Raw genomic sequence first — 56,710 nt, forward strand, 5'->3', positions numbered from 1 at the left:
ACGGTCACCGAAAACCAGCAGCGCAGTGGCTTGGCGCAGTCGGGGTTCTTCTATGTGATCGTGGACGACGGCACGGGCAGCCCTTCGTCGACGCTGCTGGCGTCTGCGGCCAATGCGATTGAAGACGTGCGTCCGTTGAGCGTTACATACGGCGTGTACGGGCCCAATACGGTTATCGCCAACGTGGTCATGGCGATTGCGACGGCGAGCGGGTACGACCACACAGCGACCGTCGCCCTCGTGACAGCCGCGATTCAGAACTACATCAACACGCTCGGACTCGGCGTGTCGCTGAGCTTCACGCGCCTTGCGCAGGTCGCCTACGCGGCATCGGACGGGGTCACGAACGTTACCGGCGTCACGCTGAACGGCGGGACGTCGGACCTCGCTGCCACTTCGCAGCAGACCATCAAAGCCGGTACGGTGCAGGTGACGTGATGACGGGCGACCAACAGGACATGTTTCAGCGCCTGCGCGCGCTGCTCCCGACGGCCTGGTTCCCGGGCGTCGCCGAGATCCTCGACGCGCTGCTGGCGGGCATCGCGTACGGTCTGAGCTTTGTCTATTCGCTGTGGGCCTACGCGAAACAGCAGACACGCATTGCGACGGCCACCGACGGCTGGCTCGACATGATCGCGTGGGACTTCTTCGGGGCGGCGCTAATGCGCGAGCCCGGGCAGTCCGATGATTCGTTCCGTATTCGGATCGTCATCAACCTGCTGCGGGGAAAGGGTACCCGGCCGGCGATGGTCCAGGTGCTGAAGGATGTAACCGGACAAGCGCCGACCATCTTCGAGCCGAACCGGCCGATGGACATGGGCGCGCTGAACTCGCCAACGTCTGCCGGCTACTGCGGCGTCGCTCGGCTAGGCTCGATGGCCGTTCCTTACACGGCGATGATCACCGCGTTCCGTCCCGTCGCTACGGGCGGTACCGCTGGGGCGGCGTACTGCGCCGCGCCGTCACAATCGGCACTGAACACGCCACTCGCTTCGTCCTACACGAACTCTTCGTCCTACACCCATTCGTCGGCGTCCGACGCCGACATCTACGCCGCGGTCGACGCTGTCAAGTCGGTGGGCACGGTCATGTGGGTGGCCATCCGCTGATTACAGAATTTCTTCATTGACCAGGGTCGCCAAGAGCGGCCCTTTTTCATTTCGGGGGCAATCCTTGAACCGTCTCATTACCCAGATCGGGCAATCGATCTACGAGTGGTTTTTCACGAAGCCGGCGCAGGACAACATGATCGCGCACGGGAAGTTGGCCGCGGCTGTGCTCGGGACGTCCACAATCGCCAATGGGCTGGCGTGCGCGCCGACGTCGCCAGCCTCGCTGCAGGTCAGTCTTGGTCCGGGGGAAATCTACGCGCTTGCCCCGCTTGAGGCCACGGTGTTCGGGACGTTGGCTGCCGACACTACTCATCAGATCGTTAAGCAGGGGATTCTTCTCGATCCGACGCTCGTGTCCTGCCCGCCGCCGCCGACCGCTGGCCAGGCGATCAACTACCTGATCCAAGTCCAATATCAGGATCAGGACGTAAGCCTCGATCCGACGACTGGCAATGCAACGCCGGTGGTACTGCAGTTCTACAACGCATCGAACCCTTCGCAGCCCTGGCAGGGGCCCAACAACAGCAGCCAAACCAGCAACACGTTTCGGAAGGGGATCGTCGCGATTCAGGCAAAGGCTGGCATCGCCGCGCCGACGGGCACGCAGGTTACGCCGGCGGCCGACACCGGGTGGACTGGGATCTGGGTAGTGACGGTCGCAAACGGGCAGACGACGATCACCGCGGGGAACATCACGCAATACAGTGGTGCGCCTATCTTGTCCGAGACGCTCACCCAGAAGATCAGCCAAGCTACGGGTGACGCGCGCTATGCGGCGCTTGCCCAGCTTCAATCTAGTGTCGGCTCGACGGGGGCCGCATCTTCGCGAAACAAGCTGGTGAACGGATGGGCCTACATTGCGCAGGATACGGCGCGAAGTCTGTCGACGAGCCCGCAGTACGGCCTGGTCGATATGGTGGCGGGCTGGGCATCTGGGGGCGCGGTCAGCGCGGGCGCCATTACGCAGGACACAGCGTCCCCGGTAGGGAGAGCGGGGTACGCGTTCAAGTTGGCGGGTGTGACGCTGACCGGCTCGGGCCAAGTGTCATGGCGCTATCGCATGGACTCTGCCGAGGCGCTCAAGCTGAAGAACCAGACCAGCCAGTTCCAGATCGCTGTCCAGCATGACGTCGGCGCAGCGATCAACTACACGGTCATCGTTCGCAAGCCGAATGCGCTCGACAACTTCTCGTCGACTACGGTGATTTCGACATCACCAGTGACGTCCGTCCCCAGCGCTACTCCGACGAAGCTGGTTCCCTTCGTAAGTGGGGTGGCACTCGGCGACGTGTCAAACGGACTTGAGATCGAAGTGCAGGCCGCGTGCGGCGCTGTGACCGCCAAGAACTTCTGGTTCACCGAGTGGCAGCTCGAGGAAGGTGCCGTCGCCTCGGCCTTCGAATACCGCCCGGTAGCGCAGGATATGCCGGCCTGCGATCGCGTATTCCAGAAGATCGGTTTCAGCGCGAATACCTACACGCTTGGCATGCGAGGTAACGCGGCCGCCGCGAACACCCAATACATGAACGCCTTCTACCGAACCCGGATGCGGGCGGCGCCGGCCGGAAGTATCGTGGGGACCTGGGTGGTCAGCAACTGCTCGCAGCCCGGCATATCGGCATGTTCCGACAACTCGATGCTGATTCTCACCACAGCAACGGCGGCCGGTGATTTCTACTTCCTGCTCAATTCCGCGAGTACCGGCATTGTGCTGGACGCTCGTCTCTAAGGGGTTATCGTGGTCACTACTCAATTTCAGCAGATGAAAGACCCCATCACGATGGAGGTGCAGGCAAACGTCATCCGGTACACGGATGACGACGGCGGAGTGTGGACCGTGCCGCGTGGCCATCGTTTCTGGGATATCTACGAACAGTGGCTGTCGGCGGGAAATTCGCCGTTGCCCGCGGCCTAGCGAGTCCGGACCGACGAAGCTGACTCAAAGGGCACGTCCCCAATGTATCAGCCACCTTCGGGTGGCTTTTTGTTGCCCGCCGCACGGAGCATTCTCAGAGACACACATGCCACGAATTGATGTTGCCACTGCGGGCGGCAGGAACGGGGGGCAGTTCTTGACTGGCTCGTGCTGTCGGTCATCTAAATAGCCGAAAGAGCGACATTTGCCACAGTCGCCCGTCAGCAAATTCGACAGAACATCACCGCCGCCTTCGGGCGGCTTTTTCATTTCCGGGGATCAATGGAACCGAGCGAAATCATGGACATGCCCGAGGAAGATTTTCGGCGCCACGTCGTTCTGCGCATGAGCGCGCAGGACATGGCCATCGCTGAGAACACGGCGTTGACGCAGCAGGTTGCGGGCGACACGGCATTCATCCGCAGTGCCTGGGCAGACGGCATCGTCGCGGTGCGCATTGGTTGCCGTCTGGCCGCCGCCTGGCGCTTTCTCATGCGCAGTGTGTTTCTGCCGTTCGTAGCGCCGTTCGGCGCGCTCTACGGCATTTGGTACTACAGGCATTTCCACGAATTCCCGGACTGGCTCAGCGCCACGTTCAAATTTGTTATGGCGGTGCTATGAGCCCGGAAGACTTCATCTCAGCCATCGCGCCGGCGGCTCAGGCCTGCATGCGTCGTACCAAAATTCCCACCAGCTTCACGATTGCTCAAGGTGCTCTGGAATCGAGCTGGGGGGCATCGAAGCTCGCGACGACGGCCTTCAATCTGTTCGGCGTCAAAGCCGATCGCGCATGGAAGGGGCCGACGGTCATTATGCCGACCATCGAGGTCATCGCCGGAAAGCGGATCACCGTGTCGGCGCAGTGGCGCCGCTACTCGGGCTGGCAAGCTTGCATCGACGATCACGCCGCGTTCCTGCTGACCAATCCTCGGTACAAGGCGGCGTTCGCGTACGCCGACGGCCCGAGCTTCGCGCGGGCGATCGCCGCGGCCGGGTATGCCACCGACCCGCAATATGCTGAGAAGCTCATCGCCGTCATCAGGGGGCGCAATCTCAGTGCGCTCGATGCGGCGTAACGACAGGGCCTCGCCCGAATTATTTCAGCCGCCTTCGGGTGGCTTTTTTCCGCGTTTTGACTGGAGCAATCATGACCGTACGCGCAAAACTGCAATTGCAATCCGTCACTGGCCACTGCTGGAACAAGGACGCCAAAACGCTGAAGTTCGGCGTGATGTATGACTCGTCGATCCCGGAAGACATGAAGTTCTGCAAGGCCACGCCGAGCGGCCAGATCGAATTGCAGATCGACAACCCAGCTGCCGTCGAGCAGTTCGAGCTGGGCAAGTTCTACTACGTCGACTTCTCTCCGGCCCCCGGCTGATCCGTCTGCGACCTGCGCCAACGAAACCGCCTTCGGGCGGTTTGTTTATTTCCGAGGGCATATGTCAGACGTAACCCAAACCCACGAAGAGAAAGAAACCCTGACCGTCGACGTGCTGCTGCCGGGCCATGATCCTCGCACGACGACGGCACTGTTCACCCGCACGCGCAAGACGCTGATCGAGCGCGATAGCGGCCGGTGTTTCGTCTGCGGCGGCACTGAGCAGGACACGGGCCATCCGCTCGAGGCGCATCACCATCCGATCGAGCGCAGCACCGCGAACATGATCGACTGGTCACGCCTCGCAGAAGACTGCCGCGTTGGCATCTGGGGTGAGAAGGCGAAGGCGTTCGACTGGAATGCGTTCCTTGGCGCTCAACCGTTCGACCCGTACCGGTTCGTGGACGACATGACCGTCAACGGGATGTTGCTCTGCCGCAACCACCACATCGGCAAGGGGGAGGGCATCCACATGCTGCCGCTTCCGCTGCTGATCGCGCAGAAGTACGCGATCGAGGGCTACCGGTTCACGCCGACCGAGATCATCCACCACCACGAGAAGGACGCAACGACATGAACCAGACTTCGAGCGTAGTTACCGGCGGCATCACCATCAGTGCCGCAACCCTTGAGCCTGCCGTGAGCTGGGCCCTGGCCGCGATCTTTCATGCGCCGGTGCCCGACAGCGTGTCGGCCCTCGTCACGGGCGCGCTGGCCGCGGGCGCTCACCTCGCGATCAATGCCCTGAGCAAGCGCTTTGCGGGCACGGTCGCGGTCGCCACGCAATGATCCGCGCCGCGCTCGCGTGCGCCGCTGGTCTGGCGCTGGCGGCGTGTGCCGGCACTGCCCGGTATGAGGTGCGGCCGTTCTACGACTCGACCGGTCGGCTGATCTGCTGCGCGGCGTCTGTCTCGAGCAGCAAGGACGTCGGCGGGGTCACTGTGCGCGTCAGCAACACGCCGGCGGGTTTCACACTCGATTTCGCCGAGACCGGTGTGTCGGCCAGCGCGCCGATCGCCGCCGGCGGCGGTATCGCTTCCAGCATCTCGACCGCCGTCACCAGCGCGGCGGTCGCCGCAATCAAGCTCACCACCCCGTAAGGAATCCACCATGAAGCGTTTTGCCATTCTGGCCGCGTGCGCGGCCGTGCTTTCGTTCGTCCTCGCGGCTTGCTCGACCACCGGTCAGGCCGTGCAATCGCCTGCCGAAGTTGCCGCGCGCGTATGTCCGCCGGTCGAAGTCGCCGTTACGTCCCTGCAGCAGGTCAATGGCATGAGCGACGCTGCGCTGAAGGCGCTTGCCGACGCACAGCCGGTCGTGAGTGCAGTGTGTGCGTCGGGTTCGACGGTCGACGCCGTCAACCTTCAGACGCTCGCGAGCGCGGGCCTGCCGGCGATCATCACCGTCGCGAAGGCATCCCCGCTGTCCGCGCAGGACCAGGATCGAGTAATTCTCGGCGTGACAACGGCGCAGATTCTGCTGACTGCCGCGATCGCGGCGTGGCCGCAGGATGTCGCAACGGCGCCGGCGGCGAAATGAGCCGCTTCCTGACGGACCTGGCCGTCACGCTCGTGAGCGACGCGACGAACTCGGGCCGCGGCACGTGGCGTGTCACGGCGCCGCTGGTGTACCGGTCCGACGTCGCGGGTCAGACGTTCATCGTGCCAGCCGGTTTCGAGACCGATTTTGCGTCGGTCCCGCGCGCGCCGGTGGCGTTCCTGCTCACGGCAGATAGTGCCCACGAGGCGAGCGCACTTCACGACTGGCTGTATTTCACGCATCCAGTCGACCGAGCGACCGCCGACGCGATCTTGAAAGAGGCATCGATCGCGTCTGGTGTGCCCGCGTGGCGTGCGTGGCTAATGTATTGGGGCGTGCGGCTCGGCGGGGCATCGCATTGGTCGACGACTGTCGCAGCACGCCCGCAGTGAACCCAGAAAAGATAATCAGTGTGAGCAAAAAATAAAATAAGATCACTTTGCTTATCTTTTTCATGCGCCGCGCCAGCGCGGGGCACTACCGGTTCGGGGCATCCGGTATCCCGGGTAATTCCCCCCGCCGTTGCCGCTGATCGGAAAGCAGGGCCCTGAGCCATTCGAGCGCGATCAGGGTGTCGCCGACTTCTTCCCGCCATGCCTGGTGGATCACGACGTACAGCGACTCCACTTCCCTGAGCACTTTCTCTTTGCGCTGTGCTTCAAGTCGCCGGAACGCGACTTCCTCAATGGCGCGCCGCACGTCGGGATCCTTTTGCGTGAGCCACAGGCTGCGCAGTTGGTCGATCGTCAGGTCTGACGGGCGGGGATTCAACGGCATACCACGCCCCGCAGTTACGCCGCGGCGTACTCGTCGAGCATCGGGATTCGCCCGTGCTCGAACAGGACCTTCGGCGATTCCATGGCACCAGTCTCGGGGTCGAGCAGAACCTCGTAGGCTGCGACGCCGGCGTGGCGCTCGCGCATCGAGTGCGCGACACGCACTGCGCCGACGCTCGTGCTGGCCGGTCGCACTTCGACGGGAAGCAGCTCGTCACCTTTTCCTTTGCGGAACGGGACGACAATGAATCGGGTGGTGAATGGATCTCGCACGGCGACCTCCCTCGTGATGCTGGTGAGGGAGGTAAACTAGCACAAACACTGTATGAAAACACAGTTATACATGACGAAAAAAATCCCATCGAGGGAGATGGGATTTGGCATGTTAGAAAGGTTACTTCCCCTTGGGCTGGATTCCAGTCGGCTGGACTGGAACCGTGCCAGTTACCGGAGGCGGCTCTGGGGTAGGGGCGGTGGAAGGAGCGGTACCCTGAAGAACAGGCTTGGCTGCCGTCGCCAAAACATCCACCACTTTGTTTGCGCTCCAAGCGACGAGGCCGCCCACTGCGGAGATGACTACGCCGAGAACGATCGCACCGCCTACAAGCTTATTCTTTAGATCGTGCAGATCTCCGACCTTCTTGCTTGTCTTTTCGTCGGACAGCCGCAATTGTTCAACAGCGGAGGTCAATTTTGCGACATCCGATTTCAAGTCAAAGATTGCTTGTAAGGTGAAACTTTGATCATGCGATGGATACGATGGCGGCGGGCTTGACGGCAGAGCCCCCGGTTCGCTGTCGCCTCGATCATATTGTTTTTGTCGGCCAGCCATGCTCAGCTCCACCGTGATTTCAACCACTCCCAAATGTCAGCCGGAGCGCGGCCATAGTACGATGAAATAGCCGCTACGACCGCAGTCCCGTTTTCTCCACCAGTGATCCCTAGCTTCTCTGACAGCTCTTGCGTAGTCCCTGAAAACTGTATGAGGTACTCGCCCTGCGGAAGTTTGTAATGCTGCTCAGGGAAATGTTCGGCAAGAACCGGCTGAAGCTTGTGATCGGAGCGCGTTGGAATTACGACGAAAATCGCCATTGCCCGACCTCAGTATGTGATTTTCTCATATCGAATATGCATGCAATGCCCTGTGGACCCGTATGCGTTTTGCATGATCGTAACATATGGTCAAAGTGCGCTGTTTCAAGAATAGGCACATGTTTGTCCTTATTCTCGAAGTTCTCGTTGCCTAATGTGTTGGGCAAACACGCGCTAATTGGAGGCCCAAGTGTGCACGAACTACCGCGTTCCGGATCGGCAGTTGTTCAGTGACAAGTACTGCATCGCCGCGCCGGCGGCTGAGTGGAGGGGCGAGGTCTACAAGGACTATTTCGCCCCAATCATTCGCAGGGGCGGCGACGGGCGGCATCTTGGGTATTGCGTCGTTCTTCCGGGGCAAGATGCAGGCTGACCGCAGCGTCAAGACCGACAATCGAGGATGATACGTGCGGATTTGACACAAACGTGTCACAGCGAGCGCTGGAAGCCTTATGCTGCTGGTCCCCCCGACAGGAATCGAACCTGTATCTAGCGCTTAGGAGGCACTCGTTCTATCCATTGAACTACAGGGAGGGCGCGATGACGGTTTGACGCAGGCATCCTTCAGTCTCGCGAGCGCAAGAGTATAACAAAAAGACCTTGCGCGACACCGTCAAAGCAGCGATCGCGATCTGGCTCATGCCGCTGACGCGTCGCCGAACACGTCGGTTGTGTATGCGGGCGTGGCAGTGTCAAACCACACCCTCGGCGCGCAGCTGCTCGATCCTGGCGTCGTCGAAGCCGAGGCGTTCACGCAGGATGTCGTCGCTGTGCTGCCCCAACGTGGGCGGCGCGGTGCGCGCGATCGGCGGCGTCTCGCTCATCTTCATGGGACTCGCGACCACCCGGGCGACACCCCCAGACGGATGCGGCAACGCCACTTCCATGCCGCGCGCCTTCACCTGCGGATTCGCGAACACCTCCGGCAACGTGTTGATCGGCCCGCATGGCACGCCCGCCGCTTCCAGCTTGTCGATCCAGACATCCTTCCCGAACTTGCGCACCATGTCGGCGAGCATCGGCACGAGCACTTCCCGTTGCCGCACGCGCGATGGATTCGTCGCAAAACGTGCGTCGTCCGCCAGTGCCGCTTCGCCGCCAGCCTCCACGAACTTGCGGAACTGGCCGTCGTTGCCCACCGCCACGATGATCCAGCCGTCGTCCGCCGTCTGGAATGTCTGGTACGGCACGATGTTCGGATGCGCATTGCCCCAGCGAACCGGTGCCTCGCCGCTTGCGAGATAATTCGTGTTCATGTTCGCCAGCATCGCCACCTGCGTGTCGAGCAGCGCCATGTCGATGTATTGACCGACTCCCGTGCGGTCACGATGCGTGAGCGCTGCCATGATGGCGATGGTCGCGTACATCCCGGTCATCAGATCGGCAATCGCGACGCCCGCCTTCTGTGGGCCGCCGCCCGGCAGGCCGTCACGCTCGCCCGTAATGCTCATGAAGCCCCCGATCCCCTGCACGATGAAGTCGTAGCCCGCGCGCGACGCGTAGGGGCCATCTTGGCCGAAGCCTGTCACCGAGCAATAGACGAGATCGGGCTTGATGGCGCGCAACGACGCGTAATCCAGCCCGTATTTCGCCAACTGACCAACTTTATAGTTCTCGACGATCACGTCGCTCTGCGCCGCCAATGCCTTGACGATCGCCTGCCCTTCGCCAGAGGCGATATCCAACGTGAGCGAGCGCTTGTTGCGGTTTGCGGCGAGGTAGTAGGCGGCTTCGCCCGTCTCGCGTCCGTCGGCGTCACGCTGATAAGGCGGCCCCCATCGGCGAGTGTCGTCCCCGACACCGGGGCGCTCGACCTTGATCACGTCCGCGCCCAGATCGGCCAGATTCTGTGTGGCCCATGGGCCGGCCAACACGCGCGAAAGGTCCAACACCCGGATATGACTCAGCGCACCCATCGTCCGCTCTCTCCTCGATTTCATCGTCTGATTGCTGTCCCGACGTTGTGATCGGAACATTGTTTTGCATTGCGGAACTAGCGCGTTGAAGTCTACGGTGTGCAATGCGCAACTGACCAGCGCCGTTTCGCAGTGCGGTTGTTGGCTGGGCGCTGTGGGGGGACTGATTTCCCGTATAATCAAAAGTTTGCAAAATACCCCGCCCAGCTTGACTGGCCCGGTCCCCACGCTCCTTCGCACGCTATGAAAGTCGCAGACATTCGGGAAAAATTCCTCACCTTCTTCGAGTCGAAGGGGCACACCATCGTGCGCTCGTCGAGCCTCGTGCCGTCCAACGACCCCACGCTGCTGTTCACGAACTCCGGCATGGTGCAGTTCAAGGACGTCTTCCTCGGTCTCGAAACGCGCCCCTACAAGCGCGCGACCACGGCCCAGCGCAGCGTGCGCGCGGGCGGCAAGCACAACGACCTCGAAAACGTCGGCTACACGGCCCGCCATCACACGTTCTTCGAAATGCTGGGCAACTTCTCGTTCGGCGATTACTTCAAGCGCGAAGCCATTCAATACGCTTGGGAACTGCTGACGGACGTCTACAAACTGCCCAAGGACAAGCTGTGGGTGACCGTCTACCAGGAAGACGACGAAGCCTACGACATCTGGGCAAAGGAAGTCGGCGTGCCGACCGAGCGCATCATCCGCATCGGCGACAACAAGGGCGCGCGTTACGCGTCGGACAACTTCTGGCAGATGGCCGACACCGGTCCGTGCGGCCCGTGCTCGGAAATTTTCTTCGACCACGGCGCAGACGTGTGGGGCGGCCCGCCCGGATCGCCGGAAGAAGACGGCGACCGCTATATCGAAGTCTGGAACCTCGTGTTCATGCAGTTCAACCGCGACGAGCAGGGCAACATGACGCCGCTGCCCAAGCCGTGCGTGGATACCGGTATGGGGCTGGAGCGTATCGCGGCCGTGCTGCAACACGTACACAGCAACTACGAGATCGACCTGTTCCAGCACCTGATCAAGGCGGCCGGCCGTGAGACCGGCGTGACCGATCTCGCCGCGAACTCGCTCAAGGTGATCGCCGATCACATCCGCGCGTGCTCGTTCCTGATCGTCGACGGCGTGATTCCGGGCAATGAAGGCCGCGGCTATGTGCTGCGCCGAATCATCCGCCGTGCGATCCGCCACGGTTACAAGCTCGGCTGCAAGACGCCGTTTTTCTACAAGCTCGTGCCCGACCTGGTCGCCGAGATGGGCGCGGCCTATCCGGAACTGGCGCAGGCGCAGCAGCGCGTGACCGACGTGCTCAAGCAGGAAGAGGAACGCTTTGGCGAGACCATCGAGAACGGCATGGAGATTCTCGACGGCGCCCTGGCCGATCTGGCCAAGCGCGGCGTGACTACGCTCGACGGCGAACTCGCCTTCAAACTGCACGATACGTACGGCTTCCCGCTCGACCTGACGGCGGACGTCTGCCGCGAGCGCAGCATCACCGTGGACGAAGCGAGCTTCGACGCCGCCATGGCGCGTCAACGCGAACAGGCGCGTGCCGCCGGCAAGTTCAAGATGGCGACGGCCCTCGAATACAACGGCGACAAGACGCGCTTCCAGGGCTACGACAAGCTCGCGCTCGACGGCGCGAAGGTGACCGCGCTCTACGTCGACGGCACGAGTGTGAACAAGCTCGCCGCCGGGCAGCAGGGCATCGTAGTGCTCGATACCACGCCTTTCTACGCAGAGTCGGGCGGCCAGGTGGGCGATCAAGGGCTGATTACGGCGGGCAGCGCCCGCTTCGGTGTGTCGGACACGCAGAAGATTCAGGCTGACGTCTTCGGTCACTACGGCAAGCTGGAATCGGGTGAATTGACCGTGGGCGCGGCGGTCACGGCGCAGGTCGATGCCGTGCGTCGCGCACGCACCGTTCGCAACCACTCCGCAACGCACCTGATGCACAAGGCGCTGCGCGAAGTGCTGGGCGGCCACGTGCAACAGAAGGGCTCGCTCGTCGACGCCGACAAGACCCGTTTCGACTTTGCCCACAATGCCGCGATGACGGCCGACGACATCCGTCGTGTGGAGGACATCGTCAACGCCGAAGTGCTGGCCAATGCTCCGACGCAGGCCGCCGTGATGTCGTTTGACGACGCGGTGAAGGGCGGCGCGATGGCGCTGTTCGGTGAGAAGTACGGCGACGAAGTGCGGGTGCTCGATATCGGCACGTCGCGCGAACTGTGCGGCGGTACGCACGTGGCGCGCACGGGCGACATCGGCCTGTTCAAGATCGTGATGGAAGGGGGCGTCGCCGCCGGTATTCGCCGCGTGGAAGCGATCACCGGCGACAACTCGGTGCGTTTCGTGCAGAAGCTCGACGATCAGGTCAACGAAGCGGCTGCGGCGCTCAAGACCCAGCCGGCCGAACTGACGCCACGCATCGCGCAGGTGCAGGAACAGGTCAAGTCGCTGGAAAAGGAACTGGCGGCACTCAAGTCTAAGCTGGCGTCGAGCCAGGGCGACGAATTGCTCGAGAAGGCCGTCGATGTGAGCGGTCTGAAGGTGCTGGCCGCGCAACTCGAAGGCGCCGACGTCAAGTCGCTGCGCGAGACGATGGACAAGCTCAAGGACAAGCTGGGCAGCGCGGCAATCGTGCTCGCGGCGGTCGAGGGCGGCAAGGTCAGCCTGATCGCCGGCGTGACGGCCGACGCCACCAGCAAGGTCAAGGCGGGTGAGCTGGTCAACTTCGTCGCGCAACAGGTCGGCGGCAAGGGCGGTGGTCGTCCCGACATGGCGCAGGCCGGTGGTACCGATCCGTCGCAGTTGTCGCAGGCGCTCGCCGGTGTGCAGGGCTGGGTGGCTGGCAAGCTGTAACGGTGAGGCGAGCGCGGCGGTGTCCGTCGCGGCTCGCTGTGGGACCTGCCAGCCCCGGTAGCGCGTCGGGATCGCGCTTGCCGCTTGCCGCACGCAAGTTGCACAGAACCCCAAGCGTTGGATCGCGATCCGACCCTTGGGGTTTTTTTATCATGTGGCCTGATGCCCCAGCAGTACAGTTTCGGTATTCGAAAGGATCTGTAAGCGGGAGAGGTCAGTGTTTCGCAAGCGAAAGGATTCAGGCGGACGCGCACGGAAAATGCCGCGCATTGCCCCTGATGCCACAGGGGAACCCCCGCTTGTCCTGATGGTTTGCATGTAAAGTATTCGGCAGACCTCGCGTGTCGTCGCGCGATTTTCCCCCGCTACCGTTATGCCCGCCACTTTCACCGAATCCGACCGCGCCATCTCGTCGCGCCAGCCGTCCCCTGAGCGCGCGGCGTGGCGCATTGCGCTGTCTTGCATGCTCGCGCTCGCCATTGCCATGGGGATTGGCCGCTTCGCGTTCACGCCGATGCTGCCGCTGATGCTGCATGAGCACCTCACCGACATTCAACACGGCAGTTGGCTCGCGTCGCTCAACTATGCGGGCTACTTCGTCGGCGCGCTGTCGTGTATGTGGCTGCGCTTCACCCCGACGCGCATCGTGCGTTTCGCACTGGCGCTCACGGTCGTGCTGACGCTCGCCATGGGCCTGCTCGATTCGTTCGCCGTGTGGGCCGTCGTGCGTACGCTGGCGGGGATCATGAGTGCCTGGGCGATGGTGTTTTCGGCCGGCTGGGCCTTCCGAAAGCTCGGTGAGCTACACATGCCGAGTCTGGGGGGCGTGATTTTCGCGGGCCCCGGCGCCGGCATCGTGGTGACGGGGCTGCTCGCGAGCCTGAACAGCTCGCTCGCGTGGCCTGCGCGCGGTGGTTGGCTGCTGTGCGGGGGGCTGGCGCTGGCGCTGCTCGCGTTGATCTGGCGCACCTTCGAGCCGGATGGCCCCGCACCCGCGACGGCAGCTGGCGCGGCAAACCCCGGGCACGCTACGCACGCCGCACAGGCGCAAACCGCGGCGCATGCCGTCAATCATGGCAGCGGCGAGACGGTGATTCCCGTCACGGTGCTCTACGGATTTGCCGGCTTCGGCTACATCATCACCGCCACCTTCCTTCCGGTGATTGCGCGGCAGGCGCTGCCTGGCTCTCCGTGGCCGGATCTCTTCTTTCCGTTGCTCGGCCTCATGGTGATGCCCGGTGCGATCATCGGTGCACGGGCGCCACAGGCCTGGGACAATCGTCTACTGCTCGCGGCATGCTATGTCACGCAAGGGGTGGGCGTTGGCATCGGCATCGTGCTGCCGAACGTCGTGGGGTTCGCGGTGGGTAGCGTGCTGGTCGGACTGCCGTTCACGGCGATTACCGTGTACGCGGTGCGCGAGTGCCGACGCCTGCGTGGGGACAATGCCAATGGTCTGATCGGCCTGGTGACGGCATCCTACGGGATCGGGCAGATCGTTGGACCGCTGGTCGCGGCGCCTCTGGTCGCGGCGACCGGTAACTTCACGGCAGCACTGCTATGTGCGAGTGGCGCGCTGGTGTTCGGGGCGATCGGCTTCGTATGGGACTGGCGACGCTCGCTCGAGCGCGCACCTTGATGCGCCCGGGCGCCAAGGCGCCGCGGCGACACTCTCATCCCCTTGGAACTTGCTATGTCTTTTACCCTGCAGGCGGGCAGAAAAGCCGCCACCGCCATCAGCGACGCCGAGCGCCAGATGCGTGTCGACCTTGCAGCGTGTTACCGGCTCGTTGCGCTGTATGGCTGGGACGATCTCATCTACACCCATATCTCGGCGATGGTGCCGGGAGAGCCGGGGCACTTCCTCATCAATCCATTCGGTCTGACGTTCGATGAGGTGACAGCGTCGAACCTGGTGAAGATTACGATGACCGGCGAGATCGTGGGCGAGAGCGAACATCCGGTGAACGTGACCGGGTTTGCGCTGCATGGCGCGGTGCACGCGGCACGTCCGGACGCCGTATGCGTCATGCATTTGCACAACACGGCAGGTATCGCGGTGTCGATCCAGCCGCAAGGTCTGCTGCCGATCTCGCAGCACGCGCTGCGTTTTCACGAGCGTATCGGATATCACGATTACGAGGGGCTGGCGTTTTCGCCGTCCGAGGGCGAGCGGCTCGTGGCGTCGCTCGGCGCGCATTCGGCCATGCTGTTGCGCAATCACGGCACGCTTACGACGGGACGCTCGGTGGCCGAGGCCTTCGTGCTGATGGCAACGCTCATCAAGGCGTGCGAGATCCAGTTGCAGGCGCTGGCGGGCGGTACGGCGCCCCATCTGCCGAGTCCGGCCGTGCAGGACAAGACCGCGCTTCAGCTCGAAGATGGGGGCGCCATCGAAGGCGTGCTCGAGTGGCCTGCGCTGCTGCGCAAACTGGATAGAATAGACGCCTCGTTTCGCGATTGAACGCCGCCCGGGCGCAACATCGGGAACGCACGGCAAGCCCGCGAGCTTTGAATGCGAGCATGGGCGGCGCTGCCGATCTTGATAACGACACAAGGAGAGAGACTGCAATGCCAACGTTTCACGTCGAGATGTTCGAGGGGCGCTCGATCGAGCAAAAGCGCGCATTCGTCAAAGCGGTCACGGAAGCGGCCGTCGCGACGATCGGTTGCACGCCGGAGTCTGTCGACATCATCATTACTGACGTCAAGCCCGAGAACTGGGCCACCGCCGGCGCGCTGTGGTCGGATCCGCGTCCCGAGTCAGTCTGAAGGTGCCGGTGGTCTCCCGCAGGGGCGCCACCGGTAGGTCGAAGGCAGGGGGCTCGCAGGATCCCTGCCGCATTGATGAGGTTGTCATGTCGCAAGTCCCGTCTGCATCGAACATTCTCGCCTCCGCCCTCACGAACGCTCCGTCCCTGACGGCCGCCGATGGTGGGGCGGCCCAAACGCCACAACATTTTGCCTCCGACAACTACGCCGGGATTTGTCCCGAGGCGTTGCATTATCTGATTGAGGCCAATGCCAGCGGCCACGAAGTCGCTTATGGCGACGATACCTGGACGCAGCGTGTCTGCGACGGTATTCGCAATCTGTTCGATACGGATTGCGACGTCTTCTTCGTCTTCAACGGCACGGCGGCAAATTCACTGGCGCTGGCCTCGTTGTCGCAGTCGTATCACTCCGTGATCTGCCACGAACTGGCCCACGTCGAGACCGACGAGTGCGGCGGTCCCGAATTTTTCTCCAATGGCGCGAAGCTGCTTACCGCCCGCGGTCGCGAGAACAACGGCAAGCTCACCCCGGACGCCATCGAGTCCGTCATCAATCGACGCTCCGATATTCACTTCCCGAAGCCCAAGGTCGTCACGCTGACGCAGGCCACGGAGGTCGGCACGGTCTACTCGGTCGACGAGGTCAAGGCGATCTCGGCGTTGGCCAAACGGCGCAACTTGCGCGTGCATATGGATGGCGCGCGCTTTGCCAATGCGGTCGCGACGCTGGGCTGTCATCCGGGCGACGTGACGTGGCGGGCCGGCGTGGACGTGCTTTGCTTCGGCGGTACGAAGAACGGGCTGCCGGTCGGCGAGGCAGTGGTGTTCTTCAATCGCTCGCTGTCGGAAGACTTCGCGTATCGGGTAAAACAGGCCGGGCAATTGGCCTCGAAGATGCGGTTCATTTCCGCGCCCTGGCTTGGCATGCTGGAGAACGACACCTGGCTGCGCAACGCGCGTCACGCGAATGCGATGGCGCAGTTGCTCGCGCAGCGCATTCGCGACGTGCCGGGTGTGTCGATCATGTTCGAGACGCAAGCCAATGCCGTATTCGCGGAACTGCCGCTGCATGTGATCGAGGCGCTCCGCGCCAAGGGCTGGCGCTTCTACACGTTCATCGGCGCGGGCGGTTGCCGCTTGATGTGCGCGTGGGACACCCGGCCGGAGACGGTCGAGCGTCTGGCGGCGGATATTCGGGCGCTGTGCGCGAACCGGTGACGCACACGTCATCGATCCCGGCACGGCAGTCCGTCGCGCGATTTATGCTTGTCGCGGTGTGGGCACCGTGGGGGTGAGAAAACGATGCGCCAGCGCGTGATAGAACGACGGCGCGATCGTTTTCGACACCTGGGTCGAGAGCAGGGCCACGGCCATGAGCGGGATCACCATCTGGTGGCCGTCGATCATCTCCATGACAATCACGAACGACGTGATCGGTGATTGCGTGACCGCCGCCAGATACCCGACCATACACAACGCGGCAATGGCCGGGAGCGGTACCACCGATGTGAGATGGGCCATCACGTTGCCCAGCCCGGCCCCAATGGCGAGCGACGGCGCGAAAATGCCGCCAGGGATTCCTGACATATAGGACACGCACAACGCTGCAAACTTGAGCAGCGCGTAAAGCGGCGAGAGTGCGACATGCGACTCCAGCAGGCCGCGCGCCTCAGCGTAGCCGCTGCCGAAGGTTGTGCCCCCCGAGGCGAGTCCGATCAACGCGATCGCCAGGCCACACAGGAACGCGAATCGCACCGGATGCGCACGGCGCATGCCGACCAGCGGCCCGGGCAACCAGCGTGGCACGTTGAGCATCAGCCAGCCGAACAGTCCACCGGCCACGCCGCTCAGCAGACTGGCGGCAACAAGTACCGGGATCAGCGTCCAGTGAAAGTCGCTGATCGCCTTGATCTGTCCGAAGTACAGGTAGTTGCCCTGTAGACCGAGTGCCACGACGCCGGAAAAGATGATGGCCGTGATGAGCGTGCCACTGCTGCGTGCCACGAAGCTACGGCTCAGTTCCTCGATCGCGAACACGACCCCCGCGAGCGGGGTGTTGAAGGCCGCCGCGAGACCGGCGGCGGCGCCGGCCAGCGTTAATTGACGCTCGATGTGCACGCTGCTTCGCCGATACCCACGCCGCATCGCATACATGAGCGACGCACCGATCTGCACCGTCGGCCCCTCGCGACCGATGGTGAAGCCGCAAAGAATGCCGAGAAACGAAATCGCGATCTTGCCGATCATGATGCGCATCGACAACAGCGACGACGACAGCCGCGGCTCCTGGAGCGTTGCGATGACTTGCGGAATCCCACTTCCCTCCGAGCCGCGGAAGAACTTCTGCGTCAGCCAGATGGCCAGCGCGGCGCCCAGCGGCGTCACGATCAGCGGCATCCAGATGCCATACGACAGCATGCGCTGAAACAGCTCGAAACCGAAGTCGATCAGCTTGGAGTACACCACCGAGACCAGACCAACGAGCACCGCACCCAGCCAGAAGACGCCGTAGTTGTGCCAGAGGCGACGAGAGCGATGGATGCCTCGTTTGGCCAGGCGCGCGGAAAGCGATGCGGGCGCAGACGACGATGGTGACGGGGGCGGTGAAGCCGGCGTTGCGGCAGTATGGGGAGGGACGTCTGACACGTGGCGCGGGTGAGAATGGGAAGATAAACGATGATTATACGCCCCGCACCCCCTCGCCATTTTCCACAGGTGTCTCGGAATCTACCGAATGTGCAGCGCGTCATGAGTTCATTTAAGATATTCGAATTCGCCAAACAACGATCATGAACGAACTCATTTTCTGTCCCCGCTGTGCCTCGCCGCTCGACTCGCGCGCGGTCGCCGGGCGCATTCGCCGCGCCTGTCCCGACGCGGCTTGCGGTTTCGTCCACTGGGACAATCCGCTGCCGGTCGTGGCCGGACTCGTGGAGTACCGCGGCCAGATCCTGCTGGCGCGCAATACCACCTGGACCGAGGGCATGTTTGCGCTCATCACGGGCTTTCTCGAGCGCGACGAAACGCCTGAAGACGGCATCCGGCGCGAGATCAAGGAAGAGACCAATCTGGATGCTGGCGCGATTTCGCTGCTCGGCGTCTACGAATTCATGCGCAAGAACGAGCTGATCATCGCGTATCACGCGGTCTGCGATGGCGACATTCGTCTGTCGGACGAACTCGCCGAGTTCCGGCTTGTCGAGCCTGAGCGGGTGCGTCCGTGGCGCGCCGGCACCGGGCACGCGGTGGCCGAGTGGCTGCGGCGGCGCAATCTGCCGGTCGAGTACGTCGAATCGGCCCGGCTATCCATTGCCGGCTGACAAGCGGGCGCGAGGACTGCGGTAGAATCGCAGCTTGCGGGCCAACCCCCGGTACACGATCAGAACGAGTCGGATCCAAGGGACATCAGGAACATGAGCATGGAATTTCAGAAAGAAGTCGACGCAAGCGGACTGAACTGCCCGCTGCCGATCCTGCGCGCCAAGAAAGCGCTCGCCGACATGCAGAGCGGCGAAGTGTTGCACATCATTGCCACCGATCCGGGCTCGGCGCGCGACTTCAGCGCGTTTGCCAAACAAACCGGCAACGAACTCATCGAATCGCGCGAAGAGGGCAAGACGTTTCACTTCCTGATGCGCCGCCGCTGATCGCGTGGCGGCATCTCGCCGAACCCGACCGCCGCAGCGTGATGGGCGGCACAGCGGGCACAAAAAAGCCGACGGACAACTGCCGTCGGCTTTTTCTTTGACACAAGGCCTGGCGCTTATGCCAGATCGAGTTGCGTCTCGCGCAGGTATTCGCGGAAGGCATCCTTGAGTTCCGGATGGCGCAGCGCGAACTCCACGGTGGCTTTCAAGTAGCCGAGCTTGCTGCCGCAATCGAAGCGCTTGCCCTGGTAGCGATACGCCAGCACGACTTCATCCTGCATCAGCTTCTGGATGGCGTCGGTCAACTGAATCTCGCCGCCAGAGCCCGGATCGATTTCGCGGATGCAATCGAAAATGCGCGGGCGCAGCACATAACGGCCGACCACGCCCAGATTCGACGGGGCATCTTCCGGCGCCGGCTTTTCGACGATATTCGTGAGCTTGACGATATCCTTCTCGCCCCACTCGTTGCCCGCGACGATCCCGTACGAGCGGCTTTGCTCGATGGGGATCTCTTCCACGCCGATGATCGAGTTGTGATAGTGGTTGTACAGGTCGACCATCTGCTTGAGCACCGGCGGCTCGCCGTCCAGCAAGTCGTCGGCGAGGATGACGGCGAACGGCTCATCGCCCACGAGCTTCTCGGCGCACAGCACGGCGTGACCCAGGCCCAACGCCTTGGGCTGGCGCACGTAGAAGCAATCGATATGCGGCGGCTTGATCGAATGCACCACGTCGAGCAGCGCCTGCTTGTTCTTGGCCTCGAGTTCCGCTTCGAGTTCGAAGGCCGTGTCGAAGTGGTCTTCGATCGCGCGTTTGTTGCGGCCCGTCACGAAGATCATCTCCGTAATACCGGCGGCCGCCGCTTCTTCCACCGCGTATTGAATCAGCGGCTTGTCCACGACGGGCAGCATTTCCTTCGGGCTTGCCTTGGTGGCCGGGAGGAATCGGGTGCCGAGGCCCGCAACGGGGAACACGGCTTTGGTCACAACGGTTTTCATTGGTATCTCCCTGGTGATATGAGCACGTCTCAGGCGGGCAGGCGAGCGAGCTGGGCCTGCAATTTACCGAGAACCGCTTCAAAGTCGACCAATCGTTGCTTCTCGAGTTCCACCACATTGGCGGGCGCACGTGCCACGAAGCTCTCGTTGGAAAGCTTGCCGCGGCATTTGGCGATCTCGCCTTCGAGGCGCTTCACTTCCTTGCCGAGTCGCTCGCGCTCCGCGGCGACGTCGACTTCCACCTTCAGCGCCAGTTTGTTCGCACCCACGACAGCAAGCGGCGCACCGGCCGCTTGCGCGTCGAGCGTTGCTTCGTCTGCCAGCACTTGCACTTCAGAGAGCTTGGCGAGCGTTTGCAGATACGGCGCAATCGACGTCAGGAAGTCCACATCGCCCGCGACCAGCAGCGGCACGCGTTGCGCGGGCGAGAGGTTCATTTCGCCGCGCAGGTTGCGGCAGGCGTCGACGGCGGTCTTCAACTGCTGCATCCAGGCTTCATCGCCTTCGTCGATCTTGCTCGCGTCGGCCACCGGATACGGCTGCACCATGAGACTGGCTTCGCCTGCTGCCTTGTCCGCCGGATAGCGGCCCGCCAGCGGTGCCACCTTCTGCCACAACGCTTCGGTGATGAACGGAATGATCGGATGCGCCAGACGCAGCACCGTTTCGAGCACGCGCAGCAAGGTGCGACGCGTGGCGCGTTGTTGTGCCGGGGTGCCGTTCTGAATTTGCCACTTGGCCAGTTCAACGTACCAGTCGCAGTACTCGTCCCAGACGAACTTGTAGATCGCGCTGGCGATGTTGTCGAAGCGGTAGTCGGCGAAGCCCTTCGCGACATCGGCTTCCACGCGTTGCAGCAACGACACGATCCAGCGGTCGGCGCGCGAGAAGTCGAGCTGGCCGTCCGGGCCGCAATCGCCTACGCACGGCGCAAGACCGCAGTCGTGACCTTCGCAGTTCATCAGCACGAAGCGCGTGGCGTTCCACAGCTTGTTGCAGAAGTTGCGATAGCCTTCGCAGCGCGCCAGATCGAAGTTGATGTTCCGGCCAAGCGTGGCCATCGAGGCGAACGTGAAGCGAAGCGCGTCGGTGCCGAACGGCGCGATGCCGTCCGGGAACTCCTTGCGCGTCTTCTTCTCGATGCTCGCTGCCTGCTTCGGGTTCATGAGACCCGTCGTGCGCTTGGCGAGCAGGGCGTCGAGCGACACGCCGTCGACGATGTCGATCGGATCGAGCGTGTTGCCCTTCGACTTGGACATCTTCTGACCTTCGGCGTCGCGCACCAGACCGTGCACGTAGACCGTCTTGAACGGTACCTTGCCGGTGAAGTGCGTGGTCATCATGACCATGCGCGCCACCCAGAAGAAGATGATGTCGAAACCGGTCACGAGTACCGACGACGGCAGGAAATGCTTGAGTTCGGGTGTTTCTTGCGGCCAGCCGAGCGACGAGAATGGCACGAGCGCCGACGAGAACCACGTGTCGAGCACGTCTTCGTCGCGCTTGAGCGCGCCGGTGTAGCCCGCCGCGCGGGCCTTTTCGGCCGCTTCTGCTTCCGTGCGGGCGACGTACACGTTGCCGGCGTCGTCATACCAGGCCGGAATCTGGTGGCCCCACCAAAGTTGACGCGAGATACACCAGTCCTGAATGTTCTCGAGCCACTGGTTGTATGTGGTCGTCCAGTTCTCCGGGACGAACTTGATCTCGCCGCTGCGCACGACGTCGAGCGCGGTTTCGGTGATCGACTTGCCCGGATGGAACGTGCCTTCGGGGGCCGGTTTGCTCATCGCCACGAACCACTGGTCGGTGAGCATCGGCTCGATGATCGTGCCGGTGCGATCGCTGCGGGGCACCATCAGCTTGTGCGGCTTGACCGATTCGAGCAGGCCGAGGGCGTCGAGATCGGCCACGATCTGCTTGCGCGCGTCGAAACGATCGAGCCCGCGGTACTTCTCCGGGGCGTTGTCGTTGATCTTCGCGTCGAGCGTGAGAATGTTGATCTGCGGCAGGTTGTGGCGCTGACCGACAGCGTAGTCGTTGAAGTCGTGTGCCGGCGTGACTTTCACCACGCCCGTGCCGAATTCGAGATCGACGTAATCGTCGGCAATGATCGGGATTTCACGATCGCACAGCGGCAGCCTGGCCGTCTTGCCGATCAGGTGCTTGTAGCGCTCGTCTTCCGGATGGACCATCAGTGCGGTGTCGCCGAGCATCGTTTCCGGACGCGTGGTCGCCACCGTGAGCGAGCCCGAGCCGTCGGCGAGCGGGTATCGGATGTGCCACAGCGAGCCGTCTTCTTCCTCGCTCACCACTTCCAGGTCGGACACGGCCGTGAGCAGGGTCGATTCCCAGTTCACGAGACGTTTGCCGCGATAGATCAATCCTTGCTCGTGGAGCGTAACGAACACGTCGCGCACGGCGCGCGACATCTTCTCGTCCATCGTGAAGTATTCACGGCTCCAGTCGATCGATGCGCCCAGGCGGCGCACCTGACGCGTGATCGTGCTGCCCGATTCTTCCTTCCATTCCCAGACGCGCTCGACGAATTTCTCGCGGCCGAGGTCATGGCGCGAGACTTTCTGGGCATCGAGCTGGCGCTCGACGACGATCTGCGTGGCGATGCCCGCGTGGTCGGTGCCCGGTACCCAGAGGGTGTTGGCGCCTTTCATGCGGTGATAGCGGGTGAGGCCATCCATGATCGTCTGGTTGAACGCGTGACCCATGTGCAGCGTGCCGGTCACGTTCGGCGGCGGCAACTGGATGCTGAAATCTTCGCGGGCGTCGTCGAAAGTCGGCCGGGCATAGCCGCGGCGCTCCCATTCGGGGCCCCAGTGGGCTTCGACGTCCTGCGGCTCGAAGCTCTTGGCAAGCGTATTGTCGCTGTCGCTCATGGATTGGATGGACCGTGTAATGCGTGAAACCCTGAATTATAAAAGATTCGGTGGCATTTCCGCGTCGCAGCAGGATTTATAATCGAGCTTCACTCGAATTTCCTTCCCGACATGCCCGATCTGCTCGCCAATCTGAACCCCGAACAACTGGCCGCCGTAACCCTTCCGGACGAGCCGGCCCTTATTCTGGCGGGCGCGGGTTCCGGCAAGACGCGCGTGCTGACCACGCGTATTGCCTGGCTGATCCAGCACGGGCACGTGGGGCCGGCCGGGATTCTGGCCGTCACCTTCACCAACAAGGCGGCCAAGGAAATGCAGGCCCGTCTGGGCGCGATGCTGCCGATCAGCACGCGCGCCATGTGGATCGGCACCTTCCACGGGTTGTGCAACCGTATGCTGCGCGCGCATTTTCGCGACGCCGGGCTGCCGCAGAGCTTCCAGATCCTCGACCAGGCCGACCAGCTCTCCGCGATCAAGCGTCTGCTGAAGGCGTCGAATGTCGACGACGAGAAGTATCCGCCGAAAAACCTGCAGTATTTCATCAACAACGCCAAGGAACAGGGCCTGCGCCCGCACGAGGTCGAGGCCAACGACGCCTTCAATCAGAAGTTCGTCGAGCTTTACGCCGCCTATCAGGCGCAGTGCCAGCGCGAAGGCGTGGTCGATTTCGCCGAACTGCTGCTGCGCTGTTACGAGCTGCTCAAGCACAACGAGCCGTTGCGCGTGCACTACCAGTCGCGCTTCCGGCACGTTCTGGTCGACGAGTTCCAGGATACGAACAAGCTCCAGTACGCGTGGCTCAAGATGCTCGCGGGATCGAACGCCGCGGTATTCGCCGTGGGCGACGACGATCAGAGTATTTATGCGTTTCGTGGCGCCAACGTCGGCAATATGGCCGACTTCGAGCGTGAATTCCGCGTGCGCCACCTGATCAAGCTGGAACAGAACTACCGCTCGCACGGCAATATCCTCGACGCGGCCAACGCGTTGATTTCCAACAATGCGCGGCGTCTGGGCAAGAATTTGCGCACCGACGCGGGGCACGGCGAGCCGATCCGTGTCTATGAGGCGGCCACCGACCTGCAGGAAGCGAGCTGGCTCGTCGAAGAGATCAAGGCACTCGTTGCGCAGGGTCTCTCGCGGCAGGACGTCGCCATTCTCTATCGCAGCAACGCCCAGTCGCGGGTGATGGAGCACGCGCTCGTGGGGGCGGGCATCGCCTATCGGGTGTATGGCGGTTTGCGCTTTTTCGAGCGTCAGGAAGTCAAGCATGCGCTGGCGTATCTACGCCTGATCGAGAATCCGAACGATGATACGGCGTTCGCGCGGGTCGTGAATTTCCCGACGCGGGGGATTGGCGCGCGTTCGTTGGAGCAACTGGCCGACGCGGCGCGACTCTACAACTGCTCGATGTATGCCGCAGTGCCCTACATGACCGGCAAGGCGGGCACGAATCTGACGGCATTCGTGCGGCTCGTGGAGCAGATGCGCCACGATACCGAGCGGCTCACGCTGCCGGAGGTGGTGGCGCGGGTCATCGACGCCAGTGGGTTGATGGCGCATTATCAGACCGAGAAGGAAGGCCAGGATCGCATCGAGAACTTGCAGGAATTGGTGCATGCGGCCACGGCATTCGTTGCCGAGGAAGGTTATGGGCTCGATGCCCCGGCGCGGTTGATTGCCATGCGTCCTGCGCTGCCGGGCGCGCCCGACGTGCTGGCCTCGCCCGACGGCGTGGTCGACGCCGATACGCCGGTGGAGATGACGCCGCTTGCCGGCTTCCTGTCGCACGCGTCGCTCGAAGCGGGAGACAACCAGGCCGAGGCCGGGCAAGACGCTGTGCAGTTGATGACGGTACACGCGGCCAAGGGGCTTGAATTTACGGCGGTGTTCGTCACCGGTCTCGAAGAGGGACTCTTCCCGCACGAGAACAGTGCGCTCGAACTCGACGGTCTCGAAGAAGAGCGGCGCCTGATGTACGTGGCCATTACGCGTGCCAAGGAACGGCTGTATCTGTCGTTCACGCAAAGCCGCATGCTGCACGGACAGACGCGTTACAACGTGCGCTCGCGCTTCTTCGACGAAATCCCCGAGACGGTGTTGAAGTTCCTGACACCGCGGGCGCAGCCGGGCGCGCGGCTGGGGCAGGCCGAGCCGGCCTGGGGGCGCGATTGGTTCGGGCGGGGCAAGACGAGTGCGCCGAAGCCGGAAGAATGGGTGGCCACCCAGTCGGAGCAGGCGCTGGCCGACCGTTCGCGCGCGTCGGAGACGGGCTTCAAGTTGGGGCAGGGCGTTTTTCACACCAAGTTCGGCGAAGGCAAGATCATCGGCCTGGAGGGCGCGGGGGCGGAAGCCCGCGCCCACGTGAAATTCGGCCGACATGGTGAGAAGTGGCTGGCGCTGGCTGTCGCGAAGCTTCAGCCGATCGAGTAACGGCGCGGCCGTCATCGTCACCCACGACAAAGGGCACCCGCGGGTGCCCTTTGTTTTGCGCGTCTGACGTTGACGCCGACGTTTCCGCTTACGCTTCAGGCGGGGCGACGTTCGGATCGATGGCGCCGATCTCCTGCACGCCGAAGCAACCGCGATAGCTCGCGTAGAACGAGCAATACAGCACGGCCGTGAACAGGATCGAGTAAGGCATCAGCAAGAGCATCGCGTATTGATGAATGCCCATCGCAGCCATCGCCAGCGTCACGATCAGCGGCAACACGGTGGCGACGACCGCCGTGCACAGGCCGTAGACGACGAACGCACGGAAGTTGCGCACGCAGGCCGTCCAGCTGAAGAACAGCGCCTTGATGGGTGGGATGTCGTGCCAGGCCACGAGCACCGGCGCGAACCAGAACATCATCGCCACCGGTATGTAGGCCACCGCCACCGCCAGCATCGCCTGGCCCATCGAGCCGTTGGTGAGCGACTCTTCGCTGATGCGGCCATCGAAGAGCATCTTGTTGACCAGGTCGCCGCCGTCGAACAGCGCCGAGAACAGGAACACGACGGTCATCGCCACAATGTAGTAACCGCCTAGCATGAGCAGCCGGCGCGAGACTTCCTTGCCGTGGCCGCGAAAGCCGTCGAGCAATACGTGGGGCAACACCTGCTTGTTCTTGATGATGTCGCGACAGGCCGCCATGAAACCCACCGACAGGCCTGGGATGAACAGCAGCGGCAGGAAGGCGCCCACGACCGGCAGGATCGAAAGCACCATCACCCCGAACAGATAGGCGAAGAGCAGCGTCAGAATGGCGAGCGGGTTCTTGCGGAACAGCCAGATGCCTTGGCGCAGCCACACATATCCACTCTTCGGCGGGACTTCAAGCAATTGCATAGGGTTCGAATGACTCCGATAGGATGTCGAGTTACCGCCAGGGGATGGAATGGGCTTCGATGCGTTGGCGCAGGATTCGTTCGAAATGCCCCGGATCGTGCGGCTTGAGCATTTCGGCCGCCCGTGGCAGGTGAAAATCATACAGGCGCGACAGCCAGAAGCGCAGCGCGGCGGCGCGCAACATGTCGCGCCAGTGCGACGCTTCGATGTCGGTCAGTGGGCGCACCGTCTCGTAAGCGCGCAACATGGCATGCACACGCGCCTCGTCCAGCACGCCGGTCGACAGGTCGCAGCACCAGTCGTTGACCGTCACGGCCAGATCGAACAGCCATTTGTCGCAGCCCGCGAAGTAGAAATCGAAGAATCCGCCCAATCGTGGCGAACCGTCGTCGGCCTTGTCGAACAGCACATTGTCACGGAACAGATCGCAGTGGCACGGACCCGCCTGCATGGCACGATAGTGACTCGACGCGAAGAACGCCGTCTGATGCGCCATCTCGCTATCCAGTAACGCGCGTTCGGCGGCGCTCAGGAACGGCGTGACCTCGGGGGCGGCTTCGCGCCACCAGGGCAGGCTGCGCAGATTGGCTTGCTCCAGCGTGAAGTCGCGCCCGGCCAGATGCATGCGTGCCAGCATCGCCCCGACATGCGCACAGTGTTCGGGCGTGGGGGCCAGCTCGGAGCGTCCGGCCAGCTTGGTGACAATGGTGGCGGGCTTGCCGTTCAACTCGCTCAGAATCTCGCCCGTGCGATCGGGCATCGGATCGGGCACCGGCACGCCGTGATGGGCGAGATGGCCCATCAACTGGAGGTAAAACGGCAGCTGCGTGGCCGTGAGCTTCTCGAACAGCGTCAGCACGAACTCGCCGCGCTCGGTCGTCAGGAAGTAGTTGGTGTTCTCGATGCCGGAGCTGATGCCCCGAAAATCGAGAACATTCCCCAGATCGTAGCGTTGCAGCCATGCCTGGAGCTGCTCGGGCGAGACGGTAGTGAAAACGGCCATGCGTGCGTTAAGTGGAGATGTCTCAGACAAACGGCCCGCGCACGTGCAGCGGGCCGCTGGTGTGAAACAGACAGGATGCAGGCGCACCGCTGGGCGGCGCGCGGAGGTGGCTCAGATTACCAGAGACGTCAGAACTTCAGGCCGACGGACGGCAAACGGTCGTTTTGCGACGTGTTGTCGCGCGTGCGCGGCGCGTTGTCCGGCGGCGTGGTCAATTGGTAATTGGTGCCGAAACGCGAATGGACATCGACCTCCGTGGGTTTGCCGCGGTCGCGGAACTCGGTCACGGTGGTGCCTTGGTCGTTGACGTAGTAGCTCGGCTTGCGCTCCTGGTTGACGTCGACCGACGATTTGCTGGTGGCGGCGGCGCGGGCGTCGGCCTCGCGTTTGGCGGCCTGCGCGGAGGTCTCCTGACCATCCTGGGCGAAGGCATGGCCCGCGAACAGCAGGCCCGCACCGATCATCAGGGGCAGGACACGGGAAAAGCGCGTTGTCATCATTATTCTCCGAGGGCGGGAACGCATTCGCGGCGCGTGAGGCAAGCCTGGCCGACGCAACGGGTTCCAATGTTTACATTCTATCAAACGTCCCCCGCTTCGCATCGTGAAATCGCGTCGAATGTGCCGTCGTGGCTGGCCTGTCGAGGGATGCCATGCCGTGGACGCGTATTTTTTCTCGTCATCGGCGCAGGGTTAAGCGATTCGATTGCATACGCTTAGCATCTTTATATTGCTTTTGGTTATAAATAAATCGCGAGACAATCGTTTTCGTTGAAGTCATCTTCTGGCATCCTGCGTCATTGTCTTGATGGGCGGCCGTGTGTCGCCCATCTGCATTCTGGAGTCCCAAATCATGTCGTTATCCGCCGCCTCGGCCGCCGTCAAAACGGCCCCGCCTTCGCCGTCCTCCTATAACGCGCGGCCGCTCGCCATCGCGCTGGTGCTGATCGTTGTGGGCATCGCCTACGTGCAGGCCACCGTAGGGCCGAAGCAGGCCGCACTGGCCGGTATCGGCGCCTTGCTTGGCGTGACGCTTTACCACGCCGCATTCGGCTTCACGTCGGCCTGGCGCGTGTTCATCGCCGACCGGCGCGGTGCGGGTCTGCGCGCACAGATGGTCATGCTCGCGGTTGGTGTCGTGCTGTTCTTTCCCGCGCTGGCGGATGGCGTGCTCTTCGGTAACAAGGTAGCCGGCTTCGTCTCGCCGGTTGGCGTGTCGGTGGCGTTCGGCGCCTTCATGTTCGGTGTCGGCATGCAACTCGGCGGCGGTTGCGCGTCGGGCACGCTCTATACCGTGGGGGGCGGCAGCACGCGCATGATCGTCACGCTAGCGGCGTTTGTCGTGGGGTCGGTGGTGGCAACGGCGCATCTGCCGTGGTGGGAAGCACTGCCGCATATCAAGCCGGTCTCGCTGGTCAAGACGTGGGGCTTGTGGCCTGCGCTCGTCGCCAACCTGGCGTTGTTCGCCGCGATCGGTGGCTTGACGCTGTGGGCGGAGAAGCGTCGTCACGGCCGTGTCGTCGGTGTGCCGATGACGCGCAGCGCAACGGGCACGCCCGCGTTGCTGCGTGGCCCCTGGCCGCTGGTGTGGGGTGCGCTGGCGCTCGTGCTGCTCAATTACGCCACGCTGGCATTGGCCGGCCGTCCGTGGGGCGTGACATCGGCGTTCGCGTTGTGGGGCGCCAAGGCGTTCATGGCGCTGGGCATTGACGTAGCCTCGTGGCCGTACTGGGCGAAGCAGGCCAATGTACTGAACGCGCCGATCGCACAGGACGTCACCACCGTCATGGACATCGGGATCATTCTCGGCGCCCTCGCGGCCGCGTCCATCGCAGGCAAGTTTGCCCCCGTGTGGAAGATTCCAGCGCGTTCGCTGCTCGCGGCGGTCATCGGCGGATTGCTGCTCGGTTACGGCGCACGTCTGGCGTACGGCTGCAATATCGGCGCGTACTTCAGCGGCATCGTCTCGGGCAGCCTGCACGGTTGGCTGTGGTTGGCGGCGGCGTTTGCGGGCAACGTGTTCGGCACGCGCCTGCGCCCGTTGTTCGGTCTGGCCGTGGAAACGACACCACGCGACACCGGCTGCTGATCGACATCCCCCGCCGGCAGATATTCCGTCTGCCACATAAGAATACGGCGCCAGCGATCATTCGCGGCGCCGTATTGACTTTGGACGATGACGCTTGGGCGGCTGCCCGTCGCGATTACAGGTAGAACATCTTCTCGCTGCTTTCCGTTTCGGGCTCGATGTGGCCGTCGTAGAACGCGAACACCGCTTTGAGGATGTCGTCGGGGTCGTCCATGACCTGCACCAGATCGAGATCCTTTTCGCCGATGAGGCCCATCGGCAACATCGTCGAGCGCACCCATTCGAGCAGTCCCTTCCAGAATTCCGTGCCGACGAGAATCACGGGCACCTGGCGCGACTTCTGCGTCTGGATGAGCGTGAGGACTTCGGACAGTTCGTCGAGCGTGCCAAAGCCCCCCGGCATGATGACGAACGCGTCCGAGTTCTTCACGAACGTGACCTTGCGCGTGAAGAAGTGTCGGAAACGCAGTGAGATGTCCTGGTACTGATTGCCCTTTTGTTCGTGCGGCAGTTCGATGTTCAGGCCGACGGTCGGCGAGGCGCCACCGTGCGCGCCCTTGTTGGCGGCTTCCATGATGCCGGGCCCGCCGCCGGAGATGACGGCAAAGCCATTGTCGGAGAATTTCCGGGCGATGGTCATCGTCAGTTTGTAAAACGGCGATTTCGGCTTGATGCGCGCGCTGCCGTAGATGCTGACGGCCGGCCGGATCTCGGACAGGTACTCGGTCGCCTCGATGAACTCTGCCATAATCGTGAACATCTGCCACGACGCGCGCGCCTTTTTTGCGGTGGCGCGCTCATGGTCTGCCAGCATGCGCAGACTCGGTATTTCTTTTCTTCTCTTGGTCATATGTCGGAACAGCAAAGTCTGGAAGGTAAGACGCTCTTATTGGTCGATGGTTCGAGTTATCTCTATCGAGCCTATCACGCCCTGCCGGATTTGCGCGGTCCCAATGGCGAGCCGACGGGGGCGCTTCACGGCATCGTCAATATGCTGCGCCGCATGCGTAAAGACGTCCACGCAGAGTATAGCGCCTGCGTTTTCGATGCCAAGGGCAAGACGTTTCGCGACGATTGGTACCCCGAATACAAAGCGAATCGACCGTCGATGCCGGAAGATCTGCGCGCGCAGATCGAGCCGATTCACGAGGCGGTGCGCGCCATGGGCTGGCCGCTGTTGATGATCGATGGCGTGGAGGCCGATGACGTCATCGGCACGCTGGCAAGGCAAGCGGCCGAGCGCGGCATGCGCGTGGTCGTCTCCACCGGCGACAAGGATCTGGCGCAACTCGTGAACGACCGCGTGACGCTGGTCAACACAATGACGAACGAAACGCTCGATGCCGCCGGCGTCACCGCGAAATTCGGCGTGCCGCCCGAGCGCATCGTCGATTACCTCACGCTTGTCGGTGACACGGTCGATAACGTGCCGGGCGTGGACAAATGCGGGCCGAAGACGGCCGTCAAGTGGCTCGCGCAATACGGCGATCTCGACAATCTCGTGGCGAACGCCGCGGAGGTGAAAGGGGCGGCGGGCGAGAACCTGCGCCGCGCGCTCGACTGGCTGCCGATGGGGCGCAAGCTGGTGACGGTTGCGCTCGATTGCGATCTCGCACCGCAGGTCACCTCCATCGACGCGAGCTTGCAGTCGCAGCCCGAAGATGTCGAAACGCTGCGCGATTTCTTCGTGCGTCACGGCTTCAAGACCTTGCTGCGCGAAGCGCAGGCCGCCGTTGCCACGCAGGCCGGTGAGCCGGCGCCGGCACCTGTGGCCGACACGATCGAGCGAGAGTACGAAGCGGTGCTGACGTGGGCGCAGTTCGACGCATGGCTGAAGATCATCGAGTCGGCCGAGTTGACGGCATTCGATACCGAGACCACCTCGCTCGACGCGATGCAGGCGCAACTGGTTGGCCTGTCGTTGTCCTGCGAACCGGGACGCGCCGCCTACATTCCGGTGGCGCATCGCGCGCCGGGCGATGTCGACCAATTGCCGCGAGACGAAGTCCTGGCGCGCCTGAAGCATTGGCTCGAAAGTCCGGACCACAAGAAGGTGGGACAGAACCTCAAGTACGATGCCCACGTGCTGGAGAACTACGGCATCGTGTTGCGCGGCATTGCACACGACACGATGCTTCAGTCGTACGTGCTCGAATCGCACCGCGGCCATGACATGGACGGCCTGGCCGCGCGCCATCTCGGCGTGACGACGATCAAATACGAAGAGGTGTGCGGCAAGGGCGCCAAGCAGATCGGCTTCGACGAAGTGACCGTCGAGCGCGCGACCGCCTACGCCGCCGAAGACGCCGACATCACGCTGCGACTGCACCGCGCGATCTATCCCGATGTGGCGCGTGAAGCCACGCTGGAGTTCGTCTACCGAGACATCGAAATGCCCACGGCGCGCGTGCTGCAACGCATGGAGCGCAACGGCGTGCTTGTCGACACTGCCCGTCTGGCCGCACAGAGCGACGAGATCGGCCAGAAGCTGGTCGCGCTCGAAGCCGAAGCGTACACACTGGCCGGGCAGCAGTTCAATCTGAATTCGCCCAAGCAGATCGGCGACATTTTCTTCACGCAGCTGCAACTGCCGATCGTCAAGAAGACGGCGAGCGGTGCCCCGTCGACCGACGAGGAAGTGCTGCAGAAGCTCGCCGAAGACTATCCGTTACCGAAGGTGCTGCTCGATTACCGCGGCCTTGCCAAGCTCAAGTCGACGTACACCGACAAGTTGCCGAAGATGGTCAATGCCTCGACTGGCCGCGTGCACACGAACTATGCGCAGGCCGTAGCGATCACCGGTCGCCTGGCGTCGAACGATCCGAATTTGCAGAACATTCCCGTGCGCACGGCCGAGGGGCGCCGCATTCGCGAGGCGTTCATTGCACCCCAGGGCAGCCAACTGGTGTCGGCGGACTACTCGCAGATCGAGCTGCGCATCATGGCGCATATCTCGGGCGACGAAAGTCTGCTGCGCGCATTCGCCAACGGCGAGGACATTCACCGCGCCACGGCGGCGGAAATCTTCGCCGTCACGCCGATCGAGGTGTCGAACGAACAACGTCGCTACGCCAAGGTCATCAACTTCGGTTTGATCTACGGCATGAGCGCGTTCGGGCTGGCCGCGAACCTCGGTATCGAACGCGACGCCGCCAAGCAGTACATCGACCGCTATTTCATGCGCTACCCGGGCGTGGCGCGTTACATGGACGAGACGCGCAAGAGTGCGAAGGCGCGCGGCTATGTCGAAACGGTCTTCGGACGCCGTCTGTGGCTACCGGACATCAATGGCGGCAACGGACCGCGCCGCCAGGCCGCCGAGCGCGCCGCCATCAATGCCCCGATGCAGGGCACGGCCGCCGATCTCATCAAACTCTCGATGATCGCCGTGCAGCGCTGGTTGGACGACAGCGGCCTGCAGACGCGTCAGATCATGCAGGTGCACGATGAACTGGTGCTTGAAGTGCCCGACCATGAACTGGCCGAGGTTCGCAAGCGTTTGCCGGAACTGATGTGCGGCGTGGCGAAGTTGCGCGTGCCCCTCGTGGCCGAGGTCGGCGTGGGCGAGAATTGGGAACAGGCCCATTGAACGGCGTTGGGTTGACACCTAAAGTGAGTGCGTCGCACGGGCGGCCCCCCGCCTTGGCCGACGCCGCTGTCGGCCCGTATCGCATGGCTCAATAGCGGGAATAGGGTGACAGCCATACCCGAACTCCGCACTCTGCGGTAAGGTAATCGCTATCGCCGGCGCGGCAAATGCCGACCGGCCGGACGGTTTTCCAAGCACGGGGAGTTATTGTGAGTGTGCATCGTATCGTTGTGGTCGGCGGCGGCGCCGGCGGTCTGGAGCTTGTCACCCGACTGGGCGACAAGTACGGGCGTGGCAAGGACGTTCAGGTGACGTTGGTCGACCGGTCCTTGTCGCACATCTGGAAGCCGCTGTTGCACGAGGTCGCTGCCGGTGTCATGGACACCGCAACGCATCAGCTCTCGTATGTCGCTCAGGCCAACTGGCATCGATTCGAGTTTGCGGCCGGCGAGATGATCGGTCTGGATCGCGCGAACCGGACGATCCGGCTGGCGGCGGTGCCTGCGGCAGCCGACGAAGGCGAGGGCGATTTGCTGCCCGAGCGTACATTGGCGTATGACACGCTCGTGCTCGCCATCGGCAGCACGACCAACTTCTTCGGGGTGGCCGGCGCTCAGGAAAATACCATCGCACTCGATACCGTCGAGCAGGCCGAGCGCTTCCGTCGTCGGCTGATGGCCGCCTGCGTGCGCGCGCAGAATGAAGCCGAAGCGCCCGTGCCGAGCGCGCTGGCGGCGCCGGTCGCGCAAGACATTCATGACGTGCCGCCCGATACGGCGGTTTCACCGGCCCCCAAGGTTGAAGGCCGCCCCAAGGTCAACCTCGTCATCGTGGGGGCCGGCGCGACCGGCGTTGAACTGTCGGCGGAGCTGCGCAACACGGCGGAAGTGTTGCGCTCCTACGGGTTGAAGCTCGATCCGCGCAAGGACGTGCGCATCACCATCATCGAATCGAGTCCGCGCATTCTGAAGGCGCTGCCGGAGCGTGTATCGGGAGCGGTGGCCGGGTTGCTGGGCAAGCTCGACGTCGACATCCTGTGTGGCGATTCGGTCGCCGAGGTGCGCAAGAATGAAGTCACGACGACCGGGGGCCGTGTGCTGCCGGCGGACATCACGGTCTGGTCGGCGGGCATTACGGCGCCGCCGGTGCTGGGACAACTGGGGCTTGCCGTCAATCGTCTGAACCAGATCGAAGTGTTGCCGACGCTGCAAAGCAAGTCGGATCCGGACATCTTCGCGTTCGGCGACTGCGCGAGTTGCGAGTGGCCGGAGCATGGCTTCGTGCCGCCGCGCGCGCAAGCGGCGCACCAGCAGGCGAGCTTCCTGGTCAAGGCGATTGACGCCCGGCTCAAAGGGCAAAGCCTGCCGACGTTCACTTATCGCGATTTCGGTTCGCTTGTCTCGTTGGGCAAGTTCAGTGCGGTGGGCAATCTGATGGGCGGGCTCATCGGCGGCAGCATGTTCATCGAAGGGCTGTTTGCGCGGGTGATGTACACGTCGCTCTATCGCATGCACGTGGCGGCGCTGCATGGGGTCTGGCGCATGATGCTCGATACCGTTGCCAATCGCCTGCGTCGTTCGACCGTGCCGCGCGTGAAGCTGCACTGACGATGGGCTGACGATGGGCTGACGATGGGCTGACGCTGGGTTGGCGTTTTGCCGCTGGTCCGTTCGCACGGGGTCGCGGCCTGACCGGGTGCCAGGCGGCCTGCGCTGTGGCGGTGGGTACCCGTTTCGGAGGGTTCCGATCGCCGTCGCGCCGGCGTCCGAGTGCAAGCGCATCTTCACTCTAGTAAGATCCCAACGTCCGGCCCCGGGGCGGTGGCGCATCCCGACGTTTCCGTTGGCGGTCTCCCCGGCATGCCTTTACTGACGTGTTTCCCTGGAGTACGACATGTCGCAAGCGGATCTGGATAGTCTTGTGCCCGAAGTGGCGCCGAGCAACCGGCGCGATTTTCTGAAGACCGCCGTCGGTTCGGCGTTTGCGCTGGCCGTGCTGCCGGTGGCGGCCGAAACGATCACGACCGACACGCAAGGGCTGGAGGCGGGCGAAACCCTGCTCGACGTGCCCGACATCAAAATGCCGGTCTACTACGCGAAGCCTGCGGGCAAGACGCATCTGCCGACCATCGTCGTGGTTTCGGAGATCTTCGGCGTGCATCAGCATATCGCCGATATCTGCCGACGTTTCGCCAAACTCGGTTATTTGGCGGTCGCGCCGGAACTGTTCGCGCGCGCGGGCGATCCGCAGTCGCTGGGCACGATTGCCGAGATTCAGTCGCAGATCGTCGCCAAGACACCGGACGAACAGGTGATGCGCGACATCGACGCGACGCTCAAGTGGGCGCTGGCCAATGGCGGAGACGAGAAGCGTATCGCCATTACCGGCTTCTGCTGGGGCGGACGCGTCGCCTGGCTCTACGACGCGCACAATCCCAACGTGAAGGCGGCGGTGGCCTGGTATGGGCGCATCGTTGGTGACAGGAGTCCGGATTTCCCGAGCCAGCCGATCGATATCGCGGGCAAGCTGCACGGACCGCTGCTCGGCCTGTACGGCGGCAAGGACCAAGGCATTCCCGTGACAAGCGTGGAACAGGCACGCGAGGCCCTTGCACGGGGCAATGCGGCGTCGAGGGCCTCGAAGCTGAAGGTATTCCCGAATTCGGGGCACGCATTTTTCGCCGATTACCGGTCGAGCTATGTCGAAGCCGACGCGAAGGAAGGTTGGACATTGGCATTGGACTGGCTGCACAAACACGGCGTGGCGTGAGCCGCCGCTGTTGCGGGCCGGCTGGCGGAGCTATTGAGCCCGTCGGTGGGGCGGTACGCCACTGTGCTTCGCGACCCGACGGTTTGCCTGTCACGGGAAAAGCTGGTTAAATCGCCGCCTTGCCTGCGGGAGAATCACCATCGACGCCATCTTTCTATTCATCGTTATCGCCACGCTGGCTTCCGGCGTGCTGAGCCTTGCCGGCGCGGCGTCGCTGTCGCTTGGCCTGCTCTCGAAGCTCATCGACAAGATGGTCAGCTTTTCGGCGGGCGTGCTGCTTGGCACGGCGCTGCTGCATCTGCTGCCGGAAAGCCTTGAGTCGCACGTCGATGCGCACGTCATCACCGGTTGGCTGCTGGGCGGTTTGCTCGGCTTTTTCCTGCTGGAGAAGCTGGCGCTGTTGCGCCATAGCCATCATCACGAGGGCGATGGGCATCACCATGAGCACGGGCACGACGCCCATGAAGCAGGCAAAGGCGGCTGGATGATTCTGGTCGGCAGCGCGATTCACAACTTTGCCGATGGTGTCGTGATCGCGGCGGCGTTCCTCACCGATCCGCGCCTCGGGGTTGCGGCAACGGTATCCATCACGGTCCACGAGGTGGCGCACAAGCTCGGCGACTTCATGGTGCTGCTCAACGCCGGCTTTCCGCGTCGCAAGGCGTTGGTGCTGACGCTGGCCTCGAGCCTCACGGCGCTGGCCGGCGGTGTGCTCGGTTACTTCATGCTCGACCGTCTTCAGAGCCTGATCCCGTATTTGCTGGCGCTGGCGGCAAGCAGCTTCATCTATATCGCCGTGTCGGATCTGATGCCGCAGATGCAGCGCCGCACGTCGCCGCGCGACGCGCTGCCCCAGATTCTGCTGATCGCGGTGGGACTGGCGCTGGTGGTGTGGCTCAACGGCCACGATCACGAGCACGCCCACGGTCGCGACCATGAGGCCCCCAGCAGCGCCCTGGCGATGTCGTTGGCAGGTGCCGGCGGGGCTTACGGCTGGGCGCCGGTGGCGACCGGGCGGCGCTTGTCCGCACACCACTCGCTCCACGACCCCGCATAGAGGCTGGCCCCATGAAGGCCCGCGACCTCCATCGCCAGTAGATTGTGGCAAGCCGTCACGCCTGAGCCGCATTGCGATATGACGCGCTCGGGCAGGCGGTCCTTTCCTAGGACCTGCGCGAACGCTTCCCGCAGGGCGGCGGCGGGTTTGAAGCGCCCATCCGGGCCGAGGTTGTCCTTGAAGAAGTGATTGACCGCACCGGGAATGTGGCCGCCGATCGGATCGAGGGTTTCGTTCTCTCCGCGATACCGATCCGGTGACCGTGCATCGACGACCAGTCGCTCGTGCGACGTCAGGTTGCGCTCGATGGCCGCCGCGTCGGCGGTGGTGGCGAGCGGCTCGCCTGCGGTGAAATCACCCGGTGGCGGCGCTTCGGGCGGGGCGGCGTCGAGCGTGAAGCCGGCCGCTTCCCAGGCCTGCAAGCCGCCATCGAGCACGGCAACCGACTCGTGGCCGAGCCAGCGCAGCAGCCACCACAGGCGGGCGGCATAGACGCCACCTTGCGCGTCGTAAGCCACCACTTGCTGGCCCTTCGACAACCCGCACGCGGCGAGTTGGCGGGCGAGGGTGTCGCGCTCGGGCAGCGGATGGCGACCGTTCTTGCCTGTCGTCTTTCCCGACAGGTCGCGTTCGAGGTGAGTGTAGAAGGCACCGAAGAGGTGGCCGTCGACATACGCCGTTTCGCCGGCCGTCGGATTCGCGAGATCGAATCGGCAATCGAAGAGGATCACCGGGGCACCGCCGTCGGCGGCGGTTTGCATCAGCGCGTCAAGATTTTGCGGGCTGATGAGCGTGGTGAAGTGCGTGTGAATCATGGCGTCTCCGCAGGCGGGCGTGGGGGAACGGGCAGCGGGAACCGCCCGGCATCAGGCCGTGGCCGACGGTCGGCGCAGTGCGGTCATGCCGCTCGCCACAATAAGCAGCATGCCGATCCAGCCGGCCAGCGCGGGCCAATCGTCCCAGACAAGCATGCTGATCAGTGTAGCGAAGATTACGCCGGAATATTGCAGATTCGCAGTGACCAGCGTGTTGCCCAAACTGAAGGCTCGGGTGAGTGCCGTTTGGGCGACGAGTGCCGCGATACCGACCCCGAGCATGAGGCCGGCGCTGCGCCAGGTCAGCGCGTGCATGCCGTCAATGGCGACCCAGCCGAGGCCTAGCAGTACCCCGCCCAGCGAGAAATAGAAGACGATGCGCCAATCGGGTTCCCCCGCCGCGCCAAGGTCCTTGACCTGCATGTACGCGATGGCCGAGAACACGCCCGAGACGACGCCCGCCACGCCGGCAGTCCACGCCTGGCTGTCGATGGTCGGCTGGAGCAACAGGGCAACACCGACGAATCCCGCAAAGATCGCGGCGACCAGGCGGAAGTCGGCTCGCAGGCTGCCGCGCATGGCCGCCGTCGCCATCACGATCAAGGAGATCCAGATCGGCGACATGTAATTGAGGGTCATCGCCGTGGAAAGCGGCAGTTGCGTCAGGGAATAGAACCACAGGCCGAGTGAGATCACGCCGGCAGTACTGCGTTTGACGTGCGCGCCGAGGTGGCGTGTTCGAATCGAATGACCGCGTGCGCGCGCCAACACCAGCAAAACGATGACACCGATAAGGCTGCGGTAGAGAATGATTTCGCCGGTGTTGTATTCGTTTGCCGCCAGCTTGATGAATAGCCCCATCAACGTGAACATGAAGGCGGAGACCAACATCCAGAGCGATTGCATGGCGAATGGGGGCCGATTGACGGCGAAGAAGCGAGCTGAAGCGCGGTGAACCGAGCGCGGGCGACGCGTGCGGCAGATGGAGTGCCCGCGCGGTCATGTCGAGAACGTTGCGACGATTCTAACGAAAACGGCGGGCCGATGGCCCGCCGTTCTCCGAAATTTCGGCAAATATTTAATTCAGTCTCGCGGGCGCCACATTGGCCGCTCGGTGGTGTCTCAGTCAGACACGCTAACCGTCTCAACCCGTGAGACGTGCTGGCGTGCCAGCGCTCAGAAATCGCCCATCTGGCGGCGCAAGAACTCATGGAAGTGCTGCATGCCGTCTTCCATCGGGCTTTGATACGGACCGACTTCCGACACGCCGCGATCGAACAAGGCACGGCGGCCGGCATCCATGCGCTCGGCGATCTCGTCGTCTTCGCGGGCGGTTTCCATATACGCGGCCCGCTCGGCCTCGATGAATTCGCGTTCGAAGAGCGCGATTTCCTCGGGGTAATAGAATTCGACGATGTTCGTCGTTTTCTGCGGTCCGCGCGGAATCAGCCAGGACACCACCAGCACGTGCGGATACCACTCGATCATCAGATGCGGGTAGTACACCATCCAGATCGCGCCGAAGTCCGGCGGCACGCCTTCGCGGTACCGCATCAGCACGTCGTGCCACTGTCGATAGATCGGGCTGCCCGGTTTGGCAAGACCTTCGTGCACGCCGACCGTCTGAACGCTATACCAGTCGCCGAATTCCCAGCTCAGGTCTTCGCAGGAAACGAAGCTGCCCAGCCCGGGATGGAACGGCACGACGTGATAGTCCTCGAGATAGACCTCGATGAACGTCTTCCAGTTGTAATTGCATTCATGCACTTCAACGTGATCGAACATGAAGTTCGAAAAGTCGAGATGATGCTTGACGCCCAGGAGGGCAAGATCGGCCTGGACGTCGCGGCCCTGCGCTTCGAACAGCAGTCCGTTCCAGCGTTGCAGCGGGAACTTGCCGAGGTTCAGACAGGGCTTCTCCGGGAAGTGCGGCGCGCCGAGCAGTTCGCCCTTCGTGTCGTAAGTCCAGCGGTGGAGCGGGCACACGATGTTGCGTGCATTGCCACGGCCGCCCAGCATGATCGCCTGACGATGACGGCAGACGTTCGAGAGCAGTTCGATGCCGCCATGCTGGCCCGCGCCATTGCGCACCAGCATGCGACCTTCCTGTTCGGCAGGCAGCGCAAAATAGTCGCCGGCGTCGGGCACCATCAGCTCGTGGCCTACGTAGCGGGGACCATGTTCGAAGAGGACTTCACGTTCGCGGGCGAGGAGCGCCTCGTCGAAATACGTGTAGACCGGCAGTTGGCTCGAGGCCGGTTTGAGTTGCAAAGCGCTGCTTAGATTGGACATTCCCACTCCCGACTAGCTTGAAAGCAGTGAACAACCCAACCATCGAAAAATCGATTTAGGGGAACCGAGAATTATACCTTGTCTCGGCTCATGAGGGCCGCTAAGTCCATGATTTGCGTTAAATAATGTCCGAAAATTGTCAGCGCGATCGGTTTTGAGGCAATTTACGCTCTGCGAGCCGATGCGCTTTTGCCGTAAAATGGAACATTCGACCCGAATTTTGCGTTTATGGCCAAGACTGCAAAGTCGCAAGACGCGGCACCCGACGTGCCGCAGGACCTGCCCGAGACCTATGAGGCTGCGCTCGCCGAGCTGGAAAAGCTCGTGGGGCGCATGGAAGGCGGTGAGCTGGGGCTGGAGGAGTCGCTTGGCGCCTACCGGCGTGGTGCCGTGCTGGTGAAATACTGCCAGGGCCTGCTCGAGAAGGTGGAGCAGCAGGTCAAGGTGCTCGAGGGAGAGACGCTCAAGCCGCTCGAGCCGGTGCGCGACGAGTTCTGAGCGGCGCCGGGTGATGCGGCAAGCCGACCTGCGACACGCGACACTCGACACGCGACACGCGACGCATGAGCGTGGACGTCCCAACGCGGCGCGGGGCGACTCAATAACACGCACGGCCCAATGGGCACGTGCAGGATGAAGACGATGGCGGATCAGAATATCAAGGCCTGGATGCAGGCAGTGCAGGCCCGTGTGGAACAATCGCTCGACGCCGTGCTGCCCAAGGCCGCCGATGGCGGCTCGGCACGACTGAATGAATCGATGCGCTACGCCGTGCTCGGCGGCGGCAAGCGTGTGCGTCCGCTGTTGTGCTTTGCCGCCGGCGAGGTGACCCAGGCAAGCGAGACGGCCCTGGATCGTGCCGCGTGCGCCGTGGAAATGATCCACGCCTATTCGCTGGTGCATGACGATCTGCCGTGCATGGACGACGACGATCTGCGCCGCGGCAAGCCGACGGTGCATGTGCAATACGACGAAGCGACCGGCCTGCTCGCGGGCGACGCGCTGCAAACGCAAGCGTTTGTGCTGCTCGGCGAAGCCACGGGCGACCTGAGCGCCGCACAGTCGCTCGCGCTGGTGCGCGAACTGGCGCTGGCTTCGGGGGCGCTGGGCATGGCCGGCGGGCAGGCGATCGATCTGGAGAGCGTCGGCATCAAGCTGAATCAGTCGCAACTGGAAAACATGCATCGACTGAAGACGGGGGCCCTGTTGCGCGCGTCGCTGCGCATGGGCGCCATCTGCGGCCGTGCATTGTCGGACGATGAAACACGCGCGCTGGACGCCTACGCGGCGGCTGTCGGCCTGGCCTTCCAGGTCGTGGATGACATTCTCGATACCACGGCCGATTCGGCCACGCTTGGCAAGACGGCCGGCAAGGACGCGGCCAACGACAAGCCGACCTACGTATCGCTGATGGGCCTCGACGGCGCGCGCGGCTATGCGGAGAAGCTGCGGGCCGATGCTCACGCGGCGAGTGCGACGCTTGGCAATGCGGATCGGCTGCGTGCCCTGGCCGATTACGTGGTCGATCGCATCAACTGACCGGCGAATCGCCTGACAGGCAAATTTCGAGGCGACCCAGGCGGCAAAGGATCGCGTGATCCGGGGGCGTTTGCAGTAGAAACAGGCAAGGGGCAATGAGGGTCGGCGCGGATCTCCCCACAGAACGCACCGGCAGGAGATCGGGACCGGCTCGCCAGGCAGGGCTGCCCGACCAGAACGCCTACATATGGAATGACGATGTACGAACTGCTAAATACCATCGATGACCCGGCCGCGTTGCGGCGTTTGGAGCGTCGCCAACTCGCACCGTTGGCCGAAGAGCTGCGTGCCTTTGTGCTCGAGAGCGTGTCGCGCACGGGCGGTCACTTGTCGTCCAATCTCGGTACGGTCGAGCTGACGATTGCGCTGCACTACGTGTTCAACACGCCGGAGGATCGCATTGTCTGGGACGTGGGGCACCAGAGCTATCCGCACAAGATCCTGACCGGTCGCCGCGACGCCATGGCGTCGCTGCGTCAGCTCGGCGGTATTTCGGGCTTCCCGAAGCGCGATGAGTCGCCGTATGACACGTTCGGCACGGCGCATTCGAGCACATCGATTTCAGCGGCGCTGGGCATGGCGCTTGGTGCGCGCACGAAGGGCGAGCATCGCTTCGGCATCGCGGTGATCGGCGATGGCGCCATGACCGCCGGTATGGCGTTCGAGGCGATGAACAATGCGGGGGTGCATGAAGACGTGCCGCTGCTGGTCATCCTCAACGACAACGACATGTCGATCTCGCCGCCGGTCGGTGCCCTCAATCGCTATCTTGCCCGCTTGATGTCGGGTCGCTTCTACGCGGCGGCGAAGAAGGGCGTGGAGAAGGTGCTGAGTGTGGCGCCGCCGGTGCTGGAGTTGGCGCGCAAGTTCGAAGAGCATGCCAAGGGCATGGTCGTGCCGGCGACGATGTTCGAAGAGTTCGGCTTCAACTACATCGGCCCGATCGACGGACACGACCTCGACTCGCTGATTCCGACGCTCGAGAACATCAAGAATCTGAAGGGGCCGCAATTCCTGCACGTGGTCACGCGCAAGGGGTACGGCTACAAGTTGGCCGAAGCCGATCCGGTGCTGTATCACGGTCCGGGCAAGTTCAACCCGGCCGAAGGAATCAAGCCGAGCACGAGCAGCAAGAAGACCTACACGCAAGTGTTCGGCGACTGGCTATGCGATATGGCCGAAGCCGACAAGCGTGTCGTGGGGATCACGCCGGCCATGCGCGAAGGCTCGGGCATGGTGGAGTTCGAGAAGCGATTCCCGACGCGTTACTACGACGTGGGCATTGCCGAGCAACACGCCGTGACGTTCGCCGGCGGTATGGCGACCGAGGGCCTCAAGCCCGTGGTCGCGATCTACTCGACGTTCCTGCAGCGCGGTTACGATCAACTGATTCACGACATTGCGCTGCAAAATCTGCCGGTCGTGTTTGCGCTCGATCGGTCGGGTCTGGTCGGTGCAGACGGGGCAACGCACGCGGGCGCATACGACATCGCCTATTTGCGCTGCATTCCGAATATGGTGGTGATGGCGCCGTCGGACGAGAACGAATGCCGTCAGATGCTCTATACCGGTGTGCAGATCGACGGCCCGTCGGCCGTGCGTTATCCGCGCGGTGCCGGCACGGGCGCGGCGATCGAATCGACGATGAGCGCACTGCCGATCGGCAAGGGTGTTGTGCGACGCGAGGGACAAGCCGAGGCGGGACGCCGTGTGGCAATTCTTGCGTTCGGCAGCATGGTGGCCCCGGCGCTTGCCGCAGCCGAGGAACTCGACGCCACCGTGGCCGACATGCGCTTCGTCAAGCCGATCGACGAGGCATTGATCGCACGGCTGGCGCAAACGCACGATTATCTGGTCACGGTGGAAGAGGGCAGCATCATGGGCGGTGCGGGGTCGGCCGTGGCGGAATCCCTGCTTGCCGGTGGGGAGATTCGGCCTGTACTACAATTGGGCCTGCCCGATCGCTTTATCGACCATGGCGACCCGGCGCTGCTGCTGGCCGCCGTGGGGCTCGATGCCGCGGGTATCGCGAAGTCCATCCGTGCCCGCTTCGACCTGCCGCTGATGCAGGCGTCGCAGGGCGCTGGCAAGGTCACGACCAAGCTCGTCGCCTGAGCGTCCGGTAGTCCTGAACCTCCGAACGATCCGGCTTGCATGCCGGATCGTTTCGTTTTGAATCGCCCTTTCCCGATACCGTGCCGGGGGCTCCGGCACGATTCCGACGACAACCGTCAGCGGCTGGCGAGCCAGGCGTCGGATACGTTTGCCTATTGCCTCCCCCAAGTCGGCTTGCCGGCAAAGAAGGAAGAATTAGATGAATCAGATGAACCCCGCTTTCGTCATGCCCGACGTGCAAAGCACCGTCGATACCCGGCAGATCCCGATTCAGCGCGTGGGTGTGCGCGGTGTGCGTCATCCGCTGTCGGTGCGTCTGGCCGATGGGGAGGCGCAGGCCACCGTGGGCTTGTTCAATCTCGACGTGCATCTGCCTGCCGATCAGAAAGGTACGCATATGTCGCGCTTCGTGGCGTTGCTCGACGCGCATCGCGCGCCGATCGACGTGGCGGCTTTTCGCGCCATGCTCGACAGCATGCTGGAAAAACTCGAAGCCGACGCCGGTCGAATTGAAGTGACGTTTCCGTATTTCATCAACAAGACGGCACCGGTCTCAGGCGTGCAAAGCTTGCTGGACTACGAAGTGACGCTCACCGGCGACGTGCGCAACGGCCAGACGCGCGTGTGGCTCAAGGTGCTCGTGCCGGTCACGAGCCTTTGTCCGTGCTCGAAGAAGATCTCGCAGTACGGCGCGCACAATCAGCGCTCGCACATCACGATCGACGCCGAAATCGCGGGCGATATCGCCGTCGAGGAACTGGTGCGCATGGCTGAGGAGGAGGCGTCCTGCGAGTTGTGGGGGCTGCTCAAGCGCCCGGATGAGAAGTACGTAACCGAGCGGGCGTATGAGAACCCGAAGTTCGTCGAGGATCTGGTGCGCGATGTGGCAACGCGACTTAACAATGAGCCGCGCGTCGTGGCCTACGCGCTTCAAGCGGAGAATTTCGAGTCGATCCATAATCACAGCGCTTACGCCGTGATCGAACGCGACAAGCGCGTGGTGGCCTGATCTTGCTGCGCCTCGCGCGGCGCATGCAATGAAAAACCGCTCCTCGGAGCGGTTTTTTCTTGGGCGCGTGCCGGGCGAGGCGCTAGACGCCGCGCACGATGTCGGCGAGATCCCAGCGCGGGCGGACCGTGTAGGCGTATTCGCTGTCCGCTTCATCTGGCCAGTACTTGAGCCGCATGGCGCCGGCGAAGGCGATCATGGCGCCGTTATCCGTGCAGAAAGCCAGGTCCGGATAGTGCACGCGATAGCCACGGCGGCGAGCGGCTTCATTGAGTCCTTCGCGAAGCTGCGTGTTGGCACCCACGCCCCCTGCCACGACGAGCGTTTTCATGCCAGTCTGCTTGAGCGCGGCCATCGACTTGGCGACGAGCACGTCGACGATGGCATCGACGAAGCCTCGCGCGAGATCGGCCTTTTCCTGGTCGCATACGTTGCCGCCGAGATTGCGCACCTGCGTGAGCACGGCGGTTTTCAATCCGCTGAAACTGAAGTCAAGGTTGCCCGAATGCTTCATCGGACGCGGCAAGTCGTAGCGTCCCGGCGTACCGAACTCGGCCAGGCGCGAGATGGCCGGCCCGCCCGGGTAGCCGAGTCCCAGCAGCTTGGCGGTCTTGTCGAAGGCTTCGCCGGCAGCGTCATCCAGTGTTTCGCCGAGCATGGCGTACTGGCCGAAGGCGCGGACTTCCATCAACTGCGTGTGGCCGCCGGAGACCAGCAAAGCGACGAACGGGAAATCGGGAGCATCCGGTGCGAGCAGCGGAGAGAGCAGATGGCCCTCCAGATGGTGCACGCCCACGACTGGACGCCCGAGCGCAAACGCGAGGGCGTTCGCGACGCTGGCGCCCACCAGCAGCGCCCCGGCGAGTCCGGGGCCTTGCGTGTAGGCGATTGCATCGACCGCGCTGAGTGGCTTGCCAGCTTGCGCAAGCACGGCTTCTGTCAGGGGCAGCGCGCGGCGGATGTGGTCGCGCGACGCCAGTTCGGGCACCACGCCACCGTATTCGCGGTGCATGGCAATCTGCGAATGCAGCGCGTGCGAAAGCAGGCCGGCCTCGGTGTCGTAAAGGGCGAGCCCGGTTTCGTCGCAGGAGCTTTCAATGCCTAAAACCAGCATGGCGGAAGGGGGAGACGTGCGGCGTCAAGGTAACGAGATAACCAAGAAGTATACCAGTCGCCCCTAACCCCTGCCGGGTACAATGCGCGCCATGGAAAAGTTCGATGTAGCAATCGTGGGGGCTGGCGCGGCCGGCCTGATGTGCGCGGCGGTGGCCGGGCAGCTTGGGCTGCGCGTGGTGCTCATCGATCACGCGACGCGTCTGGCGGAGAAGATCCGAATTTCAGGCGGCGGGCGCTGCAATTTCACCAATATCAACGCCGGGCCGGTCAACTACCTGTCAGAAAACCCGAGATTCTGCCGCTCGGCCCTGGCGCGCTATACGCCGCGCGATTTTCTGGATCTGCTGGGGCGTCACCGCATTGCCTGGCACGAAAAGCATCGCGGACAGCTGTTTTGCGACAACAGTGCCGAGGACATCATCGACATGCTCCGCAAGGAGTGTGCGACGGGGCACGTGCATTGGCGCATGCCATGCACTGTACACACCGTTGCCCATACGTCCTCGGGCGGCGCGCATCCTTATCACTTGACGACAGATGCGGGGCATATCGCGGCCAAACGACTGGTGATCGCCACGGGCGGCCTGTCGATTCCCAAAATCGGCGCGACGGACTGGGGCTATCGGATCGCACGTCAATTCGGACTGGAGATCGTCGAGCCGCGTCCGGCGCTGGTGCCGCTCATGTTCGACGCGTCGACCTGGGCGCCCTTTGCGGGGCTATCGGGTTTGTCGCTGGAAGTCGAGGTGAGCGCGGGCAAGGGAAAGGACGGCGGTCGTTTCGTTGAGGATCTCTTGTTTACGCACCGCGGGTTGTCCGGTCCGGCCATCCTGCAAATTTCCAGCTTCTGGGCGCCTGGGCAGTCAATTGTCCTGAATCTGTCGCCATCGTCGGACATCGAGGCGGCATTGTTCGAGGCGAAGGCGACGTCGAAGCGGCAGTTGGCCAACCTGTTGGCGCAATGGGTGCCGGCCCGTTTGGCCGACGCCTGGGTTGCGAACAGCGGGCTTTCGCCGCAGGCGCGCGTGCAGGAATTGCCGGACAAGGCGTTGCGCTCGCTTGCCCAGGCGTTTTCCAGTTGGACGCTCAAGCCGTGCGGGTCTGAAGGCTGGCGCAAGGCCGAAGTCACGCGGGGTGGGGTCGATACGAAGGCACTGTCTTCCGCCACCCTGGAGGCGCGCGAACAACCGGGGCTGCATTTTGTCGGGGAAGTGGTCGACGTGACCGGGTGGCTCGGCGGCTATAACTTTCAGTGGGCGTGGGCGTCGGCCGTGGCTTGCGCGCAAGCAATGTCCGAAAGCGTAAAGGCGGAGCGGGCGGGGGGCGGCGCGTTGTCGTAGACGGCGACTTCCGTGCTGTGATAATCTCTCCCCTTCGTGGAGACGACGCACCGAGGGCGGAGCCGAGTCTCCTGCGGCCCGCTTGTGATCGCGCGTGTGATCGTTTCCTCAAGCGGGTTTTTGTGCTTTCTGCGCTCGCTAATGTCAGCGCCGAGCCGTCGGCTGCGGCCGCACGCGGCAAGTGCCTGACGACAGTCGTCCTTTCCTTTGGGGCGGCATGCACTACACTGAAACGTATTCGAAATCCGGAACCCCTGCTCATGAGTCTGAAAGAACGCATTACCGAAGATATGAAGACGGCCATGCGTGCCAAGGCCGCGGAACGACTGGGGACCATCCGGCTGCTGCTCGCGGCAATAAAACAAAGGGAAGTCGACGAGCGCATCACTCTCGATGACACGGCGATCGTGGCCGTCGTCGACAAGCTGATCAAACAACGCAAGGATTCCATCAGCCAGTTCCAGGCGGCCGGTCGCACCGATCTGGCCGACAAGGAGGCCGCCGAACTCGACGTGCTCATGGTCTATATGCCCCAGCAACTCTCGGCTGACGAGGTCGAGCGGGCGGTCAAGGCAGCCGTGGCGCAAACGGGCGCAGCGGGTCCGCAGGACATGGGCAAGGTGATGGGCGTGCTCAAAGGCCAGTTGGCCGGCCGCGCCGACATGACGGCCGTGTCCGCGCAGGTGAAGGCGGCGTTGGCTGCGTAATTGAGTGGTGCGGTGAGTTGCCGTCGCAAGCGACGGCACGGTGCCGTGCCGCGATGGTATCGATCCAGTGATCCCCCAGTCGTTCCTGCAGGACTTGCTCAACCGCGTCGATATCGTCGAGGTGGTGGGCCGCTACGTGCAGTTGAAGAAAGGCGGGGCGAACTTCATGGGGCTGTGCCCCTTTCATAACGAGAAGTCGCCCTCATTTACCGTAAGTCCCACGAAGCAGTTCTATCACTGCTTCGGGTGTGGCGCGCACGGCAGCGCGATCAGCTTCCTGATGGAGCATGCCGGACTCGGATTTGTCGAAGCTGTCGAGGACTTGGCCCGCAATGTTGGGCTGGATGTGCCGCGTGAGGCGCCGTTGCCGGGCGCGCCGGCACCTGCCGCGCAGCGTGCGCAAACCCTCGGCCTGGTCGACGTCATGACGCGTGCCTGCGACTACTACCGCAAGCAATTGCGTAGTGCGCCGACCGCCATCGAATATTTGAAGCGACGAGGATTGACGGGCGAAATCGCCGCGCATTTTGGACTCGGCTACGCCCCCGATGGGTGGCAGAACCTCGACGCGGCGTTTCAGGACTATCGCGACGATCAGTTGCTCGACGCGGGTCTCGTCATCGAGAGCGAGAAGGGCGAGGCGGGCAGCACGAAGCGTCGTTATGACCGTTTTCGCGACCGGATCATGTTCCCGATCCGAAACACGAAAGGGCAGGTGATCGCGTTCGGCGGACGTGTGCTGGACAAGGGCGAGCCCAAGTATCTGAATTCGCCCGAGACGCCGCTGTTCAGCAAGGGCAGCGAACTGTATGGGCTGTTCGAGGCGCGCACGGGGATTCGCGACGCGGGCTATGTGCTCGTGGTCGAAGGGTATATGGATGTGGTGGCGCTGGCGCAGCTCGGCTTTCCACAGGCGGTGGCCACGTTGGGCACTGCCTGCACGCCGATGCACGTGCAGAAGCTGTTGCGCCAGACCGAGACGGTGGTGTTCAGCTTTGACGGCGACGCGGCCGGCCGGCGGGCGGCCCGCCGAGCGCTTGAGGCATGTTTGCCGCATGCGGACGACAACCGGAGCTTCAAGTTCCTGTTCTTGCCGAGCGAGCACGATCCGGACAGCTATGTGCGTGAGCACGGCGCTGACGCGTTTGCCGATGAGGTATCGCGCGCCATGCCGCTGTCGCAGTTCCTGATCGGAGAAGTGACGGCAGGTAAGGAGATGCATCAGCCCGAAGGGCGTGCGCGTGCGCTGTTTGAGGCGAAGCCGTTGTTGCAGCAGATGCCGGCAAACGCGTTGCGAGGGCAGATCTTGCATGCACTGGCCGAGCGGGTGGAAAGTTCGGTCGAAGAAGTGGCCGGGTTGTGCGAGTTGTCGATCGGCGCGGCACGCCGTCAGAACACATGGGATAAGGCGCCGGCCAAGCGCGAGAAGCGCCGCGTAGTGGGAACCGAGCATCGAGCGCTGCAGAACTTGCTCATGTTTCCGGCACTAGGGAATGAATTAACCGAAGAAGAAGTCAAGATTTTGCAGGAAGGGCCCCATCACGCCGAGATTTTCTCGGAAGTGCTGGCGCATTGCCGCGAAATGGGGGCGCAGGCCGACTTTCGTTTCATGTCGGATCGGCTGCGGGTGTCGCCGAACTGGGCGAGTTTCGACGACATTCTTCGCGAAATTCTCTCGTTCGAAGAGAACGCCCGCGACCTGTTGTTGTTCGACCCGGAGGATGAGACCCAGGTCGCGCGTCGGGAGGAGCAGATCGCGCTGCGGCTTGCGGAACTGAGAAGCGCGATTCGGCGCTTGCAGTACGACGGTCTGTGCGACGCCCTGGAGACGATTTTCAAGCGGACGTCGCTGACGTCCGATGAATTGCGCCACGCTCAAGCGCTGTCGCGGCAACGCGACGAATTGAAGCGGCTGCTGGCTCCGGCCGGCACAGGGGGCACGCGAAGTTGAGGTAAGCCCGCGTGCTACAATGGAAGGTTTTCAGTGGGCTGTTTTCTGGCAAGCGAGATCGCTATGGCAAAGATGACAACGACCAGCGGAAAAAAGACGGTTATCCCTGCACCGAAGGCAAAGCGCGCGACCAGCGCGGCGGCGGCATCCGGTGGGAGGGGGGCGTCTCGTTCTGCAAAAGCTGGCGTTGCCGTGAAAGCCGATGCGGTGGGTCGAGCTACGAAGAAAACGGCCAGCCAGGCAAGTTCGGCGAAACGTACCACGCAAGTAAAGGCAGCCGCCGGCGCATCGAAGACGACCGGCAAGACGGCTGCGAAGGTGACCGATGTCACCAAGCGCAAGAGTGCGACCGCCGCTACGGTGGGGGCTGCGAAGGCAGCCAGGCCGACGGTGAAGTCCGAGGCGCCCGTCAGGGCGACGAAGGCGGAAACGACCGTGAAGGCGACGGCCGGTGGGAAACCGCAGGCCCGACAACCCGCTGAAAAAAGCGCCAAGAGCGCAACTACCGCCAAGGCATCGACCCTGGCGGGCCGCAGTAAACCTGCGACGCAAGCCCCACGCAAGACAGGGGCTTCCAGCAAACCCGAGGCTGTGGAGGTCGTGTCGGCAGCAAGCGAGCCGCTCGTCCCCAGGACGCGCGGCAAGGCCGCGAAGACCGCCGCCTCGGTGGCGCAGAGCGTCGCAGCGGATACTAGTGATCAACCCGTGAACGAAGATCAGACCAAAGTGGAAAAGCAGAAGGCGCGTGATCGCCGGGCAAAAGAGAAAGCACTGCTCAAGGACGCATTTTCCTCGCACCAGCCCGGTACGGCCGAGGAACTTGAGGAACGTCGTGGCAAGCTGCGGGCACTGATCAAGCTGGGTAAGGAACGAGGTTTCCTGACCTTTGCAGAGATCAACGACCACCTGCCCGACGACGTGGTGGAGGGCGACGCGCTGGAAGGCGTGATCGCTACGTTTAACGACATGGGCGTTGCCGTGTACGAGCAGGCACCCGATGCCGAAACGCTGTTGCTCAACGACAATGCGCCGAACGCCGCAACGGACGACGAAGTCGAGGAGCAAGCGGAAGCGGCCCTGTCGACGGTCGACTCCGAGTTTGGCCGCACGACCGATCCGGTGCGTATGTACATGCGCGAGATGGGCACGGTCGAGTTGCTGACGCGCGAGGGCGAAATCGAGATCGCCAAGCGGATCGAGGAAGGCCTGAAGCACATGGTGCAGGCGATTTCCGCGTGCCCGACGACGATTGCCGAAATTCTGGCGATGGCCGAGAAGGTCGAGCGTGAAGAAATGCGCATCGACGAGGTGGTCGACGGCCTGATCGATCCGAATGCCGAGGCGGTTGCGGCAGCGGCGGCAGCGGCTGCGGAAGACGAAGACTTCGACGCCGACGCGGAAGCGGAAGAGGAAGAAGCAGAAGAAGCGGCTGACGAGGACGACGACAGCAGCGGCGGCGGGGCTTCGGCCGCGCAGGTCGAGCAGCTCAAGCGTGACGCGTTGGCCAAGTTCGCCGAGATCGCCGACTGGTTTGGCAAGATGCGTCGTGCGTTCGAGAAGGAAGGCTACCAGTCGAAGTCGTACGTGAAGGCGGGTGAGTCGATCCAGGCGGAACTGATGACGATCCGCTTCACGGCGCGCACGGTTGAGCGTCTGTGCGACACGTTGCGTTCGCAAGTCGATGAAGTGCGCAACATCGAGCGAGCGATCCTGAATATCGTGGTCGACAAGTGCGGCATGCCGCGTGCGGATTTCGTGTCGCGTTTCCCGGGCAACGAAACCAATCTCGACTGGATCTACACGGTCGTGGCGGACAACAAGGCGTACAGCTCGGTGGTTGAGCGTAACGTCCCGGCGGTGCGTGAATTGCAGCAGAAACTGATCGACTTGCAGGCGCGCGTGGTGTTGCCGCTTACCGAGTTGAAGGACGTCAATCGCAAGATGTCGGAAGGCGAGCGCCGTGCACGCAAGGCCAAGCGCGAGATGACCGAAGCGAACTTGCGTCTGGTGATTTCGATTGCGAAGAAGTACACGAACCGTGGCCTGCAGTTCCTGGATCTGATTCAGGAAGGCAACATTGGCCTGATGAAGGCGGTGGACAAGTTCGAATACCGTCGTGGTTACAAGTTCTCGACGTACGCGACGTGGTGGATTCGTCAGGCCATCACGCGTTCGATCGCGGACCAGGCACGTACCATCCGTATTCCGGTGCACATGATCGAGACGATCAACAAGATGAACCGGATTTCGCGTCAGATTCTGCAGGAGACCGGTGTCGAGCCGGATCCGGCGACGCTGGCCGAGAAGATGGAGATGCCGGAGGACAAGATCCGCAAGATCATGAAGATCGCGAAGGAGCCGATCTCCATGGAAACGCCGATCGGTGACGACGACGATTCGCATCTGGGCGATTTCATCGAAGATACGGGCACGGTAGCCCCTGCGGACGCCGCGTTGCATGGTAGTATGCGCGACGTCGTGAAGGACGTGCTTGATTCGCTGACGCCGCGCGAGGCCAAGGTGTTGCGCATGCGTTTTGGCATTGAGATGAGCACGGACCATACGCTCGAGGAAGTGGGCAAGCAATTTGACGTGACGCGTGAGCGTATTCGTCAGATTGAGGCCAAGGCGCTGCGCAAGCTGCGTCACCCGAGCCGTTCCGACAAGCTCAAGTCGTTCCTCGAAGGCAATTGATTGCGGCTGAGCGAGCGCCGGTAGTTGAGGGCCGTTAGCTCAGTGGTTAGAGCAGGGGACTCATAATCCCTTGGTCGCTGGTTCGAACCCAGCACGGCCTACCAGAGAAGTAAGAAAGCCCCTGACGGTGACGTCAGGGGCTTTTTGTTTTGCGCGATGTCACTGCGATGCGCCCGCGGCGTAATCCCGGAAGATCCTACAGGGACAGGGACAGGGACAGTGACCGGTGGCGAAGGCATAGTTCTACGTGCCGACGTTCAATGCACGTATCGCACTACAACCTACCCCTCCATATCTGATCGTGCGCGAACGTCAAGCATGTAGCCTTCTCCGCGTATCGTCCGTAGCAATCGTGGCTCCTTGATGTCCTCTCGCAACTTTTGCCGCAGCCTTGATATCTGTACGTCGATGCTGCGATCAAACGCATCGATCGACTTCCCTCGGGCCGTATCCATCAAATACTCACGACTCAGCACGCGCCCGGGTGCGGAAAGAAATGCGTTCAGCAGTCTGAATTCCGCGTTCGAGAGCGGAATGACGGTGTTGTCGGGCGCAATGAGATGGCGACCGATCAAACTCAGGCGCCATCCCGCGAATCGCCGCTCGTCCTTTGGCTCAGGTGTCGACCTCGTTTGCGCTCGGGTACGACGAAGAATGGTTTGAATTCGTGCCACCAACTCGCGCGGCTCAAACGGCTTTACGACATAGTCGTCGGCACCCAGTTCGAGGCCAACAATTCGGTCAGTCATTTCGCCGCGCGCGGTGAGCATGATGATGGGAATTTCCGACGACGTGCGCAATTCTCTGCATAGCGTAAGGCCGTCGCTGTCCGGAAGCATCAAATCGAGTACGACGATGTCGATATCGTTGTGCTCGAGCACGTCGTGCATCTCCTCGCCGCTGGCGGCCTGCATACAGGTCATGCCAAAGCCGGCAAGGCATTCGCAAAGCAGACTACGTATCTGCGCATCGTCGTCGACTACAAGTACGCGCGTTGCCATGGTCATGTTCCTCTCTTGGTCTCTCGCCAGGTCGATTCGAATCTCCCGATTTCCGGATTATCCGCGACAAACGTGCCGACAATCTTGCGCAATTGTTGCAGTCTCGAAACATTCGGTGCCCGTGCACCGCATCTCCTATGTATCAAACCCGATACAAAGTCGAGATGAAACAGAAATACCCGAGCCGTAACGTGACTCCACACAAGACATATGCAAGCAGGAGCCACGTAGTCCATGAATTACGCCCAACCCAAACCGCCCGCGCGGCGACTGCTCGGAATCGGCGTTGCACTGCTCGTGCACGCAGTCATTCTGTATGCCTTGCTCAGTGGGCTGGCAACCCGTGTCGCGACGATCATCCAGGCGCCCATTGAGACACGAATCATCGAGGAGATCAAACCTCCCCCCCTCCGCCGCCGCCCCCTCCGGTAAAGAAGATCGCGCCGCCTCCACGCCCCGTGGTCCAACCGAAGGCTTACGTGCCACCGCCTGAAGTTCAGGTACAGGCGGCGCCACAACCCAATGCGATTGCCGTTCAATCCGACAAGCCCGTCGCCACGACACCGGTGGCGCCACCTGCGCCTCCCGTAAGCAAGCCGGTGGCGGGCAACGTCGGCGTCGTTTGCCCGAACTCCGCGCAAGTCCGGGCCGCCATCCGGTACCCGCGCGAAGCGCTTCGCGACAACATCACGGGCAACGTGCTCGTCGAGTTTGTTGTCGGGACCGACGGGCAGATCAAACAACTTCGTGTCGCCCGATCGGCTGCCCCGGCGCTGGACCGAGCGGCCGAGAACGCGGTCCGGCAGTTTCATTGCGTCGCCCAGGGCCAGGAGGTACGCGTTCAGGTTCCGTTCGATTTTCAACTCAATTGAGGCTGTCCTCGGCAGCCCATACGCAACCCTGCATTCACGTCAAGGAGACGATCATGTTTCAGTTCCAATCTCGTGCCACAACGCGTGCGCGCGGCTCGGCGGTCTCGATGGCCGTCGTATCGATGATCGCGGCGTTCGCCTCGCTCAACGCCCATGCGGCCTCGACGGTAACCAACCCGTACGGGCTGCAAGCCCTGTGGGAAGGCGGCGACATGATCGCTCGCGGAACCCTGCTCATCCTCGTGGTCATGTCCATGGGGAGTTGGTACATCATCGTTGCCAAACTGCTCGAACAAGCGAAGGTCCTGCGTCGGGCGCGCGCCGCGGAAAAGAAGTTCTGGAACGCCGCTTCCCTGTCCGAAGGCGTCCGGTCACTCGATGCGGAAAGCCCGTTTCGCTACATCGCGGACACCGGTCTATCGGCGCGTGATCATCACAAGGGGGCAATGCTCGACCAGGCCGATTTGAATACCTGGGTCGCGAGCGCCATCGAACGTGCCATGACCGGCGTATCGAATCGGCTCCAGGATGGGTTGTCCTTCTTGGGTACCGTCGGTTCGACGGCCCCCTTCGTCGGACTTTTCGGTACCGTTTGGGGCATTTATCACGCGCTTACCGCCATCGGTATCGCTGGGCAAGCGTCCATCGACAAGGTTGCAGGGCCTGTGGGCGAAGCGCTGATCATGACGGCCATCGGCCTGGCCGTCGCCGTGCCCGCCGTGCTCGGATACAACTGGCTTGTCCGTCGCAACAAGGCCGTCATGGAACGCGTGCGTGATTTCGGAAGTGAACTGCACAACGTGCTGCTCACCGGAAAAACGACAGCGTCCGCCGTCGTGGCGACCCGAACCTCGCAAGTCGCTCGCGTGGGGTGATGCCATGGCAATGACCGTACCTGGCGGGAGTGGCGGCGCAGAGCACGACGAGGTCATGGCGACCATCAACACGACGCCGCTGGTCGACGTGATGCTGGTCCTACTCATCATCTTCCTGATCACCATTCCTGTGGTCTCGCACACCGTTCCCGTCACTCTGCCGAAGGAAGCGGTTCAACCTCTGCAGACCACGCCCCAGAACGTTGTCCTCGCCGTCACGCGAGACGGTGAGGTCTATTGGGACGAGCGACGCATTCCCGACGCAGCAACGTTGCTGGAGAAACTCAAAACGGTCGCCGTATTGACACCCCAACCAGAAGTGCAGATTCGCGGCGACCTAGATGCTCGCTACGCCGCGATCGGACGCGTTGTCCTGGCATGCCAGCGTGCAGGCATCGCCAAGGTCGACTTCATTACGGAAGCGCCACCGCGCCACTAGCGCGCAGCGCGGACCATCCCAGGAGACTGCCATGGCAATGACCATGCCATCGGGCGCTGGCGAGAACAGCGACATTTTGGTGGAGATCAACACGACACCACTCATCGACGTCATGTTGGTGCTTCTGATCATGTTGATTCTCACCATCCCGATCCAGACGCATGCCGTAAAACTCGACATGCCCACGCCCTCCAACGCTGCCCCCACGATCCCGCCGCTCGTCGTGCAGATCGACGTCGATGCGAGCGGTGTCGTCGCATGGAACGGCTTGCCGCTCAGCGACCGTGGTCAATTGGAAACCCATCTCGCCGAAGCCGCGACGTCAACGCCGCCGACGGAGCTGCACCTGCGTGCCGACGCGCAAGCCCCCTATCGGTCGGTCGCCACGGTCATGGCGTCCGCGCAACGGCTGGGGGTGACACGCATTGGACTGGTTGGCAACGAGCGCTTCGCAAAATGACATCTTGTCTCCCTGCCAGTGTCCTCGCGCGCTGACGCACTAAAACTGGACTTCCAATGTTCGATTCGAATACCGAAATTCCGCCGTATGCAACGACGGCACGCCGCGAAGGATATGCGCGTGTCGGGGCGTGGCTAGGGCTTTTGGCCCTCGTCATCGTGACCTTCTTCGCCAACGTTGATCGCCAGATGCTGGTGCTGTTGGCCGAACTCATCCGCACAGAGTTCGGCCTGGCCGACATTCAGGTGGGGCTTTTGCAAGGTGCCGGTATTGCGCTGTTTGCCGGTGCGGCGGCCATACCGATCGGGTGGCTCGCGGACCGGGTGGATCGCCGTGTGGTTCTGGCGCTCTGCATCGTTCTCTGGAGCGCGGCGACCGCCGCTTGCGGTTTGGCGACCGGCTTCTGGACACTCTTTATCGCATCGATCGGCCTGGGCATCGGCGAAGCGGGACTCATGCCGATTATCTACGGCTTGCTTCCCGACCTTTTCCCCGCACGTCAGCGCATCCTCGCCAACTCCGTCTTTGCCCTGGTCAATCTATTGAGCGCCGGTGCGGGCATGGCACTTGGTGGGTTGCTGATCCAGGGGATCGACACGATGCATGGCGTCTTACCGTTCCATCTGGGAAGCGTGTCCACGTGGCGTATTGCATTCTTCGCCGTCGCGGTACCCGCGCCTCTGCTGGTGCTGATCGTCGCGCTGATCCGACCGCGCTACGCGCATTCGGACATCAA

At 62.9% G+C, this 56,710-nt stretch carries 53 protein-coding genes, 2 tRNA genes and 1 pseudogene (2 of these 56 only partly in view); 39 read left to right on the top strand and 17 right to left on the bottom strand.

All coding sequences use genetic code 11. The features are described 5' to 3' along the window. The 12 genes from PanNE5_RS15130 to PanNE5_RS15185 all read left to right on the top strand — a co-directional run. Positions 1-438, top strand: partial view of a baseplate J/gp47 family protein gene (locus PanNE5_RS15130; RefSeq protein ID WP_261938288.1) — the final stretch only. It extends 687 nt beyond the left edge of the window; 438 of the gene's 1,125 nt are visible here — the last part of the coding sequence; the start codon falls outside the window, past its left edge; its stop codon occupies positions 436-438. Beyond that, the gene (locus PanNE5_RS15135) at positions 438-1,109 is read left to right on the top strand and encodes a hypothetical protein (RefSeq protein ID WP_261938289.1); all 672 of its coding nucleotides are present in this window, start codon (positions 438-440) and stop codon (positions 1,107-1,109) included. The genes PanNE5_RS15130 and PanNE5_RS15135 overlap by 1 nt, the downstream gene beginning before the upstream one ends. Before the next feature lie 16 nt (positions 1,110-1,125). Continuing rightward, entirely contained in the window at positions 1,126-2,841 is a 1,716-nt protein-coding gene (locus PanNE5_RS15140; RefSeq protein ID WP_261938290.1) for a hypothetical protein, read from the top strand. A 9-nt stretch (positions 2,842-2,850) separates the two neighbouring features. Further along, positions 2,851-3,027, top strand: coding sequence for a hypothetical protein (locus PanNE5_RS15145; RefSeq protein WP_261938291.1), 177 nt, complete (start codon positions 2,851-2,853; stop codon positions 3,025-3,027). Positions 3,028-3,309: 282 nt separating this feature from the next. After that, a complete protein-coding gene (locus tag PanNE5_RS15150; RefSeq protein WP_261938292.1) occupies positions 3,310-3,648 on the top strand; it encodes a hypothetical protein in 339 nt (112 codons plus the stop codon). Then, on the top strand, positions 3,645-4,103 hold the full coding sequence (locus PanNE5_RS15155; protein WP_261938293.1) for a glycoside hydrolase family 73 protein: 459 nt from the start codon (positions 3,645-3,647) through the stop codon (positions 4,101-4,103). The genes PanNE5_RS15150 and PanNE5_RS15155 overlap by 4 nt, the downstream gene beginning before the upstream one ends. 71 nt (positions 4,104-4,174) lie before the next feature. Then, positions 4,175-4,408 carry a hypothetical protein gene (locus tag PanNE5_RS15160; RefSeq protein WP_261938294.1) on the top strand — a complete coding sequence of 78 codons (234 nt, stop codon included), beginning with the start codon at positions 4,175-4,177 and terminating at the stop codon, positions 4,406-4,408. A gap of 61 nt (positions 4,409-4,469) precedes the next feature. Then, entirely contained in the window at positions 4,470-4,985 is a 516-nt protein-coding gene (locus PanNE5_RS15165) for a hypothetical protein (RefSeq protein ID WP_261938295.1), read from the top strand. Then, positions 4,982-5,197, top strand: coding sequence for a hypothetical protein (locus tag PanNE5_RS15170; protein WP_261938296.1), 216 nt, complete (start codon positions 4,982-4,984; stop codon positions 5,195-5,197). The genes PanNE5_RS15165 and PanNE5_RS15170 overlap by 4 nt, the downstream gene beginning before the upstream one ends. Beyond that, entirely contained in the window at positions 5,194-5,508 is a 315-nt protein-coding gene (locus PanNE5_RS15175; RefSeq protein ID WP_261938297.1) for a hypothetical protein, read from the top strand. The genes PanNE5_RS15170 and PanNE5_RS15175 overlap by 4 nt, the downstream gene beginning before the upstream one ends. 10 nt (positions 5,509-5,518) lie before the next feature. Beyond that, positions 5,519-5,947: a hypothetical protein gene (locus PanNE5_RS15180; protein WP_261938298.1), complete on the top strand. Its 429-nt coding sequence runs from the start codon at positions 5,519-5,521 to the stop codon at positions 5,945-5,947. Continuing rightward, complete coding sequence (locus PanNE5_RS15185; protein ID WP_261938299.1) at positions 5,944-6,339, top strand: DUF1353 domain-containing protein; 396 nt, start codon at positions 5,944-5,946, stop codon at positions 6,337-6,339. The genes PanNE5_RS15180 and PanNE5_RS15185 overlap by 4 nt, the downstream gene beginning before the upstream one ends. Before the next feature lie 85 nt (positions 6,340-6,424). Here the strand turns inward: PanNE5_RS15185 and PanNE5_RS15190 are convergent, their stop codons facing one another. From PanNE5_RS15190 to PanNE5_RS15210, 5 genes are all read right to left on the bottom strand, one after another. Next, the gene (locus PanNE5_RS15190; RefSeq protein WP_261938300.1) at positions 6,425-6,724 is read right to left on the bottom strand and encodes a hypothetical protein; all 300 of its coding nucleotides are present in this window, start codon (positions 6,722-6,724) and stop codon (positions 6,425-6,427) included. 14 nt (positions 6,725-6,738) lie between these two features. Next, positions 6,739-6,996 carry a hypothetical protein gene (locus tag PanNE5_RS15195; RefSeq protein ID WP_261938301.1) on the bottom strand — a complete coding sequence of 86 codons (258 nt, stop codon included), beginning with the start codon at positions 6,994-6,996 and terminating at the stop codon, positions 6,739-6,741. 121 nt (positions 6,997-7,117) lie between these two features. Next, positions 7,118-7,555 (bottom strand): hypothetical protein, encoded by a 438-nt coding sequence (locus tag PanNE5_RS15200; protein WP_261938302.1) that lies wholly within the window; start codon positions 7,553-7,555, stop codon positions 7,118-7,120. Positions 7,556-8,274: 719 nt separating this feature from the next. Next, positions 8,275-8,349 (bottom strand) — tRNA-Arg (locus PanNE5_RS15205). Between the two features lie 158 nt (positions 8,350-8,507). Beyond that, positions 8,508-9,731 carry a CaiB/BaiF CoA transferase family protein gene (locus tag PanNE5_RS15210; RefSeq protein WP_261938303.1) on the bottom strand — a complete coding sequence of 408 codons (1,224 nt, stop codon included), beginning with the start codon at positions 9,729-9,731 and terminating at the stop codon, positions 8,508-8,510. Positions 9,732-9,974: 243 nt separating this feature from the next. Between PanNE5_RS15210 and alaS the strand changes: the two genes are divergently transcribed. The 5 genes from alaS (at position 9,975) to PanNE5_RS15235 (ending at position 16,591) form a co-directional block, all read left to right on the top strand. Further along, complete coding sequence (gene alaS, locus PanNE5_RS15215) at positions 9,975-12,599, top strand: alanine--tRNA ligase (protein ID WP_017231883.1); 2,625 nt, start codon at positions 9,975-9,977, stop codon at positions 12,597-12,599. A 373-nt stretch (positions 12,600-12,972) separates the two neighbouring features. Continuing rightward, positions 12,973-14,238, top strand: coding sequence for a YbfB/YjiJ family MFS transporter (locus PanNE5_RS15220; RefSeq protein ID WP_261938304.1), 1,266 nt, complete (start codon positions 12,973-12,975; stop codon positions 14,236-14,238). A gap of 54 nt (positions 14,239-14,292) precedes the next feature. Next, on the top strand, positions 14,293-15,063 hold the full coding sequence (locus PanNE5_RS15225; RefSeq protein ID WP_017231881.1) for a class II aldolase/adducin family protein: 771 nt from the start codon (positions 14,293-14,295) through the stop codon (positions 15,061-15,063). A 107-nt stretch (positions 15,064-15,170) separates the two neighbouring features. Beyond that, complete coding sequence (locus PanNE5_RS15230) at positions 15,171-15,371, top strand: 4-oxalocrotonate tautomerase (protein ID WP_017231880.1); 201 nt, start codon at positions 15,171-15,173, stop codon at positions 15,369-15,371. 86 nt (positions 15,372-15,457) lie between these two features. Then, positions 15,458-16,591 (top strand): threonine aldolase family protein, encoded by a 1,134-nt coding sequence (locus tag PanNE5_RS15235; protein ID WP_017231879.1) that lies wholly within the window; start codon positions 15,458-15,460, stop codon positions 16,589-16,591. Positions 16,592-16,633: 42 nt separating this feature from the next. Here PanNE5_RS15235 and PanNE5_RS15240 read toward each other — a convergent pair whose 3' ends face one another. Then, positions 16,634-17,860 (bottom strand): chloride channel protein, encoded by a 1,227-nt coding sequence (locus PanNE5_RS15240; protein ID WP_410007533.1) that lies wholly within the window; start codon positions 17,858-17,860, stop codon positions 16,634-16,636. A gap of 302 nt (positions 17,861-18,162) precedes the next feature. Between PanNE5_RS15240 and PanNE5_RS15245 the strand changes: the two genes are divergently transcribed. Together PanNE5_RS15245 and PanNE5_RS15250 are read left to right on the top strand one after the other, a co-directional pair. Then, positions 18,163-18,693, top strand: coding sequence for an NUDIX domain-containing protein (locus PanNE5_RS15245; RefSeq protein ID WP_261938305.1), 531 nt, complete (start codon positions 18,163-18,165; stop codon positions 18,691-18,693). A 99-nt stretch (positions 18,694-18,792) separates the two neighbouring features. Next, positions 18,793-19,020 (top strand): sulfurtransferase TusA family protein, encoded by a 228-nt coding sequence (locus tag PanNE5_RS15250; protein WP_017231876.1) that lies wholly within the window; start codon positions 18,793-18,795, stop codon positions 19,018-19,020. Between the two features lie 116 nt (positions 19,021-19,136). Here the strand turns inward: PanNE5_RS15250 and galU are convergent, their stop codons facing one another. Both galU and PanNE5_RS15260 read right to left on the bottom strand, forming a co-directional pair. After that, on the bottom strand, positions 19,137-20,021 hold the full coding sequence (gene galU / locus PanNE5_RS15255; RefSeq protein WP_017231875.1) for a UTP--glucose-1-phosphate uridylyltransferase GalU: 885 nt from the start codon (positions 20,019-20,021) through the stop codon (positions 19,137-19,139). Between the two features lie 29 nt (positions 20,022-20,050). Continuing rightward, a complete protein-coding gene (locus PanNE5_RS15260) occupies positions 20,051-22,912 on the bottom strand; it encodes a valine--tRNA ligase (protein WP_261938306.1) in 2,862 nt (953 codons plus the stop codon). 111 nt (positions 22,913-23,023) lie between these two features. On the opposite strand from PanNE5_RS15260, the gene PanNE5_RS15265 reads away from it, so the two are divergent. Then, the gene (locus PanNE5_RS15265) at positions 23,024-25,345 is read left to right on the top strand and encodes a UvrD-helicase domain-containing protein (protein ID WP_261938307.1); all 2,322 of its coding nucleotides are present in this window, start codon (positions 23,024-23,026) and stop codon (positions 25,343-25,345) included. Positions 25,346-25,433: 88 nt separating this feature from the next. Here PanNE5_RS15265 and PanNE5_RS15270 read toward each other — a convergent pair whose 3' ends face one another. The 3 genes from PanNE5_RS15270 to PanNE5_RS15280 form a co-directional block, all read right to left on the bottom strand. Beyond that, positions 25,434-26,243, bottom strand: coding sequence for a BPSS1780 family membrane protein (locus PanNE5_RS15270; protein WP_017231872.1), 810 nt, complete (start codon positions 26,241-26,243; stop codon positions 25,434-25,436). Between the two features lie 31 nt (positions 26,244-26,274). After that, entirely contained in the window at positions 26,275-27,246 is a 972-nt protein-coding gene (locus tag PanNE5_RS15275) for a homoserine kinase (protein WP_261938308.1), read from the bottom strand. A gap of 128 nt (positions 27,247-27,374) precedes the next feature. Beyond that, positions 27,375-27,746, bottom strand: coding sequence for a hypothetical protein (locus PanNE5_RS15280; protein ID WP_150562768.1), 372 nt, complete (start codon positions 27,744-27,746; stop codon positions 27,375-27,377). A 352-nt stretch (positions 27,747-28,098) separates the two neighbouring features. Between PanNE5_RS15280 and PanNE5_RS15285 the strand changes: the two genes are divergently transcribed. After that, on the top strand, positions 28,099-29,334 hold the full coding sequence (locus PanNE5_RS15285; RefSeq protein ID WP_039829765.1) for a YeeE/YedE family protein: 1,236 nt from the start codon (positions 28,099-28,101) through the stop codon (positions 29,332-29,334). 115 nt (positions 29,335-29,449) lie between these two features. On the opposite strand, the gene PanNE5_RS15290 is transcribed toward PanNE5_RS15285, so the two are convergent. Then, the gene (locus PanNE5_RS15290) at positions 29,450-30,184 is read right to left on the bottom strand and encodes a TIGR00730 family Rossman fold protein (protein WP_026131582.1); all 735 of its coding nucleotides are present in this window, start codon (positions 30,182-30,184) and stop codon (positions 29,450-29,452) included. Between PanNE5_RS15290 and polA the strand changes: the two genes are divergently transcribed. From polA to PanNE5_RS15310, 4 genes are all read left to right on the top strand, one after another. Beyond that, a complete protein-coding gene (polA, locus tag PanNE5_RS15295) occupies positions 30,185-32,923 on the top strand; it encodes a DNA polymerase I (RefSeq protein WP_017231867.1) in 2,739 nt (912 codons plus the stop codon). A gap of 215 nt (positions 32,924-33,138) precedes the next feature. Next, positions 33,139-34,530 carry an NAD(P)/FAD-dependent oxidoreductase gene (locus PanNE5_RS15300; protein WP_026131581.1) on the top strand — a complete coding sequence of 464 codons (1,392 nt, stop codon included), beginning with the start codon at positions 33,139-33,141 and terminating at the stop codon, positions 34,528-34,530. Between the two features lie 286 nt (positions 34,531-34,816). Continuing rightward, positions 34,817-35,692 (top strand): dienelactone hydrolase family protein, encoded by an 876-nt coding sequence (locus tag PanNE5_RS15305; protein WP_017231865.1) that lies wholly within the window; start codon positions 34,817-34,819, stop codon positions 35,690-35,692. A gap of 187 nt (positions 35,693-35,879) precedes the next feature. Beyond that, positions 35,880-36,749 (top strand): ZIP family metal transporter, encoded by an 870-nt coding sequence (locus PanNE5_RS15310; RefSeq protein WP_017231864.1) that lies wholly within the window; start codon positions 35,880-35,882, stop codon positions 36,747-36,749. Here the strand turns inward: PanNE5_RS15310 and PanNE5_RS15315 are convergent. The 3 genes from PanNE5_RS15315 to PanNE5_RS15325 form a co-directional block, all read right to left on the bottom strand. Continuing rightward, entirely contained in the window at positions 36,680-37,564 is an 885-nt protein-coding gene (locus PanNE5_RS15315; protein ID WP_017231863.1) for a sulfurtransferase, read from the bottom strand. The two genes, PanNE5_RS15310 and PanNE5_RS15315, sit on opposite strands and share 70 nt — an antisense overlap. A gap of 51 nt (positions 37,565-37,615) precedes the next feature. Next, positions 37,616-38,470, bottom strand: coding sequence for a DMT family transporter (locus PanNE5_RS15320; protein ID WP_017231862.1), 855 nt, complete (start codon positions 38,468-38,470; stop codon positions 37,616-37,618). A 270-nt stretch (positions 38,471-38,740) separates the two neighbouring features. After that, complete coding sequence (locus tag PanNE5_RS15325; RefSeq protein ID WP_261938309.1) at positions 38,741-39,856, bottom strand: aromatic ring-hydroxylating oxygenase subunit alpha; 1,116 nt, start codon at positions 39,854-39,856, stop codon at positions 38,741-38,743. A 228-nt stretch (positions 39,857-40,084) separates the two neighbouring features. Between PanNE5_RS15325 and PanNE5_RS15330 the strand changes: the two genes are divergently transcribed. From PanNE5_RS15330 to folE2, 4 genes are all read left to right on the top strand, one after another. Further along, positions 40,085-40,354 carry an exodeoxyribonuclease VII small subunit gene (locus PanNE5_RS15330; RefSeq protein WP_017231860.1) on the top strand — a complete coding sequence of 90 codons (270 nt, stop codon included), beginning with the start codon at positions 40,085-40,087 and terminating at the stop codon, positions 40,352-40,354. A gap of 135 nt (positions 40,355-40,489) precedes the next feature. After that, on the top strand, positions 40,490-41,395 hold the full coding sequence (locus PanNE5_RS15335; RefSeq protein ID WP_017231859.1) for a polyprenyl synthetase family protein: 906 nt from the start codon (positions 40,490-40,492) through the stop codon (positions 41,393-41,395). Between the two features lie 198 nt (positions 41,396-41,593). Beyond that, complete coding sequence (gene dxs, locus PanNE5_RS15340; protein ID WP_261938310.1) at positions 41,594-43,510, top strand: 1-deoxy-D-xylulose-5-phosphate synthase; 1,917 nt, start codon at positions 41,594-41,596, stop codon at positions 43,508-43,510. 199 nt (positions 43,511-43,709) lie between these two features. Next, positions 43,710-44,519, top strand: coding sequence for a GTP cyclohydrolase FolE2 (gene folE2 / locus PanNE5_RS15345; protein ID WP_261938311.1), 810 nt, complete (start codon positions 43,710-43,712; stop codon positions 44,517-44,519). A gap of 82 nt (positions 44,520-44,601) precedes the next feature. Here folE2 and tsaD read toward each other — a convergent pair whose 3' ends face one another. Further along, the gene (tsaD, locus tag PanNE5_RS15350) at positions 44,602-45,633 is read right to left on the bottom strand and encodes a tRNA (adenosine(37)-N6)-threonylcarbamoyltransferase complex transferase subunit TsaD (RefSeq protein WP_017231856.1); all 1,032 of its coding nucleotides are present in this window, start codon (positions 45,631-45,633) and stop codon (positions 44,602-44,604) included. A gap of 91 nt (positions 45,634-45,724) precedes the next feature. Here tsaD and PanNE5_RS15355 point away from each other — a divergent pair, with 91 nt between their 5' ends. From PanNE5_RS15355 to PanNE5_RS15375, 5 genes are all read left to right on the top strand, one after another. Beyond that, positions 45,725-46,975, top strand: coding sequence for an NAD(P)/FAD-dependent oxidoreductase (locus PanNE5_RS15355; protein WP_261938312.1), 1,251 nt, complete (start codon positions 45,725-45,727; stop codon positions 46,973-46,975). A 260-nt stretch (positions 46,976-47,235) separates the two neighbouring features. Further along, a complete protein-coding gene (locus tag PanNE5_RS15360; protein WP_261938313.1) occupies positions 47,236-47,682 on the top strand; it encodes a GatB/YqeY domain-containing protein in 447 nt (148 codons plus the stop codon). Positions 47,683-47,749: 67 nt separating this feature from the next. After that, entirely contained in the window at positions 47,750-49,633 is a 1,884-nt protein-coding gene (gene dnaG / locus PanNE5_RS15365; RefSeq protein WP_261938314.1) for a DNA primase, read from the top strand. 72 nt (positions 49,634-49,705) lie between these two features. Continuing rightward, entirely contained in the window at positions 49,706-52,327 is a 2,622-nt protein-coding gene (rpoD, locus tag PanNE5_RS15370; protein WP_261939852.1) for an RNA polymerase sigma factor RpoD, read from the top strand. A 28-nt stretch (positions 52,328-52,355) separates the two neighbouring features. Next, positions 52,356-52,431: transfer RNA gene (locus PanNE5_RS15375), tRNA-Ile, on the top strand. A 177-nt stretch (positions 52,432-52,608) separates the two neighbouring features. On the opposite strand, the gene PanNE5_RS15380 is transcribed toward PanNE5_RS15375, so the two are convergent. Continuing rightward, on the bottom strand, positions 52,609-53,328 hold the full coding sequence (locus tag PanNE5_RS15380; protein WP_017231929.1) for a response regulator: 720 nt from the start codon (positions 53,326-53,328) through the stop codon (positions 52,609-52,611). Positions 53,329-53,562: 234 nt separating this feature from the next. Here PanNE5_RS15380 and PanNE5_RS15385 point away from each other — a divergent pair. The 5 genes and pseudogenes from PanNE5_RS15385 to PanNE5_RS15405 form a co-directional block, all read left to right on the top strand. Continuing rightward, a pseudogene (locus PanNE5_RS15385) lies at positions 53,563-54,200 on the top strand (energy transducer TonB). Positions 54,201-54,253: 53 nt separating this feature from the next. After that, complete coding sequence (locus PanNE5_RS15390; protein WP_410007534.1) at positions 54,254-55,075, top strand: MotA/TolQ/ExbB proton channel family protein; 822 nt, start codon at positions 54,254-54,256, stop codon at positions 55,073-55,075. A gap of 4 nt (positions 55,076-55,079) precedes the next feature. After that, complete coding sequence (locus PanNE5_RS15395) at positions 55,080-55,514, top strand: ExbD/TolR family protein (protein WP_261938315.1); 435 nt, start codon at positions 55,080-55,082, stop codon at positions 55,512-55,514. 31 nt (positions 55,515-55,545) lie between these two features. Further along, positions 55,546-55,974 (top strand): ExbD/TolR family protein, encoded by a 429-nt coding sequence (locus PanNE5_RS15400; RefSeq protein WP_261938316.1) that lies wholly within the window; start codon positions 55,546-55,548, stop codon positions 55,972-55,974. Between the two features lie 56 nt (positions 55,975-56,030). Next, a protein-coding gene (locus PanNE5_RS15405; RefSeq protein ID WP_261938317.1) for an MFS transporter crosses the window boundary here: on the top strand, positions 56,031-56,710 show its 5' portion. It continues 673 nt past the right edge of the window; 680 of the gene's 1,353 nt are visible here — the first part of the coding sequence; it begins with the start codon at positions 56,031-56,033; the stop codon falls past the right edge of the window.

The organism is Pandoraea sp. NE5, from assembly GCF_024363545.1.
In the GTDB taxonomy this organism is placed as follows: Bacteria; Pseudomonadota; Gammaproteobacteria; order Burkholderiales; family Burkholderiaceae; genus Pandoraea; species Pandoraea cepalis.

What these genes read in the sequence shown, in the direction of transcription:
- PanNE5_RS15395 (WP_261938315.1), top strand. Translation starts at nt 55,080, where the DNA reads ATGGCAATGACCGTACCTGGCGGGAGTGGCGGCGCAGAGCACGACGAG.
- PanNE5_RS15330 (WP_017231860.1), top strand. Translation starts at nt 40,085, where the DNA reads ATGGCCAAGACTGCAAAGTCGCAAGACGCGGCACCCGACGTGCCGCAG.
- PanNE5_RS15355 (WP_261938312.1), top strand. Translation starts at nt 45,725, where the DNA reads ATGGAAAAGTTCGATGTAGCAATCGTGGGGGCTGGCGCGGCCGGCCTG.
- PanNE5_RS15320 (WP_017231862.1), bottom strand. Translation starts at nt 38,470, where the DNA reads ATGCAATCGCTCTGGATGTTGGTCTCCGCCTTCATGTTCACGTTGATG.
- PanNE5_RS15265 (WP_261938307.1), top strand. Translation starts at nt 23,024, where the DNA reads ATGCCCGATCTGCTCGCCAATCTGAACCCCGAACAACTGGCCGCCGTA.
- PanNE5_RS15200 (WP_261938302.1), bottom strand. Translation starts at nt 7,555, where the DNA reads ATGGCTGGCCGACAAAAACAATATGATCGAGGCGACAGCGAACCGGGG.
- galU (WP_017231875.1), bottom strand. Translation starts at nt 20,021, where the DNA reads ATGAAAACCGTTGTGACCAAAGCCGTGTTCCCCGTTGCGGGCCTCGGC.
- PanNE5_RS15160 (WP_261938294.1), top strand. Translation starts at nt 4,175, where the DNA reads ATGACCGTACGCGCAAAACTGCAATTGCAATCCGTCACTGGCCACTGC.
- PanNE5_RS15335 (WP_017231859.1), top strand. Translation starts at nt 40,490, where the DNA reads ATGAAGACGATGGCGGATCAGAATATCAAGGCCTGGATGCAGGCAGTG.
- PanNE5_RS15220 (WP_261938304.1), top strand. Translation starts at nt 12,973, where the DNA reads ATGCCCGCCACTTTCACCGAATCCGACCGCGCCATCTCGTCGCGCCAG.
- PanNE5_RS15400 (WP_261938316.1), top strand. Translation starts at nt 55,546, where the DNA reads ATGGCAATGACCATGCCATCGGGCGCTGGCGAGAACAGCGACATTTTG.
- PanNE5_RS15315 (WP_017231863.1), bottom strand. Translation starts at nt 37,564, where the DNA reads ATGATTCACACGCACTTCACCACGCTCATCAGCCCGCAAAATCTTGAC.
- alaS (WP_017231883.1), top strand. Translation starts at nt 9,975, where the DNA reads ATGAAAGTCGCAGACATTCGGGAAAAATTCCTCACCTTCTTCGAGTCG.
- PanNE5_RS15175 (WP_261938297.1), top strand. Translation starts at nt 5,194, where the DNA reads ATGATCCGCGCCGCGCTCGCGTGCGCCGCTGGTCTGGCGCTGGCGGCG.
- PanNE5_RS15170 (WP_261938296.1), top strand. Translation starts at nt 4,982, where the DNA reads ATGAACCAGACTTCGAGCGTAGTTACCGGCGGCATCACCATCAGTGCC.
- PanNE5_RS15285 (WP_039829765.1), top strand. Translation starts at nt 28,099, where the DNA reads ATGTCGTTATCCGCCGCCTCGGCCGCCGTCAAAACGGCCCCGCCTTCG.
- PanNE5_RS15250 (WP_017231876.1), top strand. Translation starts at nt 18,793, where the DNA reads ATGGAATTTCAGAAAGAAGTCGACGCAAGCGGACTGAACTGCCCGCTG.
- PanNE5_RS15325 (WP_261938309.1), bottom strand. Translation starts at nt 39,856, where the DNA reads ATGTCCAATCTAAGCAGCGCTTTGCAACTCAAACCGGCCTCGAGCCAA.
- rpoD (WP_261939852.1), top strand. Translation starts at nt 49,706, where the DNA reads ATGACAACGACCAGCGGAAAAAAGACGGTTATCCCTGCACCGAAGGCA.
- PanNE5_RS15155 (WP_261938293.1), top strand. Translation starts at nt 3,645, where the DNA reads ATGAGCCCGGAAGACTTCATCTCAGCCATCGCGCCGGCGGCTCAGGCC.
- PanNE5_RS15135 (WP_261938289.1), top strand. Translation starts at nt 438, where the DNA reads ATGACGGGCGACCAACAGGACATGTTTCAGCGCCTGCGCGCGCTGCTC.
- PanNE5_RS15280 (WP_150562768.1), bottom strand. Translation starts at nt 27,746, where the DNA reads ATGATGACAACGCGCTTTTCCCGTGTCCTGCCCCTGATGATCGGTGCG.
- PanNE5_RS15360 (WP_261938313.1), top strand. Translation starts at nt 47,236, where the DNA reads ATGAGTCTGAAAGAACGCATTACCGAAGATATGAAGACGGCCATGCGT.
- PanNE5_RS15210 (WP_261938303.1), bottom strand. Translation starts at nt 9,731, where the DNA reads ATGGGTGCGCTGAGTCATATCCGGGTGTTGGACCTTTCGCGCGTGTTG.
- PanNE5_RS15165 (WP_261938295.1), top strand. Translation starts at nt 4,470, where the DNA reads ATGTCAGACGTAACCCAAACCCACGAAGAGAAAGAAACCCTGACCGTC.
- PanNE5_RS15380 (WP_017231929.1), bottom strand. Translation starts at nt 53,328, where the DNA reads ATGGCAACGCGCGTACTTGTAGTCGACGACGATGCGCAGATACGTAGT.
- PanNE5_RS15275 (WP_261938308.1), bottom strand. Translation starts at nt 27,246, where the DNA reads ATGGCCGTTTTCACTACCGTCTCGCCCGAGCAGCTCCAGGCATGGCTG.
- PanNE5_RS15390 (WP_410007534.1), top strand. Translation starts at nt 54,254, where the DNA reads ATGTTTCAGTTCCAATCTCGTGCCACAACGCGTGCGCGCGGCTCGGCG.
- PanNE5_RS15190 (WP_261938300.1), bottom strand. Translation starts at nt 6,724, where the DNA reads ATGCCGTTGAATCCCCGCCCGTCAGACCTGACGATCGACCAACTGCGC.
- polA (WP_017231867.1), top strand. Translation starts at nt 30,185, where the DNA reads ATGTCGGAACAGCAAAGTCTGGAAGGTAAGACGCTCTTATTGGTCGAT.
- PanNE5_RS15185 (WP_261938299.1), top strand. Translation starts at nt 5,944, where the DNA reads ATGAGCCGCTTCCTGACGGACCTGGCCGTCACGCTCGTGAGCGACGCG.
- tsaD (WP_017231856.1), bottom strand. Translation starts at nt 45,633, where the DNA reads ATGCTGGTTTTAGGCATTGAAAGCTCCTGCGACGAAACCGGGCTCGCC.
- PanNE5_RS15270 (WP_017231872.1), bottom strand. Translation starts at nt 26,243, where the DNA reads ATGCAATTGCTTGAAGTCCCGCCGAAGAGTGGATATGTGTGGCTGCGC.
- PanNE5_RS15180 (WP_261938298.1), top strand. Translation starts at nt 5,519, where the DNA reads ATGAAGCGTTTTGCCATTCTGGCCGCGTGCGCGGCCGTGCTTTCGTTC.
- PanNE5_RS15305 (WP_017231865.1), top strand. Translation starts at nt 34,817, where the DNA reads ATGTCGCAAGCGGATCTGGATAGTCTTGTGCCCGAAGTGGCGCCGAGC.
- PanNE5_RS15225 (WP_017231881.1), top strand. Translation starts at nt 14,293, where the DNA reads ATGTCTTTTACCCTGCAGGCGGGCAGAAAAGCCGCCACCGCCATCAGC.
- dxs (WP_261938310.1), top strand. Translation starts at nt 41,594, where the DNA reads ATGTACGAACTGCTAAATACCATCGATGACCCGGCCGCGTTGCGGCGT.
- PanNE5_RS15150 (WP_261938292.1), top strand. Translation starts at nt 3,310, where the DNA reads ATGGAACCGAGCGAAATCATGGACATGCCCGAGGAAGATTTTCGGCGC.
- PanNE5_RS15290 (WP_026131582.1), bottom strand. Translation starts at nt 30,184, where the DNA reads ATGACCAAGAGAAGAAAAGAAATACCGAGTCTGCGCATGCTGGCAGAC.
- PanNE5_RS15245 (WP_261938305.1), top strand. Translation starts at nt 18,163, where the DNA reads ATGAACGAACTCATTTTCTGTCCCCGCTGTGCCTCGCCGCTCGACTCG.
- PanNE5_RS15235 (WP_017231879.1), top strand. Translation starts at nt 15,458, where the DNA reads ATGTCGCAAGTCCCGTCTGCATCGAACATTCTCGCCTCCGCCCTCACG.
- folE2 (WP_261938311.1), top strand. Translation starts at nt 43,710, where the DNA reads ATGAATCAGATGAACCCCGCTTTCGTCATGCCCGACGTGCAAAGCACC.
- PanNE5_RS15230 (WP_017231880.1), top strand. Translation starts at nt 15,171, where the DNA reads ATGCCAACGTTTCACGTCGAGATGTTCGAGGGGCGCTCGATCGAGCAA.
- PanNE5_RS15260 (WP_261938306.1), bottom strand. Translation starts at nt 22,912, where the DNA reads ATGAGCGACAGCGACAATACGCTTGCCAAGAGCTTCGAGCCGCAGGAC.